The organism is Nocardioides okcheonensis (genome assembly GCF_020991065.1).
GTDB lineage: Bacteria > Actinomycetota > Actinomycetes > Propionibacteriales > Nocardioidaceae > Nocardioides > Nocardioides okcheonensis.
This window is the reverse complement of record NZ_CP087710.1, coordinates 3,840,471-3,896,787: the sequence shown is the minus strand read 5'-3', so window position 1 is coordinate 3,896,787 and position 56,317 is coordinate 3,840,471. Positions and strand designations below refer to the sequence as shown.

Sequence of the window (56,317 nt, the reverse complement as noted above, 5' to 3'; positions counted from 1 at the left end):
GCCGTGCCGGTCATGCCGGAGAGCTTGTCGTAGAGGCGGAAGTAGTTCTGCAGGGTGATCGTGGCGAGGGTCTGGTACTCCTCGCGGACGGTCACGCCCTCCTTGGCCTCGATGGCCTGGTGCAGGCCGTCGTTGTAGCGGCGACCGGCGAGGATGCGGCCGGTGTGCTCGTCGACGATGAGCACCTCGCCGTCCATGACGACGTACTCCTTGTCGTTGCGGAACAGCTCCTTGGCCTTGATGGAGTTGTTCAGGAACGAGATGAGCGGGGTGTTGACCGAGTCGTAGAGGTTGTCGATGCCCAGGTGGTCCTCGACCTTGGTGATGCCCGGCTCGAGCACCGAGATGGTGCGCTTCTTCTCGTCGACCTCGTAGTCGGTGTCCTTGACCAGGGTCTTGGTCAGCCGGGCGAACTCGGCGTACCACTTCACCTCGTCCTGGGTCGGGCCGCTGATGATGAGCGGGGTGCGGGCCTCGTCGATGAGGATCGAGTCGACCTCGTCGACGATCGCGAAGTTGTGGCCGCGCTGGACGCACTCCTCCACCGAGTCGGCCATGTTGTCGCGCAGGTAGTCGAAGCCGAGCTCGTTGTTGGTGCCGTAGGTGATGTCGCAGGCGTAGGCCTCACGGCGCTCGGCCGGGCGCATCGACGGCAGGATCACGCCGGTGGTCAGGCCGAGGAAGTGGTGCACGCGGCCCATCTGCTCGGACTGGAACTTCGCGAGGTAGTCGTTGACCGTCACCACGTGCACGCCCTTGCCGGCGAGCGCGTTGAGGTAGGACGGGAGGACCGCGACGAGGGTCTTGCCCTCACCGGTCTTCATCTCGGCGATGTTGCCGAGGTGGAGCGCCGCCGCGCCCATGACCTGCACGTCGAAGGGGCGCATGCCGAGCACGCGCTTGCTGGCCTCGCGCACCGTGGCGAACGCCTCCGGCATGATCGCGTCGAGGTCCTCGCCGTTCTCGAGCCGCTGGCGGAACTCCGCGGTCATCCCGCGCAGCTCGTCGTCGGTCATCGCGACGAAGTCGTCCTCGATGGCGTTGACGGCCTTGGAGATGGCCTCGAGCTCGCGAAGGATCTTCCCCTCGCCGATGCGGAGCAACTTGTCGATGATGGCAGGCACGAGTGGTAACTCTACCTACCGCGCCAACGCTGCTCCCAATGCGTGCGACAGGTCACCCTTGTGCCCCGCCACCACGTCGTCGAGACCCAGCCAGCCGGCCAGCCGGCGCAGCTCGGCGGCCAGCTCGTCGGCGGTCTCCTCGGGGGCGCCGGGCTCGGCGAACGCCCCGGGGACGAGCAGCGTGCCGCTGCTCCGGTCGGCCTTGAGGTCGACCCGGGCGACGAGCCGGTCGCCGAGGAGGAACGGCAGCACGTAGTAGCCGTGGACCCGCTTCCCGGCCGGGACGTAGATCTCGATGCGGTAGAAGAAGTCGAACAGCGCCTCGGCGCGCGCCCGCTCCCAGACGACCGGGTCGAAGGGGCTGAGCAGCGTGCGCGCGGTGACCCGGCGGGGCAGCCGGGCGTCGCGGTGCAGGTACGCCTGGCGCTTCCACCCCTGGACCCGCACCGGCACCAGCTCGCCCGTCGCGACGAGCTCGTCGACGGCGACCTTCGCGCTGGCCCGGCCCGGCGCCGGCTGCAGGCGCAGGCGGTAGTAGTCGGCGAGGCACGCCGCGCTGGCGACGCCGTGCGAGCGGGCGGCGCGGCGCACGAGCTCGGTGACCGCCTCCTGGGGCGTGGGGGTGGGCGCGTCGAGCACCGCGGGCGGCAGCACCCGCTCGGTGAGGTCGTAGAGGACCTCGAACTGGCTCGTGCGCCCGGCGATCGCGACGTCGCCGACGAGGAACAGGAAGTCGAGGACCTTGCGGGCCTCCGACCAGTTCCAGCCCCAGTGCTCCTTGGTGCGGGGGCCGGTGGCGAACTCCTCCTCGAGGTCGCGGGCGGTCACCGGACCGCGCTCGCGCACCGCGTCCAGGACGCGCGGCTCGAGCGTGGGGTCGGCGGTGAACCCCCACTTGCCGCGCTCGGAGCGGTAGTGGTCCATCCGGTGGCGCATCAGCGGCCACAGCCCTACCGGCATCAGGGCCTGGACGTGCGCCCAGTACTCGACCACCCGGCGCGGCCGGCGCTCGGAGGCCCGCCGCAGCAGGTCGACGTCGTAGGGGCCCATCCGGGAGTAGAGGGGCATGAAGTGGGCGCGCTGGAGCACGTTGACCGAGTCGACCTGCAGCACGCCGGTGCGGGCCACGGTGCGCTCGAGGGTGCGCATCGACGGGGTCGCGTGGGGTCGGTCGGTGAAGCCCTGGGCGGCCAGCGCGATGCGCCTGGCCTGGAGCCGGGTCAGCTGGTCCACGTGCGCCCTACGGCAGGTCGAGCAGCTTTTCGCGCATCGCGTACATGACGGCCTCCATGCGGGAGTGCAGCTGCAGCTTCTCGAGGATGTTGCGCACGTGGTTCTTGACCGTGTTCTCGGAGATGAACAGCTCCTTGGCGACCTCGCGGTTGTTCAGCCCCTTGGCCACCAGCCGGAGCACCTCGAGCTCGCGCTCGGTCAGGCGCAGGCCCGGACCCTGCTCGCGCTCGGGCTTGGACATCTGCTTGAACTCGTCGATCAGCTTGACCGCCATCGACGGGCTGATCAGCGACTGGCCCTCGTTGACCACGCGGATCGCCTGGGCGACCTCCTCGATGGAGGAGTCCTTGAGCAGGTAGCCGGAGGCGCCGTTCTTCACCGACTCGTAGAGGTCGGCCTCCTCGTCGGAGACGGTCAGCATGATGATCTTCGCCGACGGCACCGCCTCCTTGATCGCGGAGCAGGCCTCCACGCCGGTGCGGCGCGGCATCCGCACGTCGAGCAGGATCACGTCGGGCGCGGTCTTCACCGCGAGCTCGGTGGCGGTCACGCCGTCGGCGGCCTCGCCGACGACCTCGATGTCGGCGTCGCCGCCGAGCAGCATGATCAGGCCGCGACGGAACAGCTCCTGGTCGTCGACCACCAGGACGCGGACGGGTTCGGTCCCTGGACTTCCGGTTGCCTCGGTCACGCGCGCATCATGTCATGCGCGCGTGACCGAGGTGTGGTGGTCGCGTGGATCAGTCGTTCACGTCGAGCGAGATGACGCCGTAGTCGTAGCCCCGGCGGCGGTAGACGACCGACGGTCGCTCGCTCTCCTTGTCGACGAACAGGAAGAAGTCGTGCCCCACGAGCTCCATCTCGTAGAGGGCCTGGTCGAGGGTCATCGGCGCCCCCGCGAACGACTTCTCGCGCACCACGAGCGGCCCGTCGCCGGTCACCGTGATCGGCCCGACCTTGCGCTCGATGACGTCGTCGTCCTCGGCCGCCTCCTCGGCGGCCGGCAGCCCGGCCAGCGCCTGGCCCATCGACACGTGCTCGTTGCGCCCCTTGTGCACCCGACGACGGTCCGCGGCGCGTCGCATCTGCGACTGCATCTTGTCGAGCGCGAGGTCCAGGGCGCCCATCTTGTCCTCGGCGGCCGCCTCGGCGCGGATCACCGGGCCCTTGGAGAACGCGGTGAGCTCGACCCGTGTCGCGCGGTCGGCCTGGCGGGGGTTCTTCTCGAGCTCGACCTCCACCTGGACCCGCATGATCCGGTGGTCGTGCTTCTCCAGGCGGCTGAGCTTCTCCGAGACATGCTCGCGGAACCGGTCGGACACCTCGCAGTGCCGTCCCGTGACCACAACCTCCATGTGAACCTCCTCAACTAGCGAGCGGCCGCACCCTTCCATGTGCCCCGGCTGCACCGGGGCAGGGTGGGATGGAGTCCGCCCGGCCGACCTGGTCTTCGACCCCACAACCGCCTGCTGAAGCGTTCGCAGCTTCTCCGCCACTACTGGCCTTCTCCCGGCGTCCGGCACATCTGGTGCCGGGGACGGGGCAGGACTTACCTCTAAGCCGCACCGTGATCGTCCCGCGGACAGCGCCCGGGGACTTACGTGGACCGTTTCGCCTGCGACTGGCATCGGCTAGCCACGGCTCTGACCGCGCGACGAGCCGATCGGCACGTCGCACACCCCTCTCCGTGACGCAACCACGGACCCGGGCGGACTCCATGACAAGACGCTAGCCCCTCGACGGCTCCGGGCCAACTGTGGGACCGCCTGTCGGCCGGTCTGCCGCCTCACGCCGGCGGGGACGCCCGGCGCGTGGCCGCCACGACCGCGATCGCCACGGGGTCGAGACCCACCGCGGCCAGGGCTCGCTGGGCCTCGCGGGCGGTCGCGCCGGTGGTGAGGACGTCGTCGCAGACCACGACGTGCGCCTCGCCGTCGCGCCGCGCGACCCGGCGCAGGACGGCCGCGGAGCAGCGCATCGACCCCGCGACGTTGGCCGCCCGCCCGGCCGCGTCGAGCCCGGCCTGGTCGCGGGCGCCGCGCGAGACGAGCAGCGGCGCGGCGCGCGCCGGACGCTCGGCGCGCACCGCGCGGGCCGCGGTGCGCACGAGCGCCGCGGTGGGCTCGTAGCCGCGCTGCCGCCCGGCCCCCGGGCGCGACGGCGCCGGGACGAGGAGCAGCGGCACCCGCGGGTCGAGGTCCTCCGCCGCCGCGTGCACCGCGGTCGCGAGCAGGTCGGCGAGCACCCGCCGGTGGCCCCACTGCCCGTGGTCCTTGTGCCCGACGACGAGCGCCCGGACCGCACCGTCGTAGACCTCGCTCGCCCAGGGGGTCGCCAGACCCGGCGGCGTCGGCGTGGGCCACGCGGGGCCGGCGCGCCGCGACAGCCCCGCCCGGCAGCGCCGGCACAGCATCCGCCCGGGCGTGTCGCAGCCGACGCAGCGGCTGCCGAGGAGGAGGTCGAGCGCCGCGTCGAGCACCGCCCCATCGCACCAGCGCCTGCGGCCCCGGGGCAACGCGTGCCGTCGCGCCTGTGGAGGGCCGGTCAGCCGGCGTAGGTCACCGACGTGACGCCGGGCGCCAGGTCCGGCACCGTCCGCTCCGGCCTGCTGAGGTCGCTCACCTCGCGGCCACCGAGGGCGTAGACCTCGGGGTCGTCCACCGGCGCGGAGACCAGCACCCGGAAGCGCCCGCGCAGCCGCGTGGTGCCACCGGTGGCGATCAGGCCCGGGGCGCCGTCGACCGAGAGGGTGCGCACCTGGGAGAAGTCGTCGGTGATGTCGCCGAGCACCGAGACGGTGGTGGGCGAGCGCCACGCGACGTCCCGGATCCGGGTGCTGCCCTCGGCGGGGAGCGGCAGCGTACGCACGGGGGTGAAGCCCAGCACGGCGCCGTCGGAGGCCTGGCGGACCCGCGTGGCGACGATCCGGTCGGCCGAGCGCCCCCGGACCACGGCGACCAGCCGGGTGCCGTCGCGCGAGACGAGCAGCTTGGTGACGCGGCGCCCGGTCACGCCCGGCACCACCTGCTCGGACGCGACCCCGTCGACCGCCACGAAGACCCGTGCCCGGCCGGCGGCCCGGTCGAGCACCCAGGTCCGGTCCCGGGCGTCGAGCGCGGGCGCGGCGAGGTCGACCGCGCCGGACAGGACGGTGGCCACGTCGGCCTCCGGCGCGTCGAGCGGGGCGGTGAGCAGCTGGGTGCCGTCACCGGTGACGGCGACCACACGGCTGCCGCCGAGCGAGACCCCGATCGAGCGCACGCCGTAGTCGGTCGTGCCGAGCGGCCCCGCCGTCGCCGCGAGCTGGCCGACGTCACCGGCGACGACGCGGTCCCCGTCCAGGGCGTAGAGCGCGCGGCTCGTGCCGGGCCCGCTCGGGTCGTAGGCGCTGCCCGCGTCGAGACCGACCTGCGTCGACCCGCCCTGGTAGCTGATCATCCGGCCGCCGATGCTCAGCTGCACGGCGCGGATGCTGGCGTCCTGGCGCAGGGTCCAGGTGAGCTGGGCCAGCATCCGGCGGGCGGTCTGGTCGTCGACGGAGTCGGGGTCACCCGACAGGGACACCTCGGCGATGCCGGCGGCGTTGATCGGCACCGACAGCCCGTGAGTGGTGCCGGGCGGGAACCACGTGCGGGCGACGTCCGCGGACTCGCCGGTCGGCTGGGCGAGCAGGCCGCGGACGAGCGAGGAGGCGAACTGGTCGCCCCGCGGCACGAACACCGGCTCGGGGACCAGGACCTGCGAGGTGGGGTCGAAGAAGTAGAGCGACACCCGCTCGTACCAGTCGTCGAACCACGAGTCCGGCACCACCAGCGCGTCGGGCACCTCGTCGATGCGCCACTCGCCGTCCTCCTGCACGAGTCCGAGCTCGAGGTCCCGGGTGGCCCGCGTGCGCTGCCAGGCGCCGCGGTCGTCGTAGAGGTTGACGTCGGTCATCGGGATCCGGACCGCCGACTCGCCCTCCTCGGTGCCGAGCTCGGCGTAGGTGATGATCTGGCGCTCGGGGGTCCAGGCCTCGGCGGCGTCGCGGGACAGGAACTGCCGGGCGACCGTCGTGCTGATCGGGGTGGCCTTCATCGCCTCGAGGAACCCGGCGACGATGTCGGCAGGCGCCTCGCCGGCCTGCGGCGGGCGGGGGTCGAAGTAGATGCCGGGAGCGTCGTCGACGTCCGCGGAGACCTGCGGCTCCACGACCGGGCCGCTGGTCGGCATCTGCACGCAGCCGGCGAGCAGGCCGCACACCGCCGCGGCCAGCAGCGCGCGTACACGTCGGGGGGCGGGGGTGCTCACACGGTCTCCCGGGCGTCGTCGGGCACGAGCGGCAGCGGCGAGTGCCGCAGCTGGGTGCCGAGGTGGCGGGGCAGGGTCAGCCGGAACTGGGCGCCCTCCCCCGGTCGGCCCCACGCCTGCAGCCAGCCGCCGTGCAGGTGGGTGTCCTCGAGCGAGATCGAGAGCCCGAGGCCGGTGCCGCCGCTGGTGCGGGCACGGGCCGGGTCGGCGCGCCAGAACCGGTTGAAGACCATCGCGGACTCCCCCGGCCCGAGCCCGACGCCGTGGTCGCGCACCGCGATCGCCGCGCCCAGGGGGTCGCCGCCGATGAACACCTCGATGTCGCGGGTCTCGGCGTGGTCGATGGCGTTGGTGACCAGGTTGCGCACGATCCGCTCCACGCGGCGCACGTCGGCCTCCGCGACGCAGGGGTGGCCGGGGTCGTGGACGACGACCCGGGTGTCGCGCTGGGCCGCGAGCGCCGAGGTCATGTCGACGACGCGGCGGGCGACGTCGACCAGGTCGACGTCGTCGGCGTCGAGGACCGCCGCGCCCGCGTCGAACCGGCTGATCTCGAGCAGGTCCGCGAGCAGCGTCTCGAACCGGTCGAGCTCCTTCTGCAGCAGCTCGGCCGCGCGACCGGTCACCGGGTCGAGGAACGGCTTGGCGTCGTGGATGACGTCGCTCGCCATCCGCACGGTCGTGATCGGGGTGCGGAGCTCGTGGGAGACGTCGGAGACGAAGCGGCGCTGGAGGCGGCTGAGCTCCTCGAGCTGGCGGATCTGCTTCTGCAGGTTGGACGCCATCTGGTTGAACGACGTCGCCAGGCGGGCGAGGTCGTCCTCGCCGCGCACCCGCAGCCGCTCCTGGAGCTGGCCGGCGGCCAGCCGCTCGGCGACGCGTCGCGCCATCCGGATCGGCGTCACGACCTGCCGGGTCACCAGCCAGGTCAGCCCGGCGACGAGCAGCAGCAGCGGCACCCCGGCCACCAGCATCGCGCGCGACACCAGGGCCAGCGTCTCGCTCTGCTCGTCGAGGGAGTAGAGGTAGTAGAGCGTGTAGAGGTTGTCGTCCGCGGGGAGCCGGACCTGGCTCCCGACCACGATGCCCGGGCCGTCGGGCAGCCCGGCGATCTCGCGCCGGGTGCTGATGTCGGTGAACGTCCAGGCGGTGGGCGACACCTCGTCGAAGCGCGCCTCGAGGCTCTCGGGGACGCTGGCGAGGTCGAGGCCCTGGGTGAACTTCGCGCCGCCATCGGCGAGCCGGCTGCCCTCGCCGACGGGGGGCGACAGCACGACGGCGAAGCCGCGGGTGGCGCCGCGGGCGATGATCGGCTCGACGAGGTCCTGCTGCTGGCGCGACTCGTCGGCATCGAGGCCGGAGGTGGCGGAGAGCGCCTCGCGGGCGGCCTCGGTCTCGCTCTCGGCCTCGGCCACGACGGCGTCGACGCGCTGGTCGAGCAGCCCGTCGCGGGTCTGCTGGATGAGGAACCACCCCACGACGCCGACGACGGCCGCCGAGAGCAGGACGGTGCTGACCACGACGCGCGCCTGCACCGACCGGCGCCAGAAGGCGGGGCCGCGGCGCAGGATCGGTGGGAGCCGGCCGAGCAGGCCTCCCGAGGCCGCCGAGATCCTGGCCATGTCCTAGGACTTGCCGGCGCGGTAGCCCACGCCGCGCACGGTCACCACGACCTCGGGGTTCTCCGGGTCGTGCTCGACCTTGGACCGCAGGCGCTGGACGTGGACGTTGACCAGCCGGGTGTCGGCGCTGTGCCGGTAGCCCCAGACCTGCTCGAGCAGCACCTCGCGGGTGAAGACCTGCCACGGCTTGCGGGCCAGGCACACGAGGAGGTCGAACTCCAGCGGGGTGAGGTTGATCGGCTCGCCGTCGCGGGTGACGGAGTGGCCGGCGACGTCGATGCTGACGTCGCCGATGGTGAGCCCCTCCGCCGGCGCCGCGTCGTTGCGGCGTACGCGCGCACGGATGCGGGCGACGAGCTCCTTGGGCTTGAACGGCTTGACGACGTAGTCGTCGGCGCCGGACTCCAGGCCGACGACGACGTCGACGGTGTCGCCCTTGGCGGTGAGCATCACGATCGGCACGCCGGACTCGGCACGGATCTCCTTGCAGACGTCGATGCCGTCCTTGCCCGGCAGCATCAGGTCGAGCAGGACCAGGTCGGGCTTGTAGTCGCGGAAGGCGTCCATGGCGAGGTCGCCGCGTCCCACGATCCGGCTGTCGAACCCCTCCTGGCGAAGCACGATGGAGAGCATCTCCGCGAGGGAGGCGTCGTCGTCGACGACGAGCACGCTGCCGCGCGCGGGCTCGGCCAGGTCAGTCATGGCGCCAAGTGTAGGGCGGGGCCCCGCCCCACGAGCGTGGAACGGGGCCCCGGCCGGGAGCGCTGGAGCGCTCAGTAGCGGTAGTGGTCCGACTTGTACGGGCCCTCGATCGGCACGCCGAGGTAGGCGGCCTGCTCCTTGGTGAGCTCGGTGAGCTCGACGCCGAGGGCGTCGAGGTGCAGCCGGGCGACCTCCTCGTCGAGGTGCTTCGGGAGCACGTGCACGCCGAGCGCGTAGTCGTCGGCCTTGGAGAACAGCTCGACCTGCGCCAGCACCTGGTTGGTGAAGGAGTTCGACATGACGAACGACGGGTGGCCGGTGGCGTTGCCCAGGTTGAGCAGACGGCCCTCGGACAGCACGATGATCTTCTTGCCGGGCTTGCCGTCCTCACCGGGGAAGATCCACTGGTGGACCTGCGGCTTGATCTCGTCCTTGACGATGCCCGGGATCTTGGCCAGGCCGGCCATGTTGATCTCGTTGTCGAAGTGGCCGATGTTGCCGACGATCGCCTGGTGCTTCATCTTGTGGAAGTGCTCGACGGTGATGATGTCGAAGTTGCCGGTCGTGGTGATGAAGATGTCCGCGGTCTCGACGACCGACTCGAGGCGCCGGACCTCGTAGCCGTCCATCGCCGCCTGCAGGGCGCAGATCGGGTCGATCTCGGTGACGATGACGCGGGCGCCCTGGCCGCGCAGGGACTCGGCCGAGCCCTTGCCGACGTCGCCGTAGCCGCACACGACCGCGACCTTGCCGCCGATCATCACGTCGGTGGCGCGGTTGATGCCGTCGACGAGCGAGTGGCGGCAGCCGTACTTGTTGTCGAACTTGGACTTGGTGACCGAGTCGTTGACGTTGATCGCCGGGAACAGGAGGGTGCCCTCCTTGAACCGCTCGTAGAGGCGGAGCACGCCGGTGGTGGTCTCCTCGGAGACGCCCTTGATCATCGGCGCACGCTTGGTCCAGCGCTGCGGGTCGGCCTCGAGCGAGCGGGCCAGGACGCGCAGCACCTCCTTGAACTCGTGGTTGTCGGTCGAGTCCTGCGACGGCACCTCGCCGGCCTTCTCGTACTCGACGCCGAGGTGGAGCAGCATGGTGATGTCGCCGCCGTCGTCGAGCAGCATGTTGGGGCCGCCCTCGGCGAAGTCGAAGACCTTCTCCGCCTCGTCCCAGTACTCGGCGAGGGTCTCGCCCTTCCAGGCGAAGACCGGGACGCCCTGCGGGTCCTCGGGGGTGCCGCCCTTGGCCGGCGGGCCGACGACGACCGCCGCGGCGGCGTGGTCCTGGGTGGAGAAGATGTTGCAGGTGGCCCAGCGGATGTCCGCGCCGAGAGCCGCGAGGGTCTCGATCAGCACGGCCGTCTGGATCGTCATGTGCAGCGACCCGGCGATCCGGGCGCCCTTCAGCGGCTGCTCCGCGCCGTAGCGCTCGCGCATCGCCATGAGGCCGGGCATCTCGTGCTCGGCGAGCTCGATCTCCTTGCGGCCGTAGGCGGCCAGGCTGAGGTCAGCGACCTTGAAGTCCATCGGATGTCTCCTGGTGGTGAGGACGTCTGCGCCGCACATCTGTGCGCTCTCGGGATCTCCCGCGCGGACACATCGAGGGTAGGTCGATCCTCAGGCTTTCGGAGAATCCTCGGGAAGCTCGTCGGCCGGCTCCTCGTGGTGCCCCTCGCCGCCGTGCCCGCCGATCCCCAGCGGGCGCAGGGCGAACAGGATCGCGAAGCCCACGACGAGCCCGACGACCGCGGACAGCACCGTGTTGAGCAGCCAGCCGGCCAGGGCGCCGAGGGCGCCGCCCACGGCGTCGTGGACGTCGACCTCCCAGTGGTGGACCAGGTCGTAGGGGGCGTGGAGGACGTCCCCGATCCCGGTCCCCTCGAGCAGGCCGTCGTGGCCACCGATCTCGTAGAGGCTGACGAGGAAGATGTGGCCGCCGACCCAGAGCATGGCGAGGGTGCCGATGAAGGAGATCGCCGCGAGCAGGCGGGGCATCGCGGAGACGAGGGCGAGGCCGACGCGCTGCGAGCCCTTCGACGGCTTCTCCGCGAGGTGGAGGCCGACGTCGTCCATCTTCACGATGAGCGCCACCACGCCGTAGACCAGGACGGTGATCAGGACGGCGACGACCGCGAGGACGATCGCGCGCATCCAGATGCTGGCGTCGGGGTCGGAGCCGACGACCTCCTTGAGCGCGATCACCATGATCTCGGCGCTCAGGATGAAGTCGGTGCGGATCGCCTGGGCGATCGTCCGCTTCTCGTGCTCGGGGGTGAGCTCGCCCTGCTCGGCGACCTCCGCCTCGGCGTCGGACCCGTGTCCGGTGAGGCGCTCGTGGACCTTGTGGGCGCCCTCGTAGGCGAGGAACGCGCCACCGAAGATGAGGATCACCGGGAGCAGCTGCGGGAGGAACTGCCCGAGCAGCACGGCGGCCGGCAGGATGAAGAGCAGCTTGTTGCGCAGCGAGCCGATCGCGATCTGCTTGATGATCGGGAGCTCACGGGCGGCCGCCGAGCCGTGGAGGTACTGCGGCGTCACGGCCGTGTCGTCGACGACGACCCCGGCCGCCTTGGCGCTCGCGCGGGCTGCGGCGGCACCGACGTCGTCGACGCTGGCTGCGGCGATCCGCGCCAGGGCGGCGACGTCGTCGAGGAGGGCGAACAGTCCGCCGGCCATGGGTGGTCCTTCGGGTCGTGGGTCGGTGAGGGTGCAGCCTATCGGCGCGCGCCGGGGGTCTGGGTCGGGCTGTCGCCGAGCGCGTAGGTCAGCAGCTCGGCGTGCGGTGGCATCGGGCCTCGGCTGCGCACCCCGGTGTCGACCCAACCGAGCTTCTCCCAGAAGGCGCGGCCCCGCGGGTTGGCGGCGTAGACGCACAACCAGGGTCGTCCCTCGCCGGCGGCCCGCACGCGTCGTACGAGCTCGTGGTGGGCGGCGACCGCGAGCCCGCTCCCCCACTCCTCGACCGCGACGCCGAAGTGCACCAGCTCCGACCCGCGGGTGGCTGCGAAGCCCGCCACCCGATCCGCCCGCAGGATCACGAAGCACTCGATCCCGGGGTCGGCGATCTCGGCGCGCCAGCGCTCGGCGAGGACCTCGCGCGGGAACGGGTGACGGTCCTGCGGGAACACCCCCGACAGCCCGGCGATCGACGCAGGTTCCTGGACCGCCATCACCGCCGGCACGTCGTCCGGCCGCATGTCGCGCAGCAGCCTCCCCGCGGTCGTCATGCGGGGACACTAGCCTCGCGCGACGTCGCCCACCGCCGACCCGAGGTCCACCGCCGACCACGCGTGGCTCGTCGAGGAGCGGGAGTACGCCCGGCACGAGGCGCGACAGGGCCGGCACCGTGACCAACGTCGGCGTCGAGGACACCGTGCGCGACCGTGATGAAGCCGCTGGTCGAGGAGGTCGCGCAGCGACCGTCACGAGACCCGGCCGCCCAGGTCCCCGGACTGTCCACAGACGGTCTCTCGACCATGGCCGAGTGTCGGTGCCCGCCGCTAGAATCGAACACATGAGCGAGGCGCTGGCAGCACCCGAGGGACAGGTCGCAGACGACGACCTGGACGCCTCCACGCTGCTCGCCCTCGCCCGCCAGCGCAAGGCCGACGAGGACCGCGCCGCCGCCGACCAGCTCGCCCTCGCCGCCCGGTGGGCCGACCTCCACCCGCCCGCGTCGATCCACCACGCCGCGACCTTCACCACCTCCTCCTCCGAGCACGAAGAGCCCATCTCCGGACCCGGGTGCCCCCTCGTCGCCGAGTTCTGCATCCCCGAGCTCGGCACGGTCCTCGGCATCACGACCCTCGCCGCCAAGAAGCTCATCGGCCAGGCCCTCGAGCTGCGCCACCGCCTCCCCCGCCTGTGGGACCTCGTCCACACCGGGCACGTCCCCGCCTGGCGCGCCCGGCTCGTCGCCGAGACCACCATCCACACCACCCCGGCCCTCACCCCCGACGCCGCCAGGTGGATCGACACGCAGATCGCCGCCGTCGCCGGCAAGGTCGGCGCCGCGCAGCTCGACCGCCTCCTCGCCGAGGCCATCCGCCGCTACGACCTCGCCCCCGCCCACCAACCCGACACCGACGCCGGCGAGGACCACGACGACTTCGCCGCCGACGCGTACCTCGGCACCGACGCCCGCCACGTCACCATCGACACCCGCCACGTCCACTACGACGGCCTGATGCGCCTCGACGCCCTCCTCGACCTCGCCGACGCCATCGACCTCGACCACGCCATCGCCCACGGCGCAGCCCTCATCAAGTCCCTCGGCTCCACCGCACCCCTCGACGCCCGACGAGCCGCCGCCCTCGGCGACCTCGCCCGCACCCAGACCGCCCTCGACCTCCACACCCAGAGCCAGCCGACCCAGAGCCAGCCGACCCAGAGCCAGCCGACCCAGAGCCAGCCGACCCAGAGCCAGCCGACCCAGAGCCAGCCGACCCAGCCCGAGCCGTCCGACGCTTCTGAGCCGACCGAGCCGAGCCAGCCGGCGGGCGACCACCTCCCCGCCGCCCGCGAGGTCGTGCTCCACGTCCACCTCGACGCCACCCTCCTCACCGACGACACCAACGACACCGGTCACGTCGTCGAGACCGTGTTCGGCCCCACCGGACGACTCGAGAAGGGTCAACGGCTCGTCCTGCTCGACCAGGTCAGGACCTGGTGCACCACCTCCCGCACCAAGGTCACCCTCCGCCCCGTCATCGACCTCAACGCCGAGCTCACCAGCCCCGGCTACCCGATCCCCGACCGCCTCCGCGACCACGTCATCCTCCGCGACCGCACCTGCGTGTTCCCCTGGTGCACCCGCCCCGCCCGCGGCTGCGACATCGACCACATCACCCCCTACGACCACCGTGCCGCCACCGAGGGACGACCCCAACCCGGACCGACGGCCACCTCCAACCTCGCCGCCCTGTGCCGGTCCCACCACCGCCTCAAGACCCACACCCTCTGGCGCTACCAGCAGACCAGCCCCGGCGTCTTCACCTGGACCAGCCCCCACGGCCACCACTACCTCCGCGACCACCACGGCAGCACCGCCCTCGACCCACCCGCACCACCAGCGACGACGCCGACGACCGACCCACCAGGTCCCGTGACGAGACTCCGTCCCTCCTCGACCAGCCGACGACGACCATGACCCCGCCCCACACCCCGCCACCCAGCCGGTGACGGGGTCAGCGGCCTGTCTCGAGGAACTCCCCCACGACGCCCTCGAACTCCGGCAGGTCGTGTGGCCGGTGCCGAGCGCCGGGCAGCACCACGTGCCGGGCGCCGGCCCCCTGGAGGCGTCCGGCGATCGCCTCGTACTCGTCGTTCCACCCGCCGGTGACGACCAGGGTGGGCACGCCCGCGAACACCGACGCGTCGACGTCGTGGCCCCAGGGCGGTTCCATCGCCGCGAAGCGCTCGGCGGCCGACTGGTCCTCGGGCCACGCGTCGCGGGTCGCCGCGCGCCGCAGCATCATCGGCGCGAAGGTCTTCCAGAAGCCGTAGAGGTCACCGCCGGCGGCACGGGCCCGGGCGGCGTCCATCGGTCCCACGTGGGACTCGACCGCGCCCTCCCCCCGCGCCACGTCGTAGAGCGCGGGCTCCACGAGCACGTGGGGCGCGGCAGGCAGGGTGCCGGCAGCCTGCGCCAGCGCGACGGCCACGGCGCCGAGCGAGTGTGACACCACGAGCGCCACGTCGTCGGGGCACTGCTCGGCCACCAGCCTCGCCCGGTCGACCATCCGGTCCGCCGAGGAGTGGTCGGCGAACACCCCGCCCGTCGCCGCCTGGTGCGGCCACGCCTCGCGGCCCGAGCGACCCGCGCCGTGGACGTAGTACCTCACCCGCGCACCGTACCCACCACGCGACCCGGGTGCCGCGCACTAGCGTCGCGCCATGACCTCCTTCGTGAAGTCCCTGACCTTCGACTGCGCCGACCCGCTGCGCGTCGCCGCCTTCTGGGCCGCCGCTCTGGGCTCGGACGTCGACGAGGACAGCACGCCCGAGCGCGCCTGGGTGGAGCCGGCCGGGTGGGGCGGACCGAGCCTGTGGTTCCAGCGGGTGCCGGAGCCCAAGACCGCGAAGAACCGCCAGCACCTCGACCTGCGCGCGATCGGACCACTCGCCGAGGAGCGTGACCGGCTGGTGGGCCTCGGAGCGACCGTGCTCACGGAGCACGAGGACCTCGTCGTGCTGCAGGACCCCGAGGGCAACGAACTCTGCCTGGAGACGTGAGCGGGCCCGTGACGGAGGATGGGCCGGTGGAGACCTACGCCGGCGACGACTTCTACTGCGACGTCGCGATCCCTCGCGTCGTCCCGCTCGACGTGGTGCACGAGGACGAGCTGGTGCTCGCCTACCACCACACCCGACCGTTCTGGCCGGTGCACGTGGTCGTGGTCCCCCGGCGGCACATCGCGTCGCTGACCTCCGTGACGGCCCGCGACGAGGCGGACGTGCGCGCCGTCCTGGCGGTCGTGCAGAGCGTGGCAGCGGCGGTCGAGCGCGACCACCGCGCGGCCGCGGTCCTCACCAACCTCGGCACCTACCAGGACTCCAAGCACCTGCACGTCCACGTCAGCTCGGGCGCGCCGCTCCGGGACTGATCGCGGTTGTCGGACCTCCACGCCACAGTGGGGCCATGGACACCACCACCGTGCTGACCCGGCTGGTCGAGGTCATCGACGCCCACGAGTGGAGCGCGCTGCCCGACCTGCTCCACCCCGACTTCACCTGTCGCCTGGTCCACACCGGCGAGGCGTTCGACCGCGACGACTGGGTGGCCTTCAACGCCGACTACCCCGGCTTCCAGCGGATGCACCTCGAGGACCTCGTCGTCAGCGGCGAGCGTGGCGTGGTGCGGGCGCTGGTCGTCGGGACCGACGCCGACGGGGACGACGAGCACTTCGCCGTGGCGAGCTTCGCCACCGTGCGTGACGGCCTGCTCGTCGAGCTCGTCGAGGTCTGGGCCGAGGTCGACCAGGAGCCCCCGCCCGGCACCCGGCTCCCCGGTCCCACCGAGCGGCTCCGGTTCCGCAGGATGACCGCCGACGACCTCGACGACGTCACCACGATGCTCGTCGACTTCGACCCGTTCCGCGGCGACCGGCTCCCCAGCACCCCCACCGACGCCACCCGGTGGATCGAGTGGCAGGCACGCAACTACGCCGAGCACGGCTTCGGGCTCTGGGTGCTGGAGACCCACGACGGCCGCTTCGTGGGCGACTGCGGCCTCACGGTCCAGGACGTCGAGGGCACGCCCCACGTCGAGGTCGGCTACCACCTCGTCGTGCCGGCGCGCGGCCAGGGCTACGCCACCGAGGCAGCCCTCGCCGTGCGCGACTGGGCGGCGGCGCGCGGGGTCGACCACCTGGTCGCCCTGATCCGTCCCGACAACGTCGCGAGCCAGGGCGTGGCCCGCCGTCTCGGCATGGAGCTCGAGCGGACGGCCCATGTCCACGGGGGCGACGCGCTGGTCCTCGGCATGCGGCTCGCCGGTCGGTGATCGCCGAGGAGGCGCGCCGGCGGGCCTAGTCCTCGACCAGCCCGATCCGCAGGTACTCCGCCGCGTAGGTCCCGGTCAGCAGCAGCGACGCGTAGCGCGCCACCTCCGCGTCCGCGTCGGTCTCCAACGTCTCCACCCGTACGCCGTGGCGTGCGGCGGCGGCCCGCAGCGTGCCGGCCTGCTCGCGCACCATCGGGTCGTCGGCACCGTCGTCGAGGACCAGCAGCAGCGGTCGGAGCTCGGCACCCTCGTCGGAGAACGGGTCGGCGAACAGGTCCTGCGGGCGGGTGGCCTCGATGACCGGCAGCAGGTGCTCGGCGTCGCCCGCGATGGCCGAGCGACCCGACGTCCGGCGCAGCGACTCGGCGAGCCGGCGCGCGGCACGGGCGGCGAGCACGGACCCGCCCCACACGAGCGGGTTGGTGTCGGCCACCGCGATCGCCAGCATCTTCGCGGGGTTGACCGCGAGGTCGCGGTGCGGGGAGCAGCTGGTCGCGACCTCGTCGAGCGAGAGCGCCACCGACTCGGCGTCGGCACGCGGTCCGAGGTGGACGTGGGCGAGGTAGTCCAGCACCACCACGGCGGTGGCGAGCTGGTCGCGGGTGACCGTCGGCAGCACCGTGACGTGCCGGCCCGCCGCGTGCTCCCCCACCAGCGACTTCGGTGGGCAGGCCACCACGACCTGCGCGCCGCGACGCACGGCCTCGGCGACCGTGGAGGCCGAGGCGTGGTCGTTGCCGTCGGGCGCGAGCATCACCACCAGGTCCAGCGACCCCGCCCAGCCGGGCAGGCCCGGGTTGGGCCAGGCCACGAACGGCACCGGGCACCACGGCTCCAGCACCGCGCGCAGCAGGCGCGAGTCCGGACCGGCGGCGATCACCGCACGCGGGCGGGCGTCGTCGCGGCCGCGGGCGATCAGCTCCGCGGTCGCCGTCGCCGCCTCGTGCGCCTCGCGTCGCACCCGCGCACCGCTCTCGGCGAGCGTGCGCAGCCGCAGGTCGGCCGCCTCGAGCGCGACGGCGTCGTCGAGCCGGGCCTCGTCGAACCAGGTCGCCACGGCGAGCTCCTCGCTGTCGTCAGGCGGGCTTGCGGGCCTCGTCGACCAGCAGCACCGGGATGTCGTCTCGGACCGGGTACGCATTGCCGCACCCCTGGCACACCAGCTCGTCGGCCCCGTCGGTGGAGGCTGCGACCAGCTCTCCGTGGCAGGCCGGGCAGACGATGATGCTCAACAGCTGCGGGTCGATGTTCACGTCCCGGATCCTAGTCCCGGCCCTCAGTCGGTCGAGGTGAGCACCCGCAGATGGCCGCGCTTGGCGCCCCGCGTGGGGTCGTCCGTCGAGTGCAGCGGCACTGCCGCCTGGGTGGGCGCGGGACGCGCCGCCTCGCGGACGGCGTCGGCGAGGGCCAGCAGGTCGTCGCTGCTCGGGCCGGGTGCCTTCTGGTCCGACGCCAGCCGCAGCACCTCCCAGCCGCGCGGCGCGGACAGCCGTTCGCTGTGGGTGTCGCACAGGTCGTAGGCGTGGGGCTCGGCGTAGGTCGCGAGTGGACCGAGGACCGCGGTCTGGTCGGCGTAGACGTAGGTCAGCGTGTTGACCGCGGGACGGCCACACGCCGTTCGCGAACAACGACGGGCAAGGCTCACGGGCCCGACGCTACCTGCCGCACGCACGCCCGGCGCTTAGGCTCGCGGCGTGGACGACGTGAGCACCGCCGCAGGGGCACCGCGCCGAGGCACCCGCGACCGGCGCGGGCGCGGGATGCGCGGCCCGGGCGTCCTGCCCGCCCGTCCCGGCACCCCCGCGCTGCGCACGGCGCGGCAGCGCTTCGACCAGCTCGTCCTCGACGTCGTCGCCCCGCTCGACGAGAAGTGGCAGCGCCACCTCGGCCTCGTGGAGTACGCGGTCGAGGACGCGCCGATGCTGCCCGACGACTGGGGCGACGAGACCGTCCCGCTGTCGTCCCTGGTGCGCGGCAAGGGCACCGACCCGACCCGACTCGTCGTGTTCCGGCGGCCGATCGAGCACCGCGCCACCACGCACGACGAGCTCCGGGCGATGGTGCACCTCGTGGTCGTCGAGCAGCTCGCCGAGCTGCTCAACCTCACCCCCGCGGACATCGACGAGCGCTACGCCGACTAGCGCGGACCCTCGGCGCTGGGCGACTCAGCGCTGGGCCACTCAGCGCTGGGCCACTCAGCGCTGGGCGGGCCGCACGTCCGGCACCTCGCTGGTGGTGACCAGCTGGGCCAGCGGAAGGAACGAGAGCCCGCCGTCGTCGGACTCCAGCGACACCACCGCCGACGTCCGCTCGAGCTCGACCTGCGCGAGCACCGCCTCGTCGGGCAGCCGCAGCCGAGCCGCGGTCGCGGGGTCGACCTCGACCCGGCGCTCGCGCACCACCGCCGTGCCGTCCTCGTCCCACGCCCGCAGGACCACCACTCCCGGCGCCGTGGCGCCGGCGACCAGCAGCCGCTTCGAGCCCGCCGGCAGGGCGACGCCCGTCTCGGTGCCCACGACGGGACCGGCGACCGACAGGGCCAGGTCGCGCGGGGTGCGGACCCGCAGGGCGGCGGTGACCGGGCCGGTGGCGTCGAGCCGGAGTGCCTGGACCCCGACGGCCGTGCGCCCGCGCAGCACGCCGCCCAGGTCGACCTCGGTGACCGACGCCGGCGCGAGGGTGACCTCCTCGAAGCCCGACGGCGCGAACTCGCTCTCCTCGCTGACCAGTCGCAGCTCGACGCGCACCTCGTCGTCGCCGGGGTTGGCCAGGGTCAGCGTCCGGTCGGCCGCGCCGGTGCCGACCCCGGCGACGTAGGACGTGGCGGCGGGTGCGTCCTGGGCGGGCAGCCACTCGCGGACCGGGCGGTCCCGGCCCAGCGGGTCGACGACGTCCACGACGCCGGAGCCGAGCCGACCGCGGGAGACCTGCACCCGCACGGCGAGCGCGTCACGGCTCGGGGCGACCTCCGACAGGTCGAAGGAGACCGACCGGGCGCCGGGCACGCGGATGCCGCGCAGCGCGGGGACGTCGACGAGCCCGCTGCCGTCCCAGACCGTGACGTCGGCGACCGCCGGCCCCTTGTCGGGGTTGACCAGGGTCAGCGTGGAGGCGTGCTGGGCGGAGGCACCCACGCCGGTGAACCAGCGCTCGGGGGCGGGGTGGTCGCAGCCGACCGCCGAGCCGGCGCCGGACCGGGTGGCGACCAGGCCCGGGGCGAGGTCGCCCGAGCCCGCGACGACCACCGACCCGCGCTCGGTGCGCGAGCCGACGCCGTCGACGAGGTCCTCGGTGTCGTCCTCGCGGCCCACGCGCAGCGCCAGCTCGCCCGAGCCGAGCGACGTGCTGCCCAGTCGTACGTCGTCGGCACCGGGCAGCCGGGCCGGGCAGACCGCGGTCGAGCGGTCGAGCGGGGCCGAGGCCGGCGCACGGGTGGTCGCGGGCACCTCGGCCGGCCGGACGAGGGCGAGGGCGGCGACGGTCAGCAGCGGGATCACCACCGCGAGCAACGTGAGCGGCGAGGGGCGGCGGGTCGAGACCTCGGCGCGACGCCGCCTCGGTGCGGGTCCGGTCGGCTCAGTCATCCTCGACCCCTCCCCTGCGCGGGCGGATGGTCGGTGCGGCCAGCACCAGCGCGGCGAGGATCGCCAGGCCCTGCAGGACGAGCAGGACCGGACGCCACCACGGGCCGGACCCCTGCACCGCCGAGGCGTCGAGGGGGCGGTCGACGCGCCAGGCCCGGGTGGAGCGGTCCTCCGCGCTGGCCTGGTCGAGGCCGGCGGTCGCGTCGAGGAGCGCCGAGACCCGCCCGTCCGCGGGCGAGCTGAGGACGACGTACTCGATGCCGCGCGCGCCGAGCGAGGCCACGACCCCGGGCGTCGGGGCCGACACCAGCGTGCGCACCTCGTCGGTGAGCGCGGTGTCCTCGTCGGCCAGCGTGAGGATCTCGTCCTCCCCCAGCGTGGTGCCGTCGTCGCGGCGGATCCGGTAGGTGATGCCGTCGTCGACGGAGCCGTCGAGCACCAGCACGCCGTGCTCCTGGCCGAGCAGCGAGCTCTGCTCCATGTAGGCCGGGACGGTCTGGGCCGCGTCCCGGGTCATCGCGTTCTCGGGCGTGGTCAGCCACCAGCCCAGCCCGCCGAGCGGGACGGCGGCGGCGACCAGCGCGAGCACCCCCGCGAGGGTCCGCTGCCAGACGGGGTGGTGCTCGTCGAGCCGGCGCAGGTAGGCGTCGGCGCCGAGCACGACGGCGACGACCGACGTGCCCTGCAGGATCACCACGAACAGGCCCAGGCTGGGTCGGGTCGACACGGCCGGAAGGTCGAGCGCGACGTGGGAGACCACCCCCGACACGAGCGCAGCGGCGAGGGCGACCAGCCAGCAGATGACGACCGGGACCCTGGTGCGGCGCGGCAGCAGCGCGGCGAGCGCCAGCACCACCAGCACGGCACCGAGCCAGGTCGGGGCGCCGAGGTCGTTGAGCCGACCGGTCAGCAGCCCCCCGAAGGTCACCCGGTCGACGGTGAGGCGACCGGCCTCGAGGAGCAGCCCGGCGCCGGAGCCGGTGGTGAGCAGCGGCAGCAGCCACGGCGCCAGCAGCACGGGAGTGGCCGCGACCGCGGCGACCGGGGGTCCCCAGCTGTCGCGGTCGCGCAGCAGGCGCGGGGCGATGAAGGCCGCCGAGCCCAGCACCACGGCGGTCGCGAGCAGGGCGAAGAGCCACAGTCCCGGCACGAAGGCCGCCCCGAGGGCGAGCAGCAGCGCGGTGCGCCACGCGGCTCGCCACCGGCGGTCGCGGTCGGGGTCGACGAAGCCGAGCGCGGCCCGGGCCGCCCACGGCAGCAGCGCCGCCACCGCCACGGTCCCGAAGCGGCCCTCGCTCCACGCACCCGAGGTGACCGGCACCAGCGCGTAGGTCAGCGCGCCCCAGACCACCAGCCACCGGGGCAGCCCGAGCGGGTCGACCAGGCGGCCGACGACCGCGAGCAGCCGCCACGCACCCCACGCGGCGAACGGCACCGCGAGCAGCATCAGCCCCGACACCACGGCCCCGGTGTGGCCGAGCAGGATCGTCCCGGCGATCGCGAACGGCAGCACGTACGCCGGCGCGGGCACGTCGGTGCCGGTGCCCAGCGGGTGCCACGAGGCGACGTGCAGCGCCCACCAGTCGGACGCCGCGGCCGGCACCGGCGACAGCGCGCCGCCGGTGATCGAGCCGAACGCCTCGCGCCCGGCGAGCAGCGCGAGCACGCCGAAGAGCACGAGCACGACCGCGACCGGGTTGGTGAAGAAGCGTGCGACCAGGCCGGAGTCGGTGAGGTAGGCCTCCTCGTCGTCCTCGCCCGACGTGCGTCGCTGCTCGCTCGTCCGGACCGCGTCCGGCTCCCTGGCCTCGCGACGACGCTCGGCGACGTCGGCGGCCTGGCTGGTGGCCGCGGCGGCCAGGTCGGTCACCAGGTCGAGGCCGTGGCGGTAGGGCAGCCACGGCGGCGCGAGCAGGTGGCGTACGTCCGCCGGCTCGCCGTCGCGACGCGCCGCGCGGTCCCGGCGGGCGGCCAGCACCTGCCGCGGGCGCCCGTGCACGGACAGCACCGCGGCCAGCTCGTCGAGCGCCTCGCCGACCGACCGGACCGCGAGGAACCCGAGCACCCGCAGCAGCGAGCCGCAGAAGAGCCGGACGTACTGCCACGGCAGCGACCGGGCGGAGGTGTTGGCCAGCGAGGTGAACAGCGCGGCGCGACGCTCCTGGTAGTGCGTGTGACGACCGGTCAGCGGGGTGCGGCGCACGCCGCGGTGGGCCGCCTCGGCGTGGAACACCACGGCCTGGGGCACCACGAGGGTGCGGTGGCCGGCCTGCGCGGCGCGCCAGCCGAAGTCGATGTCGTTGCCGAAGATCGGCAGCTCCTCGTCGAGCCCACCCAGCGACTCCAGCACCTCGCGCCGCACCAGCATGCCGGCGGTGTTGACCGCCAGCACCTCGCGCACGGCGTCGTGCTGGCCCTGGTCGTACTCGCCGCGCTCCAGGCCGGTCTCGCGGTGCCCGGTGCCGGTGATCGTGAGGCCGACCTCGAGCAGCCGGCGCAGCGAGGGCCATTCGCGCAGCTTCGGGCCGAGGACGGCGACGTCGGGGTGCTCGTCCGCGGCCGCGAGCAGCGCGGCGAGCGCGCCGGGGTCGGGATTGCTGTCGTCGTGCAGCAACCAGATCCACTCCTCCGGCCCACCCGTCGGGGGGAGGAGGGAGAGGGCGTGGCGGACGGCGGCCGGGAAGCTCGTCGAGCCGGGGACGACGTCGACGACGAGCCGGTCACCGAGCCCGGAGAGGCCGTCGCGGACCAGCTCGACGGAGGTGTCGCGGCTGGTGGTGTCGACCGCCACGACCCGGTCGACCGGGAGGGTCTGCCCGGTCAGGCCGGCGAGGACTGCTGGGAGCCACCGCGCCCCGTCATGGGTGACGAGGAGCGCTGCGACGGACACCGGAGCACCTTAGCGAGGCGCTCCGCGCCGTCCGAAATGCGCGTGGGAGGGGCCCGGTCAGACCGCGCGCTTCTTCAGCTTGCGGCGCTCACGCTCCGACAGACCGCCCCAGATGCCGAACCGCTCGTCGTTCATCAGCGCGTACTCGAGGCAGTCGTCGCGGACCTCGCAGGTCAGGCAGACCTTCTTGGCCTCGCGGGTGGACCCGCCCTTCTCGGGGAAGAACGCCTCGGGGTCCGTCTGCGCGCACAGGGCGCGGTCCTGCCAACCGATTTCCTCGCCCTCGGGCTCGAGGAGAAACAGCTCTGCTCTCATGTCTTCTCGCCCTTTCGACCCTGGTGGAAGCTGAACGACACTGTGGGAATTACATGCCTGTCGTACACCGCAAGTCAAGCCCGGATCTGATATGGCCATTCCCCTTCGGGCAGGCTGTCGCCTATGTCATCATCCGGCACGATGCCCACCTCGAACCCCCCGTCAGCCGGCTCCGTCCGGCGCATCACGGTGCTGTCCGGAGGCGTGGGCGGCGCCCGCTTCCTCCAGGGACTCTTGCACGGCCTGCGTGAGGGGCTGGTGCCGGGCGGCACGGCCGAGACGGAGGTCACGGTCGTGGCCAACACGGCCGACGACTGGTGGATCCACGGCCTCAAGGTGTGCCCCGACCTCGACACGGTCATGTACACCCTCGGCGACGGCATCGACCACGAGCGGGGCTGGGGGCGACGCGACGAGACGTGGAGCGCGAAGACCGAGCTGGAGGCGTACGGCGTCGAGCCGACCTGGTTCGGCCTGGGCGACCGCGACATCGCGACCCACCTCGTCCGCACCCAGATGCTCGAGGCGGGCTACACGCTCACGCAGGTCACCGAGGCGCTCTGCCGGCGGTGGCAGCCCGGCGTCCGGCTGCTCCCGATGAGCGACGACCGCGTGGAGACCCACATCGCCGTCGCCGACCCCGACAGCCCGAGCGGGCGGCGGGTCGTGCACTTCCAGGAGTACTGGGTGCGGCTGCACGCCGCGGTCCCGGCCGAGGCCGTGCTGGTGGTCGGGCAGGACCAGGCGACGCCCGCGCCCGGCGTGCTGGAGGCGATCGCGGAGGCCGACCTGGTCGTGGTGCCGCCGTCGAACCCGGTCGTCTCGGTCGGCACGATCCTCGGCGTCCCCGGCGTGCGCGAGGCGCTCCGGTCGACCGCCGCCCCCGTCGTCGGCCTCTCCCCCATCGTCGGCGGCGACCACGTGCGCGGCATGGCCGCGCAGGTGCTGGCCAGCATCGGCGTGGAGGTCAGCGCGGGAGCGGTCGGCGCCCACTTCGGCGCCCGGTCCGCCGGCGGCGTGCTCGACGGCTGGCTGGTTGACGAGCGCGACGCCGACCAGGTCGGGGCGCTCGAGGCCGCCGGCCTGCGCGCCCGGGCGGTGCCGCTCATGATGACCGACCTCGACGCGACCGCCGCGATGGCGGCGGCGGCCGTCACCCTGGCCGACGAGGTCCGACCCGGATGAGCCAGCGACCGGGCCGGCTCGAGGTGTGGGCGCCCGCCGGCCTCCCCGAGGTCGTGGCGGGCGACGACCTCGTCGCCCTGGTGCTCGGCGCGACCGCCGGCGGGGCCGACCTCGCGGACGGCGACGTGGTGTGCCTGACCAGCAAGGTGGTCAGCAAGGCCGAGGGACGCGTCCGCGCCGGCGACCGGGAGGCCGCGATCGACGAGGAGACCGTCCGGGTCGTCGCCCGTCGCGGGGCCACCCGCATCGTGCGCAACCGGCTGGGTCTGACCATGGCGGCGGCAGGCGTGGACGCCTCCAACGTCGAGGTCGGCGCGGTCGTGCTGCTGCCGCTCGACCCCGACGCCTCGGCGCGCGGCGTGCGCGCGGGGCTGCGCGACCGCGCCGGGGTCAACGTCGCCGTCGTCGTCACCGACACCTCCGGCCGCGCCTGGCGCGAGGGCCAGACCGACCTGGCCGTCGGCGCCGCCGGGCTGGTGGTCGCCGAGGACCACGCGGGCCGCACCGACGCCTACGGCAACCCGCTCGCCGTCACCCTGCCAGCGGTCGCCGACGAGGTCGCCGGCGCGGCGGAGCTCGCGCAGGGCAAGCTCGCCGGCCGGCCGCTCGCGGTCGTCCGCGGGCGCGCCGACCTGGTGCTGCCGCCCGGCGACGACGGCCCCGGCGCCCGGTGGCTCGTCCGCGCCGAGGGTGCGGACTTCTTCGGCTACGGCGCGCGCGAGGCGGTCGTCCGCGCGCTGGTCGGCGACGCCGGCGACCGCGCACCCTTCGGCTCGCCCGCCACGCCCGAGGAGCTGCGGGCCGCGGTCGAGGCCGTGGCCGGCCCGGTCGCCGGGGAGCCCGACGGGCCGGCCTGGCCTTGCGCGCCGGCGCCGACCGCACCGCCGTCGCCGCGGTCTGCTTCGCCCACGGGTGGCGCGTCGAGGCGTGGGAGGACGCGGCCGAGGACCCCAGAACCGGCGTCGTGTGCCGCGTGTCACCCGCCACTACGTAGACTCTGCCGACGTCCCACCGCACGCACCTTCACGAGAGACCTCCAGCACCGTGGCCAAGCAGGCAAAGAAGACCGACCGTCAGGCGGTCATCGACTCCATCCGCTCCCAGCAGTCGCGCTCCGAGAACCGGCGCGGCCTGGCGATCGTGGGCGTGTGCGTCCTCGTCGCGGTGCTCATCATCGGCGCGGCCGCCTTCAAGCCGCTCAAGGACTGGTGGGACCTGCGGGCCTACGCCTCCGCCTCGCTCGGCGAGATCGGCGCCAAGGCCTCGACCTGCCAGGAGGTCGTCACCAAGAAGGCCGACGGCAACCAGGACCACGTCGACGTCGGCACGCCGATGACCTACCCGGACGCCCCGCCCGCCTTCGGGCAGCACTGGAACATGTGGGACAGCATGGACCGCAAGCTCTACTCCACCTCGGACCGTCCCGACCTGGGCGAGCTCGTGCACAACCTGGAGCACGGCTACACGATCCTCTGGTACGACGAGACCATCGCCGACGACTCGGCGGCCATGGACGAGCTGCGCGGCATCGCCTCCAAGCTGGAGGGCACGACCAACCTGCGCGACAAGTTCAAGGCCGTGCCGTGGACCTCGGAGGACGGCGACCCGTTCCCGAAGGGCCAGCACGTCGCCTTCACGCACTGGTCGGTCGGCGGCGTCGGCGAGACCGACGCGTCCAAGCAGGTCGGCGTCTGGCAGTACTGCTCGGACCTGAGCGGCAGCGCGCTCGAGCAGTTCATGGAGGACTACCCCTACATGGACTCGCCGGAGCCGACGGTCGTCTGACCCGCGGCCGGGACCGTCCGTGACCACCTTCGCCGAGGTCCTGTCCGCCCAGCTGCGTCGTGACCCCGGTCGCCCCCTGGTGACCTTCTACGACCACGCCACCGACGAGCGCGTCGAGCTGTCCGTGACCACCTACGCCAACTGGGTGGCCAAGGCTGCCGGGCTGCTCGTCGAGGAGTGCGACCTCGAGCGCGGAGCGACACTGCGCGTCGACCTCCCGCCGCACTGGCTGGCGCCCGTGTTCCTCGGGGCCGCCTGGACCGTCGGCCTGCAGGTCACGACCTCCGACTCCCCCGACGCCGTGGTCTGCGGGCCCGACGGCCTCGACCGGTGGGCCTCGCTCGCCGGGTCGGTGCCGGTCCTCGCCTGCAGCCTGCGCCCGATGGGGGTGCGCTTCGCCGACCCGCTGCCACCCGGCGTCCTCGACGTCGGTGTGGAGATCTGGTCGCAGCCCGACGGCTTCACCGCCTGGGACCCGCCCGGCGGGACGGACCCGGCGACCGACTCCCTCACCCACGACCAGGTGTTCGGCGCGAGCCCTGCCGACGAGCTGACGGCCGCCGTCGGGAGTTCTCTCACCGACGGCGGCCGTCTCCTCTCGGTGGCCGACCCGGCTTCCCCACCAGGAACGGCCACCTTCACCGAGCCCCTCAGACGAGGAGGCTCGCTGGTCCTCGTGCGCAACCCCGACCCCGGTCGCCTCGACGCCGTCTACGACGCCGAACGGGCGACCGCACGGTCCTGACCGCGCGCCCCTGACCTACCCGGCCAGGTCGTAGCCCCCCAGTCCCTCACCGAGCACGCGCGGACGTGAGACGCCCGCCCGGCGCCCGCCGTAGACGTAGACGACCCCGCTGGCGCGGTCGCGCACGATGTAGTCGCCGCCGCCCTTGAGCGTCATCGCCTGCACGCCCAGCACCCAGTCGAAGCCGGAGAGGTCGCTCGGCAGGCCCGCGCGGGACGGGACGCCGCCCTTGACCGGCACCGGGTCGTTGAAGCCCCGGCCGTTGCCGGCCCAGACGGCGAGCCTGCCCGCGGTGGTGCCGATCAGGTCCGGCAGCCCGTCGCCGGTGACGTCGCCGACGGCGGTGAGGCCCGAGACCGCCCCGAAGCCGGAGCCGAGCAGCGTGGGCTGGGCGAGCGCACCGGTGCCGTTGCCCGTGGCGAGCCACAGCTGACCGGAGGTGTCGCGGGTGACCACGTCGCCGAAGCCGTCGCGGTTGACGTCGCCGGCGTTGAGCAGCCGGTCCATCCCCGCGAAGGAGACACCGGTGTCGATCGGCGCGCCCAGCTCGAAGGTGTCGCGGTTGGCCACGACGACGAGCTGCTTGCCGGCGACGCCCACGAGGTCGGCGCCGGGGCCGCCCACCAGGTTCGCGCTGGTGATGGCACGCATCGTGCGCAGGTTGGTGGCCGGCCCGACAGGCGCCCCGAAGCTGCCGTTGCCGTGGCCGGGGTAGACCATCATCTGGCCCGCCGAGGTGCGCGCCGCCAGGTCGGTGCGACCGTCGCGGTTGAAGTCGCCGGTCACGATCCGGTTGACCTTGCTCCAGGCCCCCGCGACCCGCTGCGGACGGGCGAACAGCCCGGTGCCGTAGCCGGTCTGGAGGTAGAGCCGGTTCTTCGAGCGCAGCAGCAGGTCCGCGCGGCCGTCGCCGTTCAGGTCGCCGGCGCCGATGATCTGCCGGTAGCTGCTGTAGCCCTTGCGGGTGACCTTGCGGGAGAACCCGCCCTTGCCGGTGGCGGTGAGGACCACGAGCCGGCCCTTGAAGCGTGCCACCAGGTCGTTGCGCCCGTCGCCGTTGAGGTCACCGGCGGCGGCGAACAGCGAGTAGCCGCGCAGGTTCATCTTGCGCACGGTCTTGGCGAACTTGCCGTTGCCGCTGCCCTGGCGGATCCGGACGGTGCCGCGCTTGTCGACCGTCACCAGGTCGGGCGCGCCGTCGCCGGTGAGGTCGGGCGAGACGAGGACGTCGGAGACCTTGTCCCAGCCCTTCTTGCCCACCACCGTGCGCTTCTGGAAGGAGGTGAGGCCGCCAGTCGGCAGCACCACGCCGCGACCGTCGGAGGCACGCCGCACGACGAGGTCCGGGTAGGGCGAGGCGTCGAGGTTGTTCTGCGGGTTCGGCGCCGACACCGCGATCGGCGTCGGTCCGGTCGTGACCGGCGCGGCCTGCGAGGCGTAGGTCCGGATGAGCGGGATCTGGGCGTACAGGTACTTGCCGGGGCAGGCCGTGGAGCCGGCGTCGCGGTGGCCGTTGATCGCCGCGAAGGTCGAGCGGCCCACCTTCTGCGACATCGAGGCCGGGTCGACGCCGGCCAGCGACAGCTTCCAGGCGAAGAGCTGGCCGTAGGCCCGCAGCATCGCGTCGCTGGGCTGCTGCACGTCGTAGTTCCCGATCGCGGACATCGCGAAGGCGTAGTCGTTGTAGTTCAGCGTGTGGGCGCCGACGACCGCCTTGTCGATGCCGCCGAAGCGGCCCTCCCAGATCCGGCCGAAGCGGTCGACGAGGAAGTTGTAGCCGATGTCGCTCCACCCGCGGGACTTCACGTGGTAGGCGTAGATGCTGCGGATGATCGCCGGGACCTGGTCCTCGGTGTAGTCGTTCGCGTTGACCGTGTGGTGCACGAAGCCGGCGTTGATCGTGCCGTAGCGCAGCGAGCTCTTGTCACGGATGGACTCGTCGGCACCCCACTGGGCGCGGGAGAAGATCGTGGGCTGCGCGGCCGTGCGCTTCGCGCTGGTGGCGATGCGTGCGCTGGTGCGACCGTTGTTCGACGCCGCCTGCAGGGCGATCTGGTCGTCGCCCTCCGACTGCACCAGCGAGCCCTGCTCGTCGTACTCCTGCTCGTAGCCCGCCGTGCCGGACGCGTCGTCCTGGCGCTCGGCGGGAGCCTCGGTCTCGCTCCCCTTCGCAGACCCCGGATCGACGAGCGCGAGCGAGAGGTCGTCGGGAAGCGTCGCCCCGTCGGTGCGCGCCTGCACCTGCACGTCGTCGACCTCGCCGACGAACATCGGCTCGGTGCCGGGACGGGCCTTCGCCGCCTCGGCGCTCCCGGCGTCGGGGCCGTGCTCGTCGTGGTACTCCAGCGCCTCCCAGCCGCTCCACTCCTCACCGGTGCGGGTGCGGACCCGGAGGGTGATCTGGTCGTCGTCGAGGTCCTCGCCGTGCTGCCAGGTCACGCCGATGGCCGCGAAGCCTGAGACGGCCTGCGGCTTGCTGGTGACCCGCGCGCTCGTGGCACCGCCCGCGACCGTACGTCCCTGCAGGCCGGCGAACCCGCCGCCGGACGTCGTGAGCGGCACCTCCGTCACGTGCGGCGTGACCGCCTTCAGCGGGACCGTGGCCGACGTCAGCTCCGCCGGCATCGGGCGCCCGACCGCGCCGCGGTCCGACCCGGCCGAGCGGTCGCCGATGATGTCCAGCGAGACCACGCCGGAGGCGGGGGTGAGCACGACGAGCATGACGCCGAGCGCCAGCACCTGCTGGCAGAACGTGACGAGACGAGCCTGGGAAGGGCGCATGAGAAGAACCTGTTCCTGTGTGGGGGAAGGTCACACAAGGCAGAAGTTCACACCAGTCACACCAGTCACGGAAGAGGTTCCGAGTAACTACAACGGTGTAATTTCCAGTCGACACGCCGTTACATGGATGTCATTCTCGCCGGATCGCCGGTCAACAGGCCCCCGACACGCCGCGAGCGGTGTCCCAGCCACCTTTCCGACGTGCGGAAGGTGGCTGGGACACCGCTCGGGTGGAGGCGGGCGAGGAGCCGCCTAGATGTCGCTGGCGAGCGCGTCGTCGCGCGAGTCGACCTCGTCGCCGTCGTCTTCCTCGTCGCCGTCGTAGTGCAGGAACTTGATCGCCTCGTCGACGTCGCCGTCGAAGCCGACCCGCCCCTTCTCCAGGACGATGGCGCGGTCGCACATGCGCTGCACCGAGCCCGCGGAGTGGGAGACGTAGAACATCGTGATGCCCGACTCGCGGATCTCCTTCATCCGCTTGAGGCACTTGCGCTTGAACGGCCGGTCCCCCACCGCGAGCACCTCGTCGGCGATGAAGATGTCGCAGTCGACGTGGACGGCGACCGAGAAGCCGAGCCGGGCGAACATGCCCGAGGAGTAATTGCCCACGGGCGTGTCGAGGAACTTGCCGACGTCGGCGAAGGCGGCGATGTCGTCGAACTTCGCGTCCGTCTCCTCCTTGCTCATGCCCAGCATCGCGGCGTTCATGTAGATGTTGTCGCGGCCGGACAGCTCGTTGTGGAAGCCGGCGCCGGTCGCGATCAGGCCGGAGATCCGGCCCCGCGTCAGGACCTGGCCCTCGTCGGGGCGCATCACGCCGCTGACGAGCTTGAGCAGCGTGGACTTGCCGGAGCCGTTGAGGCCCATCAGGCCGATCGACTCGCCCTGCTGGACCTCGAAGGAGACGCCGTCGACCGCCTTGAAGGTGCCGTCGCCGCCCGTCGAGCCGCCCTTGCCGGGCCGCAGCACCTGCTTGAGCGTGCGGTGGTACTGGTAGCGGAAGGTCTTGCTGACGTCGTCGACGAGGATGGAGGTGGTCATCAGAGGCGCTCCGGGATCGACTTCTCGAGGCGGGCGAAGACCCACTGGCCGACGACGAGCAGCACCAGCCCGACGGCCAGCATGACGAAGCCGCGGGTGTAGAGGTGGTCGGCGAACTCGGGGGCCGGCACCAGGGTCGGGTCGACGTCCGACCGCGGCATCACCGCGCACGGGCCGTCGCACGTGGGGTACCAGAAGCCGCGCTGGATCAGCTGGACGGCCTCGGCGACCGGGTTGGCCAGGTAGACCTCGTGCCAGAACGACGGGAACCGGTCGTAGGTGATCCAGTACGGGTACATCATCGGCGTCGTGAACGGCACCATGTTGATGAAGGTCTGCACGATCCGCTGGAAGTCGCGGAAGATCACGTTGATGCAGCTGAACATCAGGCCGAACGCCGTGCCGTAGACCATGATCAGCACGAAGCCGAGCAGCGCGGCGCCCATCCCCACGGCGTCGGGGACCCACAGCGGTCCGTCGCCCCACCACCCGGTGGCGAGGCAGGCCAGCACCAGGATGATCATCTGCGGGATCGCGTGCCACAGCGACACCAGCATCGAGGCGACCGGGAACATCTCGCGCGGCATCGCCATCTTGGCGATGACGCCCTTGTTGGCCAGCAGCGAGCGGGTGCCGGAGGTGACCGACTCGGTGAAGTAGTTGACCAGCACCATGCCCGCGAACAGGTGGATCGCGAAGTTCTGGAGGCCGAGGCCGCGCCCGAGGAGCAGGCCGAAGACGACGTAGAAGGTCAGGAACCGGGTGAACGGGTTGATGTAGGACCACAGCAGCCCGAAGGCGGTGCCGGCGTAGCGCGCCTGGATCTCGCGACGCACCATGAGGCGCAGCAGGTAGCGCCGGCGGAACACCTCGAGCACGCCCGAGGTCCGCGAGGGCGGCGCGAGCGGGACGTGGGCGAGGTCGTGGCGCACCTCGACCGTGGTCGAGGTGGCGCCGACCTGGCTCACGCACCCTCCCCGTCGTCGGTCCCGGACCAGGGGGCGAAGGTCTTCTCCCACGCCTCCGGCGAGGTGATCTCGCCGAGGGCGTCGCGGTACTGCTGGGCCAGCTGCGGCCACTCGCGGTGGAAGCGGCGGTGGATCTCGATGGTGCGCTTGAGCAGGTCGCGGTAGTGGGCGGGGTCGCGCTTGTAGAGCGCCACCGACGTCCCGTCGTTCATCGACACGACCGCCGAGTCGTACTTGACGAGGTTGTACCAGGACGCGTCCATCGCCGGGAGCTCGGTCTCGGGGTACTCCTCGGCCATCTCGCGCACCGGTCGCAGCTGGCGCAGCGGCGCCAGGGCCGCGGCGACGAGCGTGGCCTTGCGGCCCGGGATCTCGATGTCCGACTTGCCCTTCTTGGGCGGCTTCTTGCGCCGCACCGGCGGCAGGTCGTCGCGGTCGGGGTGGAGCTGGGCGTCGGACCACTGCTTGCGGAAGGCGTTGATGTCCGCGAGCTTGGTGGCGAGCTCGCCGTGCAGCGCGTGCGGGCCGCGCAGCACGTCCTCCATCGCGAGGTGGCGCAGCTCGGCGGTGGAGTACTGCAGCGACGCGAGGTGCTTGACCTGGTGGTTGAGGCTCTCGCGCACCATCCGGCCGCCGCGCTCGTAGGGCGAGTGCAGCAGGGCGGCGATGATCCGGTTGCGGTGGTGGAAGTACGACTGCCAGTCGAGGCCGTCGTTCTTGTCCGTCCACGGGATGTGCCAGACCGCGGCGCCGGGGAACGACACCGTGGGGTAGCCCGCCTGCTTGGCGCGCAGCCCGAACTCCGAGTCGTCCCACTTGATGAAGACCGGAAGCGACAGCCCGACCTCCTCGAGCACGACCCGCGGGATCAGGCACATGAACCAGCCGTTGAAGTCGACGTCGGCGCGCTTGTGCAGCCAGCGCGACGAGCGCAGGTTGCGGGCGCCGAAGTCCCACTGCGAGTAGCCGTCGAGGCGGGTCTGCCACCAGAACCGCCACGGCTGGACGATCTCGCCGAAGGAGTGCAGCTGCGAGCGGCTGTAGAGGTTGAACATGTGGCCGCCGACGATCGTCGGGCGCTTGGCCAGGTCACCGAAGGTGACGGCGCGGATGATGCCCTCGGGCTCGCAGACGACGTCGTCGTCCATCATCATCGCGTAGGTCGCGGTGCCCTTGCGGACGCTCTCGAGCTGGCCGCGGGCGTAGCCGCCGGAGCCGCCGAGGTTGCCCTGCACGATCACCCGGAGCTTGTCGCCCAGGCCTGCCTTCGCGGCCGGGAAGTACTCGCTCGCGGTGACCTTGTCCTTGCCCTGGTCCATCACGAAGACGGTGTCGAGGTAGGGCTGGAGCTCCTCGGTGTCACCCAGCTGACCGAGCAGCCGGGCGCTCATGTCGGGGAGCATCGTGGTGATGCAGACGTCGACGGTGCCGTGCTCGAGCCGGTCGGCCGGGACCTGCGCGGTCCACTCCGCCCCCTCCACGGTGGCGCCGTGGTCGCCGGCGACGACGTCGTACCAGTACCACCCGCCGTCGACGAACGGCTTGAGCGTCAGCGCGAAGCTGAACTCGCCCGCGTCGCCCTCGACCGTGGCGGAGTCGACGCGCTGGGAGTGACCGCGCGCCATGGACTTGTAGACCGTGACGGTCGTGCCGGCACCGGAGATCCGGACGGTCAGCTCGACCTCGTCGACGATCGTGTGACGGCGCCAGTAGGAGGCCGGGAAGGCGTTGAAGTAGGAGCCGAACGACAGCAGCTGCGACGGCTCGAGGCGCAGCGCGGTGCGCGAGCGGATCTGGTCGGGGTGCAGCTTCTTGCCGGTCGAGGTCGACTGGCGGATCGCCGCGTTGTTGAGGTCCTTGGCCGCCTTGTCACCACCGACGTCGTGCCGGTCGGTGTCGAGCCTGGCCTCCTCGAGGTCGACGTAGAGCGGGAACACGTCGGTGTCGCGGTCGATCGGCAGGATCTGCCGCTGCAGCAGCCGGGTCACGGTGCCCGTGCCGGCCGGGGTCGTGGTGCTCATGCCTCGATGCCTCCGCTCTTGAGCTCGGCGCCCTCGGTGAAGTGCGGCTTGAGCTTGTTGTCGAACATCGACAGGGCGGCCCCGATGGCCATGTGCATGTCGAGGTACTGGTAGGTGCCGAGCCGGCCACCGAACAGGACCATCGGCTCGGCCTGGGCGAGCTCGCGGTACTTCAGCAGCTTGGCGCGGTCCTCGGCGGTGTTGACCGGGTAGTACGGCTCGTCGCCCTCCTCGGCGAAGCGGCTGTACTCGTGGACGATCACGCTCTTGCCGGGCAGGTGGGTCTTCTCCCGCTCGGGGTGGAAGTGCTTGAACTCGATGATCCGGGTGTAGGGCACCTCCTGGTCGTTGTAGTTGACCACGCCCGTGCCCTGGAAGTCGTCGGTGTCGACGACGCTCTCCTCGAGGTCGACGGTCCGCCACGACAGGCGGCCCTCGGAGTTGCCGAAGTACTCGTCGACGGGACCGGTGTAGACGATCGGGACGGTGCCCTTGAACTCGTCGGCGACGTCGAAGAAGTCGGTCTCGAGGCGCACCTCGATGTTCGGGTGGTCGGCCATCCGGGTCAGCCACGCGGTGTAGCCGTCGACCGGGAGGCCCTCGTAGGTGTCGCTGAACCAGCCGTTCTGGAACGTGTAGCGCACCGGGAGGCGGGTGATGATGTCCGCGCTCAGCTCGGTGGGGTCGGTCTGCCACTGCTTGGCGGTGTAGCCCTTGATGAACGCCTCGTAGAGCGGGCGGCCGATCAGGCTGATCGCCTTCTCCTCGAGGTTGGTCGCGGCGGCCGTGTCGAACTCGGAGGCCTGCTCGGCGATCAGGGCCCGCGCCTCGTCGGGCGTGTGGGACTTGCCGAAGAACTGGTTGATCAGCGCCAGGTTGAGCGGCAGCGAGTAGACCTGCCCCTGGTACTTCCCGAACACCTTGTGGCGGTAGTCGGTGAAGGAGGTGAACCGGTTGGCGTACTCCCACACCCGCTCGTTGGAGGTGTGGAAGAGGTGGGCGCCGTACTTGTGCACCTCCACCCCGGTCTCGGGGTCGCGCTCGGAGTACGCGTTGCCGCCGAGGTGGTGGCGGCGCTCGAGGACGAGCACGCGCAGCCCGAGCTCCTCGGCGCAGCGCTCGGCGACCGTGAGGCCGAAGAGGCCGGAGCCGACGATGACGATGTCGGGGTGGGACAAGGGATTGACTCCTGTGGGTGAGGGGCTGTGCGAGTCTACCGAGGCGGGCGTGCCTGGTCGGCGAGGCGGCGCATGCCGCGCGCGGAGGCCATGGCGCGGATCACGTTGCGGGCCTCGGCGCGGCCGCCGCGCGCCGGGCTGAGCAGCACCACGGCCAGGGTGATCAGCCACGGCTTGAGCCGGACCAGGGCGTTCTCCCCGTGGCGCAGGTGCACCACGAAGAGGTTGCGGTACATGTAGAAGCCCTTCCAGCCCGACAGGTCGTGCTGCTGGTTGAAGTCGAGCTGGCGGACCAGCACGGCGTCGCGCACCGCCCAGATGCGGCGGCCGGCGTGCCGGGCGCGGACGGCGTACTCGGCGTCGTCGTAGAAGATGAAGAACGTCGGGTCGGGGAAGCCGATCTCGGTGACCACCGACCGGCGGGCCATGAACCCCTCGAACGCGACGTTCTGGACCTCGACGAGCGCGGGCATCGAGGCGCGGTCGGCGTAGACGGTGTCGACCGCCGCGCGCTTGGGCTTGATCGCGAGCGGGTGGCGCAGGTCGAAGTCGACCGCGGCCTTCTCGACCAGGACGCCCGAGAGGTCCTCGCGCACCGAGGTCAGGCAGTCCTCGTCGACCGCCATGAGGGTGGCCAGGCAGTCCGGCGCCGGGACCACGTCGTCGTCGACGAGCCAGATCCGGTCCCAGCCGCCGTCGTACGCCGTCCGCACCCCGAGGTGGAAGCCGCCCGCGCCGCCGAGGTTGGCCTCGGTGGTGATCACCTGCAGCGGCAGGTCGGTGCGGGCCGCGAGCACCTCGGCGGTGTGGTCGGTGCTGACGTTGTCGACGACGACCACGGCGTCGGGTCGGTGCGTCTGCGCGGCCAGGCCGTCGAGCAGGCGCACCAGCAGGTCGGCGCGGTTGTGGGTCACGACGACCACCGCGACCGTCTCGTGCGCGGTGCCGCTCATCCGAGGTACCTCCGGTGGCCGTCGAAGTCGCCGGCGATCCCGGCGCGCATCGCGCGCACGCTGAGCCGCAGGCGCGACAGGCTCGGGCGGGTGAACGTGTAGAACCAGGCGGTCTTCACCACGAAGGCCAGCGCGTGGAGCGGGCCGCGGTAGTCGCGCAGGTTGACCAGGTTGTTGCGGGCCATGCAGTAGTGCTTGAGGTCGCTGGGCGAGTCGTTGTAGGTCGTGCGGCCGAACATCATCGGCGTCCCGAGGTTGCCGACGCTCGGGTGGCGGACGGTGGCGGTGACGACGGTCGCCACCCGGGCGCCCGCCTCCTCGGCGCGCAGCCGGTACTCGTGGTCGTCGCCCCAGATGAAGAACTCCTCGCGCGGCAGGCCGATCCGGTCGACGAGCTGGCGGGTGACGAGGACGCCGTTGAACGGGATCACGATCCCGTCGATGCGTCCGTCACGGGCGGCGCGGCGCACGTCGTCGACGGCGTGGACGACACGGGTCCCGCCGGGCAGCCGGATCGGGAACACCAGGCGGCCGGGGTCGGCCTCGTCGACGACGAGGGGACCCCAGAAGTCGAGGTTGTCGGCCTCGACGAGCAGCCGCTCGAGGCAGTCGACGTCGGGCAGGCCGTCGTCGTCCATCAGCCACACCAGGTCGGCCTCGCGGTCGATCGCCCAGGCGAGCCCGTCGTGGAAGCCGCCGGCGCCGCCGCGGTTCGTGGACAGCGTGCGCCCCTGCAGGGACGTCTCGCCGGTGACCGACCGGCCCGCCAGCCACTCCCCCGTGCCGTCGGTCGACGCGTTGTCGACCACCAGCACCTCGGCGAGGCCCTCGATCTCGCCGAGCCGGTCCACCAGCGCCCGGAGCAGTCCGAGGCGGTTGAAGGTGACCACGACCGCGACGATGCGGGGCACGGGTCCGGTGGTCACGGCGTACACCCTAGGGCCGCGACGAGCACGCTCAGCAAACCGCGCCGAGGTCCTCCGACTCGTTGGCGGCGTAGCCCTCGGAGAGGGAGCCGACCGAGCCGCCGGTCACCGGCTGCGGGGCCTGGGGCGTGGCCGGGGCCTGCGGCGTGGACGGCGCCGGCTCCGTCGGAGCCGCCTCGTCCTCGGTCGCCGGCTCCTCCGACGCGGCGTCGGACGCGGCGTCGGGGGCGGCGTCGGGGGCTGGCGCGGCCTCGGCGGTCTTCTCGGGCGTACGCCCCTCCGCCTTCGCGATCGCCTCGGCGACCTTCTGCTGGACCAGCGCGATGTCGGGGTTCGCGGTGTTGATCATCGGCGGCACCAGCGACAGCGTGGAGATCTTCTGGCCCCGGGCCTTGAGCGCGAGGTCGACGAAGCGGTCGACCTCACCGCGCGGGATGTCGGTCGAGACCATCGCCGAGCTGGCCTTGGCGATCTTCTGGAAGTTGGTGACGGCCGTCTGGGGGCTGACCTGGTCGAGCATCGCGCCCATCACGCACTTCTGGCGCGCCATGCGCGAGTAGTCGTCGGAGTCGTGGCGGGCGCGGGCGAACCAGAGGGTGTCCATGCCGTCGAGGGTGCGCTTGCCGGGCTCGATGTAGCGGAAGAACGAGTCGGTGGGCAGGCCGACCGGGATCCGCTGGCGCACGTTGAGCTCCACGCCGCCGACCGCGTCGACGAGCTCGCGGAAGCCCTGCAGGTTGACCATCGCCCAGTAGTTCATCTTCAGGCCGGTGATGCCCTCCACGCCCTCGATCGTGGCGTCGACGCCGGGGTTCTTCGAGCCCTCGAACAGGTCGGAGTGGTCGAGCGCCCAGGTCGCGAGCCCGTTGAGGTACATCCCCTCCTCGTCGAAGCCGTCCGGGAACTGCTCGGCCATCACCGAGCCCTCCGGGAAGGGGAAGTTCTGCATGTTGCGGGGCAGCGAGATCAGCACCGTCTTCCCGGTCTCGGCGTCGATGCTGGCGACGGTCATCGAGTCCGGGCGCAGGCCCCACCGGCCGGCGCCGGAGTCGCCGCCCATCAGCAGGACGTTGTAGCGGCCGTGGTGGGCACCCACCGCGTCGCCGTTGCCGAACATCGAGATCATGAAGTCGCGCTGGACGCCGACCACGTGCGCGCCGAAGAGCAGGGCGCCGGCGACGCTGAAGCACAGGAAGCCGTTGACGCCGACGATCGCGAGCCGGTGCTGGCGCTGCAGGGTCAGCGGCTGGCCGAGGCGCCAGGCGTCGATGAACAGGTACGCCCACCCGATCGCCAGCGCCATCAGGCCCAGGCGCACGACCTGCAGCAGCCAGGTGGTGGTCCCGGCCCAGAACGCGACGCCGTGCCACAGGTAGGAGGCGACCAGCGTGCCGAGCCCGAGCAGCAGCAGCCCCACCCACGTCCGCAGCGCGATCTTCCCGACCCGGCGGTTGCCCGAGACCAGCTGCGCCGAGCCGGGCAGCACGAAGGTCATCAGGACGAGGGTCACCGCACGGCGGAACCGCACGCGCTGGGCGCGGTCCAGCGTGGTGAACCGCGGCTGGAGCGACCCTGGGGGTGGGACGGGCGGCATCGGAGGGCCTCTCTGCTGGGGGAAGTCAGCCCGACCAGTATCACCAGTCACACCCGTCCCACCGGGGCGCGACGCGCCGGGACCGGCCGGTCGTGCCTCACACCACCAGGTGCTCGGCCGCCATCCCCTCGACTGCCAGTGCGGTGACCAGGACGTCGTCGGGCGCCCGGTCCAGGAACACGAGGCGTACGACGTCCGGGTCGGGGTTGTCGGCGTCCGGACCGCGCCACACCAGCCGCATCCCCAGCCGCTCGGCCGTACGACGGGACGCGACGTTGTGCTCCACGAGGTAGGCCAGGACCGGGCGTCCGGGCTCGACCTCACGAGCGGCCCGCAGCGCGGCCTCCCCCATCTCGGTGGCGTAGCCCCGACCGAGGACCCGCTGGTCGAAGCGGTAGTAGAGGTTCCACCAGCCGCGACCCGTGACGTCGGCGTCCAGCGCCTCGTCGGGGACCGCGCAGCCGCCGCGGCCCACGACCGGGCCGTCGGCCCGGTCGCGCACCGACCAGTAGGCCAGCCCGTCGCGGGCGAAGCGGCGCCCGCTCGCCGCGACCATCGTCGCGCCGGCCGCCGGGTCGGTGACCACGCCCGACGGGAAGTGCCGCCAGGACGCGGGGTCGGCGTGGATCGCGAGCAGGTCCGGCGCGTCGGCCTCGACCGGCTCGTCGAGCCACAGCCGGGCGGTGCGGACGTGGCGGGGGTCGCTCACCCCTCGCGTCCGCGGTCGATCTCGGCCTTGCGGGACAGCCGGTGCGCCCGCCGGATCTCGGCCTCACGCTCGCGGCGCACGTCGTCGGGCGTCTCGGTCGCCAGGCGCGGGACCGGGCGCGGGTGCCCCTCCGCGTCGATGGCCACGAACACGAAGTAGGCGCTGGCGACGTGCACGGGCTCGTCGGACGCGTCGCCCCACGGCTGGGCCTCCACGCGGACGCCGATCTCCATCGAGGAGGTGCCGGCCCAGTTGACCTGGGAGTAGGTCTTGATGATGTCGCCGACGTGCACGGGCGCCAGGAAGGTCATCTCGTCCATCGCGGCCGTCACGGCCGGTCCGCCGCTGTGGCGGTAGGCCCGGCGCCCGCCGTGGAGTCGGCGAGCTTCATGATGTCGCCGCCGTGGACGTTGCCGAGCAGGTTGGCCTCGGTGGCCGAGGCGATGATCCCCAGGCTGACCCGGCTGTACGACGTGGGACGGGGGTCTGTCACGACGAGCACGGTAGCGTCCCTCCTCATGGCAGATCGTCCGAAGGGCTCCGGGGTGCCCGAAGAAGGGACCCCTGAGTACGACTGGCTCTACGGGAGCGCGTCGGCCACCCCGCCGTCCGATGCCACGCAGCAGATGCCGGCGCACGGTGGCGCGCGGGCCGACGAGACCCGCGTGATGCCTGCCGCGCGGCGCGAGGCCCGCGGCGGTGGCACCGGCGGCAACGGCGGGGGTCGCCCGCCGTCGCGGCCCCACCACCCCGCAGCGGCGGCGCCCCGCAAGCGGCGCCGCTTCCGCCCGCGCCTCGGGCTCCGGCTCATCCCGCTGCTGCTCCTGCTCCTGCTCGTCTACCTCGTCGGCGTGCCGCTGTTCTTCTACGGCAAGATCGACCGGGTCGACGCCGAGCCGGGCGGGGACCGCCCCGCCGACCAGCCCGGCACCAACTACCTGATCGTCGGCTCCGACAAGGCCGACGACCTGAGCGCCGAGCAGCGCAAGGTGCTGCAGACCAGTGAGCGCGGCGGCACCAACACCGACACGATCATCGTGCTCCACACCGGCTCGGGCGGCCGCACGATGATGTCGATCCCGCGCGACACGCTCGTCGAGGTCCCGGACGGCGGGACCCAGATGATCAACGCGGCCTTCGCCAGCGGCGGCGCCCCGCTGCTGGTGCAGCGCGTCGAGGCCCTCACCGGCATCCACATCGACCACTACGTCGAGCTCGGCTTCGGCAGCGTGATCAACACCGTCGACGCCTTCGGCGGGGTCGAGGTGTGCCCGAAGCAGGACATGGTGGACCCGCTGGCCCGGCTGGACATCAAGAAGGGCTGCCAGGAGGTCGACGGCCTCACCGCGCTGGCGTACTCCCGCTCGCGCCACGTCACCGCGCTCAGCGACCTCGACCGGGTGGCCCGCCAGCGCGAGGTGATCAGCGCCCTCGGCAGCGAGGCCAAGACGCCGTGGACCTTCGTCAACCCCGTGCGCTACTGGAAGCTCAACTCCGCCGCGTCGGCCGCGATCCGCATCGACGAGGGCATGAACCCCCTGGACCTGGGCCGCTTCGCCCTCGCCATGACCGGCAAGAGCCAGACCTGCACGATGCCCAACCTCAACGCGCCCAGCGACCCCAACCGGATCATCGCCGACCCCGACCGGGCGCCGGCGCTCTTCGACGCGATCATCGCCGACGAGACCGTGCCGAAGAAGTCGTGCACCCCGACGGGCCGCGTCACCAGCTGAGCACCCCGCCGAGCGGTGCGTGAGGGGGATCCCGAGGCTCTGGATTCCCCCTCACGCACCGCTCGACGCGTCTCCGGGACTTCTCTTGTCCGGGCGCCCTCCGCGGCGTACGATCGCGATATATCGCGATAGGTCACCGACTGTTCCGCGATACATCACGACCTTCACGAGCGAGGAGACCGACATGGGACACCACTGGCCCGGCGCCGACTGGCCCGGCGACGACGACCGCGACTACCGCCGCGACCGGCCCGCGAGCAGCGGCGCCAACGACTGGACCACCGCCTTCGGCGGCTCGTGGGCGGGCCAGCGCGGCCGCCGCGCGGGCGGTCCCCCGCAGTGGCTCGGCGAGATGCTGGGCCTGACCGGCGCCCCGCAGCGCCCGCAGCAGCGCGGCCCCAAGGTGCGGCGCGGCGACGTGCGCACCGCGATCATCGACGTGCTCCACCGCGCCCGCAGGGCCGACGAGCCGATCAACGGCTACCAGGTGATCCAGGAGATCGCCGAGCAGAGCAGCGGCGAGTGGCGCCCCTCCCCCGGCTCGGTCTACCCGACCATCCAGCAGCTGCAGGACGAGGGGCTCGTGGAGTCCGACGACGAGCGCGGGCGCCGCACGATCCGGCTCACCGACGCCGGCGTCGACTGGGCCGAGGCCCACGCCGACGAGCTCGCGGCGGTCTGGGCGCCCTTCGCCCGCGCCGAGGTCCCGCCCGCCGACCAGCCGTCCGGGCAGGCCGACATCAAGAGCGAGATCCCGCAGGTGCTGAGCGCGGTGTGGCAGCTCGCCACGCAGGGCTCCGACCAGCAGCGCCGCGCGGCGCTCGACGTGCTCGTCGACACCCGGCGCCGGCTCTACGGCATCCTCGCCGACGGGCGGGACGGCGAGCAGGACGGCGGGCGATGAACCCGAGCGACCCCCGCCTGCGCGCCTCCGACGGCGACCGCGAGCGGGCGATGGCCGACCTCGCGACCCACTACGCCGAGGGCCGCCTCGACCACGAGGAGTACGACGAGCGGCTGGACGCGATCTGGACCGCCCGCACCCGCGCGGACCTCGCGGTGCTGTTCAACGACCTGCCGCGCCCGGTCGCACCGCAGCCGCAGCGCCCTCCGCAGTCCCGCACCCCGCAGCCCCGCACCCGGCAGGGCGGACGCCTGCCGCTGCTCCCGGTGCTCGCGGTGCTGGTCGTGCTGAGCGCCATCGTCGGGGCGCCGCTGTGGGTGCTGATCTTCCCGCTGTGGTTCCTCAGCCGTCGCGCCGGGTGCGGGCCGCAGCGGGCCGGGCACGGTGACTATCGTCGTCGGCCCCCGCACCGCTCGCACGGCTGGTAGGACGGGACCGGACTCCCGACCACCACCCGGGACGTCCCCGAGACGAGGAGCGATCCCCATGTGCCGACCGACGACCTGCAGGACCTGTGGCGCGACGACCTGGGCCGGGTGCGGCCAGCACGTCGCCCAGGTCCGGGCGATGGTGCCCGCCGACCAGTGGTGCAGCGGCCACGCCGACGAGCCGCGCACCGGCGGCTTCCTGCGCAGGCTGCTCGGCCGCTGACCCGGCGGCCCGCGGCCGTCTGGGACGATGAGCCGCATGAGGGCCTACCTGGGTGCGGCGCTGGCCGCCCTGGCCCTCCTGCTCGGCACGGCGCCGCCCGCGGCCGCGCACGCCACGCTCGTCGACTCCGATCCCGACGAGGGGGCGGTGGTCGCCACCGCCCCCGACACGGTCGTGCTGACCTTCAACGAGCCGGTCCGCCTCACCTCCCAGCCGATCCGGGTCTACGACGCCGAGGGTGAGCAGGTCGAGTCCTCCGCGAGCGCCGACGACCGGCAGGTCACCGTGGCGCTGCCGGGCGCAGCCGACCTCGCGGACGGCACGTACGTCGTCGCGTGGAACGCGCTCTCCGGCGACGGCCACCCGCTGTCCGGGGCGCTCACCTTCTCCGTCGGCGCCCCCAGCGCGTCGCTGGTCGAACCACCGGCCCCGGACAGCAGCTCGCGCGCCGTCACCGTCGTGCGCGACGCGTTGACCGCGCTCATGCTGGTCGGCCTGCTGGTGGCCGCCGGCCTCGCGCTGTTCGTGGCGCGGGTCCTGCCCGCCTCGTGGTCCGGGAGCGACGTGCGCAGGCGGCTGCGCCGGATCACGGCGTACGCCGCCGTCGCGGGCGGGTCCGGCGCGGTGCTGCTGGTCCCGGTCGCGTCGGTCTACGCCCAGGGACGCGAGCTCGACGGCCTGCTGACCTCCTTCTCCCCCGGGCTGGTCGCCAACGAGGCGGCGTGCGCGGCGCTCGTCGTCGTCGGGCTGGCCGTGGCGGTCCGCGCGTCGACCGACGCCCCGCCCGACCCGCGGGCGGTCCGGCTGCTCACCGGCGGAGCGCTGCTCGCCCTGGTCGGACCCGCGCTCGTGGGCCACACCCGGGCGTACGCCCCGTGGCCGCTGCTCGTGCTCTCCGACGTGCTCCACCTCGCCGCCGGCGCCACCTGGCTGGGCGGACTGGTCGGGCTGGTGCTGGCGATGCGGGCGCTCGCCGGTCGCGAGCGGCTGGCGGCCACCACCCTCGCCCGCTTCTCCACCCTCGCCGGCGGACTGCTCCTCGTCGTGGCGGCGACCGGGTCGTTCCTCGGCTGGCGGGTCGTGGGGTCGTGGGACGCGCTGCTGTCCACCACCTACGGCCGGCTCCTGCTGGTCAAGGTGGGGCTGGCGCTGCTGGTCGCCACCCTGGGCGGGTGGAACCGCTGGCGGACGCTGCCGGCGGTCCGCGCCGCGACCGGGTTCGCCGACCGGGAGCGGGCCGCGTCGCTGCTGACCCGCACGGTCCGGGTCGAGGCCGTCCTCCTGGTCGCGCTCCTCGGCACGACCGGCGTCCTGGTCAACCAGCCACCACGGCCGGAGCCGCTGACCGCGGCGTCCGGCACCACGGGCGCGTCCACGGCCGGCGTCGGCGACCTGCGGGTGCTCGCGGTGATGTCGCCGCAGCGCCCGGGGACCAACACCCTGCTGGTGCAGGTGCAGGACGACGCGGGCGACCCCGTCGACCTGCCGGTCGCCCCCGCGGTCCGCCTCCGCGGACCCGACGGGACGGCCGACGACGTCGCGGTGGAGCCGGTCGGGTCCGGTACGTGGCGGGCGGAGGTGGTGGTCCCGACGCCGGGCACCTGGGAGGTGGAGGTCGGCCTGGCCACCAGCGAGCGCGAGCAGGTGCGGACGACGGTCAGGCTGACGGTCGCACCCTGAGCGGCACCGGCACGGTGTGCAGGAAGCCGTCGACGCGCACCTGCACGAAGAGCCGGTAGTCACCGGGCTGCTCGATGTCGGTGTGGAAGGTCAGCGCGGTGCCGTCCGCCGTGACCTCCGGTGCGTCCAGCGGGTGCAGGTGCGCGATCGCCCCGGTCGCGGTGTCGAAGCCGGTGACGTGCCCGTACGCGTCGAGCCAGGTGCCGAGGGTGACCGCGCGACCGGCCGCGTCCCGGACCAGCAGCGTGAGCCGGCCGTCAGGACCGACCGCCGGCGCCTGCCCGACGGTGACCCGCACGACGTCGTCACCGCCGACGGTGTCGCCCGGGTCACCCGGCGGGAGCGACACCTCCTTGCCGAGGACCACGTGGTCGCCGTTGCCGCCGTCGTCGACCGCGACCAGCTCGGCGACGACGCGGTAGGCCCCCGCGTCGGGCACGTCGAGCGGGACCGACCAGGTGCCGTCGGCGGCCATCGTCGGGTGCAGGTGGCGGAAGACCTCGAGCCGGTCGTCGACGACGTAGAGGTGCAGCGGCTTGGTCTGCTCCTCGAGGAACTCGGTGACCGGCGCTCCCTCGAAGTCGATGCGGAACCTCAGCTCCCGCGCACCGGACGCGCTCTCCCGGACCTGGAGGCCGTCGAGCGAGTAGCCGACCTCGGTCGGGCTGGTGCCGTCGCCCACGGCCATCGACACCAGGCCGGCGCCGACGTGCTCGTGGCCGGGCTCGACGCGCGAGGCGTCCGCCGAGCAGCCCGTCGCGACCGCGAGGGCGAGCACCGCGGCGCACGCTCCCCGTGCGGTCGGACCTGTCACGTCGTCAGCCTAGGCGGCGCGGGAACACAACTTTCCGCGCGCCCACGACGTCCCCCCACCGACAGTCCACGACCTCCCGGGGGAACCGCATGCACCGCTCGTCCGTCCTGACCGCCTCCACGCTGCTCGGCCTCGCGATGCTGGCGCCCGCCGCGCAGGCGCTGCCGGCGTCCGCCCCGGTCCCCGTGTGCAACGGCGCTCGGGCCACGATGGTCGGCACCGGCGCCACCGTGACCGGCACCGAGGGCGACGACGTCATCGTGATCGGGCCCGCCACCACGGTCCACGCGCTCGGCGGCGACGACCAGATCTGCGTCTCCTCCGACGGGGCCGTGATCGACGGGACCACCGAGCCGGCCGCGGTCCGGCAGATCGACGCCGGCGCCGGCGAGGACGAGGTGCTGCTCACCACCGAGTCGCTTGCTGCCGGCAGCTCGATCGACCTCGGTGACGGCTCGGACACCCTGGTCGCCGCGCAGGCGGGCGGCTTCCTCGCCCTCGACCTCCAGGAGCAGAGCCTGGAGGTCGACCGCGCGCTGGTCGCCCGCGTCATCGATGGCGACGACGCCTACCTGCTCGCGCCCGACGTCGACCTCCAGGGCGACGGGAGCAGCAACACCCTGACCGCCACGTCGTGCGACGCCCGGCTGCGGGGCGGGCCGGGGAACGACGTGCTCCGGAGCCTGTCCGGGGACGCGACGTGGGACGTCTATGCCCTCGACTGCGACGAGCAGCGCCTCGACGCGGAGGCGGGCGCCGGCGACGACCTGATCCGCGGCAGCCAGGGTGACGACCGCCTGCTCGGCAACGGCGGCGCCGACCGGATCGAGGGGCGTGGCGGTCGCGACGGGATCGAGGGCAACAAGGACGACGACGTCCTGGACGGCGGAGACGGCCGCGACACGGTGCGCGGCAACGGCGGGGCGGACCGGGCCACCGGCGGCGCGGGAGCCGACTGGTTGGACGGCGGCGCCGGGCGCGACCGGGTCGACGGGGCCAGGGGCCGCGACCGGTGCGTCGCCGAGGTCGAGCGCCGCTGCGAGCGCTGAGCGTCCGGCGTCAGGCGGACGCGGGCCGCAGCATCGCGTCGAGCAGCGCGCGCAGGCTCGCGAAGTGCCGCTCGGCGGACTCCTCGTCGTACATCGAGGTGTCCGACATCGAGTAGCCGTGCGGGCCGGGGAACACCTCGTTGCGCGCGGCGAGCCCGGCCGCGTCCAGCGCGGCACCCAGCGCCTCGACCGCCTCGGGCGGCATCGACCGGTCGTCCGAGGCGTGCCCGAAGGCGTACGACGCCCGGGCCGTGGCGATCGCGAGGTGCGGGCTGTCCGGGGCGTCCGTCACCAGGCCGCCGCCGTGCCAGCCGCCGACGGCGACGACGGCGGGGTCGAGGCCCGACGCGCGGATCGCGATGCGCGCGCCCATGCAGTAGCCGGTGACGCCGACCTCGTCGGTCGCGACCTCGGGGAGCGCGCGGAGCGCGGCGAGGTAGGCCGGGAGGTCACGCTCCAGCTGGTCGGGGGTCAGCCGCTGGACGCGGCCCATCGCCTCGCCCATGAACTCCTCGCGCGCGCCCGGCTCGCGGAGGTCGCGCGTGGGCGAGGTCTCGGCGGCGCTGCCCTCGCGAAAGAAGACGTTCGGCGCGAGGACGGTGTAGCCCCAGGAGGCGATCCGGTCGGCCATCTCCTCGATCCGCGGTCGCAGCCCGATCGCGTCGATGACGAACAGGACGCCCGGCGCGGGCGCGCCGCCGGGAGCGGGAGCGACGTACGCCTCGGCGTCGCCGTCGGGCAGGGTCAGCGTGGTGGTCGGCACGCGCCGAGGCTAGCCCCCGAGCCCTATCGCGGCGACGTGTCTGCGTCGTCGCGCTCCGGCGTCAGCGGCTCGAGCCGCGCGAGGAGGTAGAGCAGGGCCGCGAGGCCGAGCTGCACGCCCAGCACCAGCGCGAGGGTGGCGTCGAGCTCGTCGAACAAGGTGCCCGCCTTTCCAGGTCGGGCCAGTGTGCCCGGCACCCGCCGCGGGCGGGCACACCCGAAGTGGCGTGCCATCACGATGCGCTGGACCTGGTTGATGCCGTCACACCACCCTGTGTCGACGTGTGCCACGTCACACCGATCCATGCCGTGCGCGACTTGTTGAAGATCCGCCAACACGGACCGGTCTCCGGCATGGATACGACCTACGGCTACGCGCCGACCGAGAAGATGCTCGACACGAACGCTTCAGCAGGGCGTCGACCGCCCCCTCGGGGCACGTCCCCACTCCGTCGACGCTGGACATGCGGACGAAGCCCGCCTTGCCGGCGTCGGTGACGATGAAGCTGGCGAGCAGGTCGCCGGCACCGAACACGGCTCGAGCCTGCACGGCCTGGTAGCTCTCGAACGATGCCCGGTCGTTGCGCCACGCCTCGTAGAGGCGTCCCGCGGCAAGCCGTCGATCTTCGTGCCGCACCAGCCGCACGCGGGCGACGTCGACGTGCTCGAGCGCGAGTAGGTCGTTGAACGTCAGCGTCTCGTCACCTTCATGTCGAACGGCGCTACCTGGTCAGGGCCGGGATGAGGGGGCGTGGGTTCAGCTTTCGACGGCTGCGTTGTAGGCCTCAAGGAGGCCGGCGGGGAGCCGCCCGGCGCCACCGCAGTCTGGAAGGCCGGGGCGCGCGCCTCGTCGGGACGGTGCTCAGGCGAGGGAGAGGAAGAGCTTCTCCATCTTCTTCACGTCGAGGCTGTCGGCGTTGCCGTCGTTCTCGACGAGGCACTGCTGCAGGCCGGAGGCGACGATGGCGAACCCGGCGCGGTCGAGCGCCTTGGACACGGCGGCGAGCTGGGTGACGACGTCCTCGCAGTCGCGTCCTTCCTCGAGGAGCCGCAGCACGCCGGAAAGCTGGCCTTGGGCGCGCTTGATGCGGTTGATGACCGGCTTCATCGAGGTCGGGTCGAGCTCCATCAGTTCTCCTGGCTGTTCTGGGTGAGTGCGGCGAGGGCCGCGGTCAGGCGCTGCTTGGCGTCGGCGGCGACCGCGTCGAGGGCGTCGCTGTCGGCGAGGCCCATCATCGCGTCGGGGTCGAACGCTTCGACGAGGGTGGTCTGGTCGCCGAGGGCCCGGACGACGACGTTGCACGGCAGGACCGCGGCGATGGACGGGTCCAAGGTGAGCGCCTCGTAGGCGAGTGCGGGTCGGCAGGCGCCGAGGATGACCTGGGGCGCGACGTCGACGTCGAGCTTGGTCTTCAGCGTGGCCCTGAGGTCGATCTCGGTGAGGATGCCGAACCCCTGCTCGGCGAGTGCCTGGCGGGTGGCGTTGACGGCTTCGTCGTAGGGCTGGTTCAGCGTGGCGCTGAGGGTGAAGGTGGTCATCAGGCGCTCTTCCTCTGCTCGACGGTCTGCGTGGAGCTCTGCTCGGCGAGGGCGGCCTCGACGTCGAGATCGCGCACGGCCGTCAGGATCTGCTCGAGCGCGGCTGCCGGCAGGGCGCCGGGCTGAGAGAACACCAGGGTCCCGCCCTTGAACGCCATGAGCGTCGGGATGGAGGTGATGTTCGCGGCCGCGGCGAGAGCCTGCTCAGCCTCGGTGTCGACCTTGCCGAACACGACGTCGGCGTGCGCGTTCGAGGCAGCCTCGTAGATGGGCGCGAACATGCGGCACGGGCCGCACCACGACGCCCAGAAGTCGACGAAGACGACGTCGTTCTCGGTGATGGTGCGCTCGAAGTTCTCGGCACCCAGGTTGATGGTGGCCATCAGGCTCACTCCTCTGCTGTGTCTCGGATGGTGGCTGCCCACCGCAACGAGGATACCCCCTCCCGTATTCCGCGGCGCCTGGAGCACGGCTCGCGCGACGACTTGCGGGAATACCCCCGGGGGTGTGTACGGTTGCATACCTCGATACCCCACTGGGTATCCGGCAAGGCACAGGAGGAAAGCACTGATGAGCACCCGCACCCCTGAGATCGACATCGAGCAGCTCGCCGCTGCACTGAACGACGACGAGTCAGGCGAGGCAGCGCTCATCGACGTGCGCGAAGCGGGCGAGTACGCCGCCGGCCACGTCCCCGGTGCTGCGCTGATGCCGATGAGTCGCCTGTCCTCTCGCGTGGGCGAGCTGGACAAGACGCGGCCTGTCTACGTGGTGTGCGCCTCCGACAACCGCAGCGCCGCCATGACTGACCTGCTCGTCGCGAACGGGTATCGGGCCTACTCGGTGGCCGGCGGAACCCAGGCCTGGGCCGCCTCCGGCCGTGCCCTCGACGTCGGCCTGTGATTCCCGACCTGTACGACCCGCTCGCCACCGCGTCGACCGACCGACAGGAGACCCACGAGATGACCGAGACCACCGACCTGACCATCATCCCCATCGAGACCCCGAGCCTGGGCGACCGCAGCTACCTCGTCCACGACGGTGAGGTCGCCTTCGTGGTCGACCCGCAGCGCGACATCGACCGCGTGCTCGGCCTTCTCGAGAAGCACTCGGTCGAGTTGACCCACGTCTTCGAGACCCACATCCACAACGACTACGTCACCGGCGGCCTCGCCCTCGCGCAGGCAACCGGTGCCCAGTACCTCGTCAACGGCGAGGACGACGTGTCCTTCGTCCGCACCCCCGTGGCGGACGGGCAAGTCGTCGAGGTGGGTGAACGGATGCGCGTAACCGCGCTGGCAACCCCCGGCCACACGTTCACCCACCTCTCCTACGCGCTGTTCGACGCCGCACGTGCTGAGCAAGTCGCGGTATTCACTGGCGGCTCGCTCCTCTACGGCGCCACTGGGCGCCCTGACCTCCTTGGCGCCGAGCACACGCACGACCTGGTCCACCACCAGCACGCCTCTGCGCACAAGCTCGCCGAGCTGCTGCCCGACGAGGCCGAGGTGTACCCGACCCACGGGTTCGGGTCGTTCTGCTCCGCCACGCAGTCGGATGCGACCTCGTCGACGATCGGGCAGGAGAAGAAGTCGAACCCGGTCCTCACCCAAGACGAGCAGACCTACGTCGACGAGCTCCTTGCCGGTCTCGGCGCCTACCCGTCCTACTACGCCCACATGGCGCCCGCCAACGCCGACGGGCCGTCCGAACCCGACCTCTCCGCCCCGGTCCGCGCGGAGGCCGCTGAACTGCGTCGGCGCATCGAGGCCGGTGAGTGGGTCGTGGACCTGCGCAACCGCACCGCGTTCGCTGCCGGGCACGCCCCGGGCACGCTGAACTTCGGTCTCGACGGCGGTTTCGCCACGTACCTCGGCTGGCTCATCACGTGGGGCACCCCCGTCACCCTCCTCGGCGAGACACCCGAGGACGTCGCAGAAGCGCAGCGCGAGCTGGTCCGCATCGGCATCGACCGCCCCGCCACACACGCCACCGGCGGTCCGCAGGACTGGTCCGACCGAGAGCTCAGCTCGTTCCCCACCGCCACGTTCGCCGACCTCGCCCAGGTCCGTCACCACCGCGACATCGTCATCCTCGACGTCCGCCGAGCCGACGAGCACGACAAGGCCCGCATCGCCGGCGCCGTCAACATCCCCATCCACGAACTCCCGCAGCGCCTGGCCGACGTCCCGGCCGGCGAGGTGTGGGTCCACTGCGCCGGCGGCTACCGCGCCTCCGTGGCCGCATCGTTCCTCTCCGCCGCCGGGACGAAGCTCGTCGCGGTCGACGACAGCTTCGACAACGCCGAGAAGGTCGGACTGCACCTCGTGGGGCCCGAGGCGTGACCTTCGCACTCCTTGCCGCCGTCGTCGCCGGCGCGTTCATCGGGCTCAGCCTCGGTGCGCTCGGCGGCGGCGGGTCCATCCTGGCCGTCCCCGTGCTCCTCGCGCTCGAGCAGACGCCCGCTCAGGCGACCACCGGGTCGCTCGTCATCGTCGGCACCACCTCCCTGGCCGGCGCCGTCACCGCCCGGCGGGCTGGAAATGTCCTGCTCGCGCGCGGCATCGCATTCGGGGCCGTCGCCATCGCCGGTGCCGTCGCAGGCGCTCGCGCGTCAGCTGCCGTGCCCGAGCCCGTCCTGCTGGCCGCGTTCGCCGGGCTCATGCTCGTCGTGGCCGGGCTGATGGTCAGCCGCCAGGTCCGCAGCCGACGCGGAAACAGCGCGGGAACCCACGCCGCCAAGCCGCAGCTCGACGACCCGATCATCACGTTCAGCCCCACCTTCATGTGCCAGTGCCCGCGCGCGCTGAAGGTCCTCGTCACCGCGACCGCGGTCGGGCTGCTCACAGGGTTCCTCGGCGTCGGCGGCGGGCTCCTCGTCGTCCCCGCCCTCACCCTCGCGCTCGCGCTGCCCATGGGCTACGCCGCCGGCACGTCGCTGGTCGTCATCACCATCACCAGCGCGTCGGCGCTCGCCACCCGCGCCGGCACCGGCATCGCCCCCGACTGGTGGCTCGTCGCCGCCCTCACCGTCACCGCCGTCGCCGGCTCCATCGCCGGCGCCCGCCTCGCCGCCCACACCGACACACGACGGCTATCCGCCGTCTTCACCGCCCTGGTGCTCCTCGTCGCCGCCTACACCGCCGCAACCGCCCTACCCGCCCTCATCTGACCCGCTCACCCCACTTCGTCCACGTACGCCAGACCGTCTCACCCCGACACAGGAACGAGTTCCGCTCATGACGTCGACGGCCACCCGCCGCCACGCCCAGACCCCGCCCCACGGCCCCTCCGACGCGGACCCCTACGGCATCGGCTACCGCCCCGGCCCCCTCGGTCGCCTCGGCCTCTGGGTCACCCACCACCGCAAGGCCACCGCCCTCGTGTGGCTGCTCCTCGTCATCGGCCTCGGCGCGTTCGCGCCCAAGGTCGAAGCCAACCTGTCCGGCGCCGGCTGGCAGGCCGACGGTTCCGAGTCCGTCGCCGTGCGCGAGCTCGCCACCGAGAGCTTCGGCGGCAACGCCAGCTCCGCCATCCAGGTCGTCATCCACTCGACCGACGGACCCGTCATCCAGGGCGCGGGCGCGAACGTCATCGACGAGGCCACTCGCATCCTCGAGGCCGAGCCCCGCATCGCCGACGTCATCGCCCCCCAGCCCGGCGCCACGCTCAGCCAGGACGGCAAGACCGCAGTCATCCTCGCTGGCGCCGGTGCCGACACCAACGAGATGGTCCGCGTCGCCGACGACCTCAAGGGTCAGCTCGAGGGCCTCTCCGGTGACGGCATCGAGGTCAACCCGACCGGCGCCTCGCTACTGTGGTCGGACTTCAACGAAGCCAACCTCGACGCCATGCTCACGTCCGAGATGATGTCGTGGCCCGTCACCCTGGCCATCCTCGTCCTCGCCTTCGGCGCCCTCGTCGCCGCCGGGCTGCCGCTCATCCTCACCCTCGCCGGGCTCGTCGCCTCCGCCGGCTCACTGGTGCTCATCAACGAGCTCATCCCCGTGTCCATCTGGGCGATGAACTTCGCGATGATGTTCGCCCTCGCGCTCGGCATCGACTACGCGCTCTTCCTCGTCGTCCGGTTCCGAGCCGCCCGCATGGGCCACCACGAGACCCCACGCCAGGCCATCGCCGAGACCATGGACACCGCCGGCAAGGCCGTCCTCCTCTCCGGCGCCACCGTCCTCGTCTCGCTGACCGCCGTCATGCTCGTGCCCTCACCCGCGTTCCGGTCCATGGCCGGCGGCATCATGCTCGCCGTCGTCTTCGTTCTCCTGGCCACCCTCACCCTGCTCCCGCTCGTGCTGTTCAAGCTCGACGACCGCATCAACAAGGGTGCGCTCACGTGGGTCCACACCGGCGAGCACCGGTCCGCGAAGTTCGCCGCCTGGGGCGAGCGCCTCTGGAAGCGCCCCGTCGCGTTCGGGCTCGCGTCCCTCGTCGTCCTGCTCGCCCTCGCCGCGCCCGTCCTCGGCCTGAAGACCGCGATGCCGTCCATCCAGGTCCTTCCCGACGACGCCAGCGCCCGCATCGGCTACAACCAGGTCAAGGACGCCTTCGGCGACGGAGCCCCCGGCACCCTCCAGGTCATCGCCGACGCCGCCGACGCCGACGCCACCGCCAAGGCCCTCAGCAGCGACCCGGGCATCGCCGGCGCCATGCCCGCGCAGCCCTCAGCCAGCGACACCGGTGCGGGCTCTGACCTGGTGCTCATCCAGGCCATCCCCACCGTCGACCCGTCCGACCCCGAGCTGTCCGACACCGTCGACCGGCTCCGCGGCGACCTCCCGTCCTCCGCCCTCGTCGGTGGCGCGGCCGTGGAGAACCTCGACCTCAAGGCACAGCTCGACGAGTCCACCCCGTTCGTCATCGGCGTCGTCCTCGCCCTCGGGTTCCTACTCCTGCTCATCGCCCTGCAGGCGCCGCTCATCTCGCTGCTCGGCACGCTCGCCAGCCTGCTCTCGACCGCCGCTGCGTTCGGTGTCGCACGACTGGTGTTCCAGGACGGCGTCGGCGCCGACCTCATGGGCTTCGAGCACCAGGGCTTCCTCGACGCGTGGGCGCCTGTGTTCTTCTTCGCGATGATCTTCGCCATCGCCATGGACTACACCGTCTTCCTCCTCGCCTCCGCCAAGGAGCACTACGAGAAGTCCGGTGACCCCCGAGAGGCCATGGTCGGCTCTCTCGCCCACTCCGGACGCGTGATCTTCGCCGCCGGCGCCGTCATGGTCGCGGTGTTCTTCACCTTCGCTCTCTCCGGACCGCTGCCCCCGAAGGAGATGGGCATCGTCCTCGGCGTCGCCGTCCTCCTCGACGCGTTCCTCGTCCGCCTCGTCCTACTGCCCGTGATGCTCCGCCTCACCGGCGACGCCGCCTGGTGGACCCCACGCTGGCTCGCCCGCGTCCTGCCCAACATCACCTTCTCCCACGGCTGAGCCGCACCCGCTCACTGCCTGATCAACCAGCCCAGCTCACCCCACAGAACGGAGTCACCCTCATGTGTCGACCCACCACCTGCAAGACCTGCAGCAAGACCACCTGGGCCGGTTGCGGCCAGCACGTCGCCGACGTCAAGGCGCGCGTGCCCAGCGGTCAGTGGTGCAACGGACAGCACACCCCAGCCGAGGTCGCCGCCGCGAAGGCTGCCCGATCCGACACGACCGGCAACCCCAGCGGCGGCTTCCTCTCGCGGCTCTTCGGCCGCTGACCCCCTGAACCGGGTGGGGGACGTTCCCCCGGCGTTCCCCACCCCTACCCCTCGAACGGAACGAAACCCGTGAACCTCGACCGTGCCGTACTGGCCTTGGCCGGCACCATCACCCTTACCAGCGCCCTGTTCGCCGCCCTCATCTCCCCGTGGCGGCTCCTCCTCACCGGCTTCGTCGGCCTCAACCTGCCGCAGTCCGCCAGCACCGGCGTCTGCCCAGCCGCGGCGGTGTTTCGCCACATGGGGGTCGACGCAGGTTGCGCGTTTCGCTGAGACCCGCCTGACCGGGCGCGGCCAACTGCATCTCAACAGTGTGATGTCGTAGCCGTGACCAGGAAGGAGTAGACGGTGAGCGACGAGCAGGCGGCACCAGTCCCCTCCAGGTACTCCGAAGCAAGGCAGGAGTTCGAGGTCGACGTCGTGGTCATCGGCGGGGGCCAAGCAGGTCTCGCGACCGCGTTCTACCTACGACGAGCCGGGCTCGTACCGGGTCGCGAGCTCGTCATCGTGGACGCGGCAGACCGCCCGGGCGGGTCATGGCCACGCATGTGGCACGGGTTGCGGCTGTTCTCCCCGGCCGGCTTCTCCTCGCTACCAGGGTGGATGATGCCGCCGTGGGACGACGCCACCCGCGGCTTTCCGCCGCGGGACCACGTGGTGGAGTACCTGACCCGCTACGAGGAGAAGTACGACCTGCACGTGCTGCGTCCGCACCGGGTTGAGTCGGTACGTCGCGCCGACGAGGACCCCGGCGGCCGACTGCTCGTCACAGCTGACGGGCTCGCCCTGTCGGCTCGTGCGGTGGTCTCGGCGACGGGGACGTGGGACAGGCCCTTCTGGCCGGCGTATCCGGGAATGCGGACGTTCGCGGGGCGGCAGCTGCACGCGAGCGACTACCGACAGCCAGAGGAGTTCGCCGGCCAGCGAGTCGTCGTCGTCGGTGGCGGGAACTCGGCTGCACAGATCCTCGCTGAGGTCTCCACGGTCGCGCAGGCGACGTGGGTGACGACCCGTCCGCCTCGGTTCCTGCCCGATGACGTCGACGGCCGGGTCTTGTTCACGACCGCCCGGGCCCGCATCGAGGCGCTCGAGCAAGGCCGGGAGCACGCCGGCGTGGCTGGCCTGGGTGACATCGTGATGGTCGCCAGCGTGAAGCACGCCCGTGACCGGGGCGTTCTCCGCGCCAACCCCATGTTCACCAGGCTGACCGCAGGCGGCATCGCCTGGGCCGACGGGACGACCCTGGCGTGCGATGCCGTCATCTGGTGCACCGGCTTCCGGCCCGCATTGGGTCACCTGCGTGCGTTGGGACTGCGTACGCGTGACGGTCACATCCCCGTCGGTGGCCCGTCCGGCACCCGGTCCGTCGGGGAGCCGCGGTTGCACCTCGTCGGCTACGGGGACTGGACCGGCCCGGCGTCGGCCACGCTGTCCGGGGTGGGCCCGTCCGCCCGGGCCACCGCGGCCGAGCTCACCAGCCGGTAGCAGGGCAGTCGCTGCGCCGCCGACTTGCAGCTGCGGGCCAGTCCGGCTTCAAGAACCAGACCGGTAGAGACTCCCCGACCTGCATGGCGCCGTGGTCTCCGCGCGGGCACGCGCCCAGCAGGCCGCTGGTGTCACACAGGCGACACACAAACCGGTGCTGCGTGGTTCCTGACAGTGCCGATTCAGGCCGCAGCAGGCCCACTGCACGACGCCACAACGAGGGCACAATGGCCCCATCTTCGGAGTGCGACGGCGGAGAAACCGCAGGTCAGAGCTCTGACTGCACCCCTGCGAGGAGCTGCCGTGCCATCACGATCCGCTGGACCTGGTTGGTGCCCTCGTAGATCTGGGTGATCTTGGCGTCGCGCATCATCCGCTCGACCGGGTAGTCGCGGGTGAAGCCGTAGCCGCCGAGCACCTGGACCGCGTTGACGGTGACCTCCATGGCGACGTCGGAGGCGAAGCACTTGGCCGCGGCGCCGAAGAAGGTGAGGTCGTCGTCGCCGCGCTCGGAGCGGCCGGCGGCGGCGTAGGTCATCTGGCGGGCCGCCTCGACCTTCATGCCCATGTCGGCGAGCATGAACTGCATGCCCTGGAAGTCGCTGACCGACTTCCCGAACTGCTGGCGCTCCTTCGCGTAGTCGAGCGCGTAGTCGAGCGCACCCTGGGCGACGCCGACGGCCTGAGCGGCGATGGTGACCCGGGTGTGGTCGAGGGTCTTCATCGCCGTCGCGAAGCCCGAGCCCTCCTCGCCGATCATGCGGCTGGCGGGGATGCGGACGTTGTCGAGGTAGACCTCGCGGGTCGGGCTGCCCTTGATGCCGAGCTTCTTCTCGGGGGC

At 72.5% G+C, this 56,317-nt stretch carries 58 protein-coding genes and 1 pseudogene (2 of these 59 only partly in view); 22 read left to right on the top strand and 37 right to left on the bottom strand.

Annotation, left to right across the window (positions count from 1 at the left end; genetic code table 11):
• From secA to LN652_RS18900, 11 genes are all read right to left on the bottom strand, one after another.
• Positions 1–1,124: the start of a preprotein translocase subunit SecA gene (secA, locus tag LN652_RS18950; protein WP_230442138.1), read on the bottom strand. It extends 1,714 nt beyond the left edge of the window; only the first 1,124 of its 2,838 coding nucleotides appear in the window; it begins with the start codon at positions 1,122–1,124; its stop codon lies beyond the left edge, outside the window.
• A gap of 15 nt (positions 1,125–1,139) precedes the next feature.
• Positions 1,140–2,357, bottom strand: a complete 1,218-nt coding sequence (locus LN652_RS18945; RefSeq protein WP_230442137.1) for a winged helix-turn-helix domain-containing protein — start codon at positions 2,355–2,357, stop codon at positions 1,140–1,142.
• A gap of 7 nt (positions 2,358–2,364) precedes the next feature.
• Positions 2,365–3,048 carry a response regulator gene (locus tag LN652_RS18940; protein ID WP_230442136.1) on the bottom strand — a complete coding sequence of 228 codons (684 nt, stop codon included), beginning with the start codon at positions 3,046–3,048 and terminating at the stop codon, positions 2,365–2,367.
• Between the two features lie 49 nt (positions 3,049–3,097).
• Complete coding sequence (hpf, locus tag LN652_RS18935; RefSeq protein WP_230442135.1) at positions 3,098–3,712, bottom strand: ribosome hibernation-promoting factor, HPF/YfiA family; 615 nt, start codon at positions 3,710–3,712, stop codon at positions 3,098–3,100.
• Between the two features lie 431 nt (positions 3,713–4,143).
• Positions 4,144–4,836: a ComF family protein gene (locus LN652_RS18930; RefSeq protein ID WP_230442134.1), complete on the bottom strand. Its 693-nt coding sequence runs from the start codon at positions 4,834–4,836 to the stop codon at positions 4,144–4,146.
• A gap of 65 nt (positions 4,837–4,901) precedes the next feature.
• On the bottom strand, positions 4,902–6,647 hold the full coding sequence (locus tag LN652_RS18925; RefSeq protein WP_230442133.1) for a GerMN domain-containing protein: 1,746 nt from the start codon (positions 6,645–6,647) through the stop codon (positions 4,902–4,904).
• Positions 6,644–8,269, bottom strand: coding sequence for an MtrAB system histidine kinase MtrB (mtrB, locus tag LN652_RS18920; protein WP_230442132.1), 1,626 nt, complete (start codon positions 8,267–8,269; stop codon positions 6,644–6,646). Before mtrB ends, LN652_RS18925 begins: the two co-directional genes overlap by 4 nt.
• A gap of 3 nt (positions 8,270–8,272) precedes the next feature.
• Positions 8,273–8,971, bottom strand: a complete 699-nt coding sequence (gene mtrA, locus LN652_RS18915; protein WP_230442131.1) for an MtrAB system response regulator MtrA — start codon at positions 8,969–8,971, stop codon at positions 8,273–8,275.
• Positions 8,972–9,042: 71 nt separating this feature from the next.
• Positions 9,043–10,494, bottom strand: a complete 1,452-nt coding sequence (gene ahcY, locus LN652_RS18910; RefSeq protein WP_230442130.1) for an adenosylhomocysteinase — start codon at positions 10,492–10,494, stop codon at positions 9,043–9,045.
• Positions 10,495–10,584: 90 nt separating this feature from the next.
• The gene (locus LN652_RS18905) at positions 10,585–11,643 is read right to left on the bottom strand and encodes a DUF808 domain-containing protein (RefSeq protein WP_230442129.1); all 1,059 of its coding nucleotides are present in this window, start codon (positions 11,641–11,643) and stop codon (positions 10,585–10,587) included.
• A gap of 38 nt (positions 11,644–11,681) precedes the next feature.
• Positions 11,682–12,194: a GNAT family N-acetyltransferase gene (locus tag LN652_RS18900; RefSeq protein WP_230442128.1), complete on the bottom strand. Its 513-nt coding sequence runs from the start codon at positions 12,192–12,194 to the stop codon at positions 11,682–11,684.
• Positions 12,195–12,481: 287 nt separating this feature from the next.
• Here LN652_RS18900 and LN652_RS18895 point away from each other — a divergent pair, with 287 nt between their 5' ends.
• On the top strand, positions 12,482–14,116 hold the full coding sequence (locus LN652_RS18895) for an HNH endonuclease signature motif containing protein (RefSeq protein WP_230442127.1): 1,635 nt from the start codon (positions 12,482–12,484) through the stop codon (positions 14,114–14,116).
• 37 nt (positions 14,117–14,153) lie between these two features.
• On the opposite strand, the gene LN652_RS18890 is transcribed toward LN652_RS18895, so the two are convergent.
• Positions 14,154–14,810, bottom strand: coding sequence for a hypothetical protein (locus LN652_RS18890; protein ID WP_230442126.1), 657 nt, complete (start codon positions 14,808–14,810; stop codon positions 14,154–14,156).
• Positions 14,811–14,862: 52 nt separating this feature from the next.
• Between LN652_RS18890 and LN652_RS18885 the strand changes: the two genes are divergently transcribed.
• From LN652_RS18885 to LN652_RS18875, 3 genes are read left to right on the top strand one after another with little or no spacing between them, the layout of a single operon-like run.
• Positions 14,863–15,201: a VOC family protein gene (locus LN652_RS18885; RefSeq protein ID WP_230442125.1), complete on the top strand. Its 339-nt coding sequence runs from the start codon at positions 14,863–14,865 to the stop codon at positions 15,199–15,201.
• Positions 15,202–15,227: 26 nt separating this feature from the next.
• Positions 15,228–15,572, top strand: a complete 345-nt coding sequence (locus LN652_RS18880) for an HIT domain-containing protein (RefSeq protein WP_230442124.1) — start codon at positions 15,228–15,230, stop codon at positions 15,570–15,572.
• A 35-nt stretch (positions 15,573–15,607) separates the two neighbouring features.
• Positions 15,608–16,471 carry a GNAT family N-acetyltransferase gene (locus LN652_RS18875; RefSeq protein ID WP_230442123.1) on the top strand — a complete coding sequence of 288 codons (864 nt, stop codon included), beginning with the start codon at positions 15,608–15,610 and terminating at the stop codon, positions 16,469–16,471.
• A gap of 25 nt (positions 16,472–16,496) precedes the next feature.
• Here the strand turns inward: LN652_RS18875 and LN652_RS18870 are convergent, their stop codons facing one another.
• Genes LN652_RS18870 through LN652_RS18860 form a run of 3 tightly spaced genes read right to left on the bottom strand, consistent with a single transcriptional unit; the run spans position 16,497 to position 18,116 of the window.
• On the bottom strand, positions 16,497–17,528 hold the full coding sequence (locus LN652_RS18870; protein ID WP_230442122.1) for an SIS domain-containing protein: 1,032 nt from the start codon (positions 17,526–17,528) through the stop codon (positions 16,497–16,499).
• 19 nt (positions 17,529–17,547) lie between these two features.
• The gene (locus LN652_RS18865; RefSeq protein WP_268932199.1) at positions 17,548–17,724 is read right to left on the bottom strand and encodes a Trm112 family protein; all 177 of its coding nucleotides are present in this window, start codon (positions 17,722–17,724) and stop codon (positions 17,548–17,550) included.
• Positions 17,725–17,747: 23 nt separating this feature from the next.
• On the bottom strand, positions 17,748–18,116 hold the full coding sequence (locus LN652_RS18860; protein WP_230442121.1) for a DUF3499 domain-containing protein: 369 nt from the start codon (positions 18,114–18,116) through the stop codon (positions 17,748–17,750).
• 49 nt (positions 18,117–18,165) lie between these two features.
• Here LN652_RS18860 and LN652_RS18855 point away from each other — a divergent pair, with 49 nt between their 5' ends.
• Entirely contained in the window at positions 18,166–18,612 is a 447-nt protein-coding gene (locus LN652_RS18855; RefSeq protein WP_230442120.1) for a metallopeptidase family protein, read from the top strand.
• 54 nt (positions 18,613–18,666) lie between these two features.
• Here the strand turns inward: LN652_RS18855 and LN652_RS18850 are convergent, their stop codons facing one another.
• From LN652_RS18850 to LN652_RS18840, 3 genes are read right to left on the bottom strand one after another with little or no spacing between them, the layout of a single operon-like run.
• Complete coding sequence (locus tag LN652_RS18850; RefSeq protein WP_230442119.1) at positions 18,667–20,055, bottom strand: DUF5719 family protein; 1,389 nt, start codon at positions 20,053–20,055, stop codon at positions 18,667–18,669.
• On the bottom strand, positions 20,048–22,945 hold the full coding sequence (locus LN652_RS18845) for a glycosyltransferase family 2 protein (RefSeq protein ID WP_230442118.1): 2,898 nt from the start codon (positions 22,943–22,945) through the stop codon (positions 20,048–20,050). Before LN652_RS18845 ends, LN652_RS18850 begins: the two co-directional genes overlap by 8 nt.
• Positions 22,946–23,002: 57 nt before the next feature.
• Positions 23,003–23,260, bottom strand: coding sequence for a WhiB family transcriptional regulator (locus LN652_RS18840; protein ID WP_211733041.1), 258 nt, complete (start codon positions 23,258–23,260; stop codon positions 23,003–23,005).
• A gap of 141 nt (positions 23,261–23,401) precedes the next feature.
• Here LN652_RS18840 and cofD point away from each other — a divergent pair, with 141 nt between their 5' ends.
• Positions 23,402–24,445, top strand: coding sequence for a 2-phospho-L-lactate transferase (gene cofD, locus LN652_RS18835; RefSeq protein WP_230442117.1), 1,044 nt, complete (start codon positions 23,402–23,404; stop codon positions 24,443–24,445).
• Positions 24,442–25,089, top strand: a pseudogene (gene cofE / locus LN652_RS18830) (coenzyme F420-0:L-glutamate ligase); the annotation flags it as partial. The gene cofD and the pseudogene cofE, both read left to right, overlap by 4 nt.
• Positions 25,090–25,151: 62 nt before the next feature.
• On the opposite strand, the gene LN652_RS18825 reads toward cofE, so the two are convergent.
• Positions 25,152–25,355: a hypothetical protein gene (locus tag LN652_RS18825; protein ID WP_230442116.1), complete on the bottom strand. Its 204-nt coding sequence runs from the start codon at positions 25,353–25,355 to the stop codon at positions 25,152–25,154.
• 134 nt (positions 25,356–25,489) lie between these two features.
• Between LN652_RS18825 and LN652_RS18820 the strand changes: the two genes are divergently transcribed.
• Both LN652_RS18820 and LN652_RS18815 read left to right on the top strand, forming a co-directional pair.
• Positions 25,490–26,230, top strand: a complete 741-nt coding sequence (locus LN652_RS18820; protein WP_230442115.1) for a DUF3105 domain-containing protein — start codon at positions 25,490–25,492, stop codon at positions 26,228–26,230.
• 19 nt (positions 26,231–26,249) lie between these two features.
• On the top strand, positions 26,250–26,975 hold the full coding sequence (locus LN652_RS18815) for a TIGR03089 family protein (protein ID WP_230442114.1): 726 nt from the start codon (positions 26,250–26,252) through the stop codon (positions 26,973–26,975).
• Positions 26,976–26,990: 15 nt separating this feature from the next.
• Here the strand turns inward: LN652_RS18815 and LN652_RS18810 are convergent, their stop codons facing one another.
• The 11 genes from LN652_RS18810 to LN652_RS18760 form a co-directional block, all read right to left on the bottom strand.
• Positions 26,991–29,756 (bottom strand): FG-GAP-like repeat-containing protein, encoded by a 2,766-nt coding sequence (locus tag LN652_RS18810; protein ID WP_230442113.1) that lies wholly within the window; start codon positions 29,754–29,756, stop codon positions 26,991–26,993.
• A 252-nt stretch (positions 29,757–30,008) separates the two neighbouring features.
• Positions 30,009–30,797, bottom strand: coding sequence for an ABC transporter ATP-binding protein (locus LN652_RS18805; RefSeq protein WP_230442112.1), 789 nt, complete (start codon positions 30,795–30,797; stop codon positions 30,009–30,011).
• On the bottom strand, positions 30,797–31,765 hold the full coding sequence (locus tag LN652_RS18800; RefSeq protein ID WP_230442111.1) for an ABC transporter permease: 969 nt from the start codon (positions 31,763–31,765) through the stop codon (positions 30,797–30,799). The genes LN652_RS18805 and LN652_RS18800 overlap by 1 nt, the downstream gene beginning before the upstream one ends.
• The gene (locus LN652_RS18795; RefSeq protein ID WP_230442110.1) at positions 31,762–33,786 is read right to left on the bottom strand and encodes a glycosyltransferase; all 2,025 of its coding nucleotides are present in this window, start codon (positions 33,784–33,786) and stop codon (positions 31,762–31,764) included. Before LN652_RS18795 ends, LN652_RS18800 begins: the two co-directional genes overlap by 4 nt.
• Positions 33,783–34,964, bottom strand: coding sequence for a UDP-galactopyranose mutase (glf, locus tag LN652_RS18790; RefSeq protein ID WP_230442109.1), 1,182 nt, complete (start codon positions 34,962–34,964; stop codon positions 33,783–33,785). The genes LN652_RS18795 and glf overlap by 4 nt, the downstream gene beginning before the upstream one ends.
• 35 nt (positions 34,965–34,999) lie before the next feature.
• Entirely contained in the window at positions 35,000–35,917 is a 918-nt protein-coding gene (locus LN652_RS18785) for a glycosyltransferase family 2 protein (protein ID WP_230442108.1), read from the bottom strand.
• Complete coding sequence (locus LN652_RS18780; protein WP_230442107.1) at positions 35,914–36,843, bottom strand: glycosyltransferase family 2 protein; 930 nt, start codon at positions 36,841–36,843, stop codon at positions 35,914–35,916. Before LN652_RS18780 ends, LN652_RS18785 begins: the two co-directional genes overlap by 4 nt.
• A gap of 31 nt (positions 36,844–36,874) precedes the next feature.
• Positions 36,875–38,437 carry an LCP family protein gene (locus LN652_RS18775; protein ID WP_230442106.1) on the bottom strand — a complete coding sequence of 521 codons (1,563 nt, stop codon included), beginning with the start codon at positions 38,435–38,437 and terminating at the stop codon, positions 36,875–36,877.
• Between the two features lie 97 nt (positions 38,438–38,534).
• The gene (locus tag LN652_RS18770) at positions 38,535–39,146 is read right to left on the bottom strand and encodes a GNAT family N-acetyltransferase (protein WP_230442105.1); all 612 of its coding nucleotides are present in this window, start codon (positions 39,144–39,146) and stop codon (positions 38,535–38,537) included.
• Positions 39,143–39,466 carry an acyl-CoA thioesterase gene (locus LN652_RS18765; protein ID WP_230442104.1) on the bottom strand — a complete coding sequence of 108 codons (324 nt, stop codon included), beginning with the start codon at positions 39,464–39,466 and terminating at the stop codon, positions 39,143–39,145. Before LN652_RS18765 ends, LN652_RS18770 begins: the two co-directional genes overlap by 4 nt.
• A gap of 8 nt (positions 39,467–39,474) precedes the next feature.
• The gene (locus LN652_RS18760) at positions 39,475–39,639 is read right to left on the bottom strand and encodes a hotdog family protein (protein WP_230442103.1); all 165 of its coding nucleotides are present in this window, start codon (positions 39,637–39,639) and stop codon (positions 39,475–39,477) included.
• Positions 39,640–39,664: 25 nt separating this feature from the next.
• On the opposite strand from LN652_RS18760, the gene LN652_RS18755 reads away from it, so the two are divergent.
• The 5 genes from LN652_RS18755 to LN652_RS18735 all read left to right on the top strand — a co-directional run bounded on the left by LN652_RS18755 (position 39,665) and on the right by LN652_RS18735 (position 44,114).
• Positions 39,665–40,879, top strand: coding sequence for an LCP family protein (locus tag LN652_RS18755; RefSeq protein ID WP_230442102.1), 1,215 nt, complete (start codon positions 39,665–39,667; stop codon positions 40,877–40,879).
• Between the two features lie 184 nt (positions 40,880–41,063).
• Positions 41,064–41,783 (top strand): PadR family transcriptional regulator, encoded by a 720-nt coding sequence (locus tag LN652_RS18750; protein WP_230442101.1) that lies wholly within the window; start codon positions 41,064–41,066, stop codon positions 41,781–41,783.
• A complete protein-coding gene (locus tag LN652_RS18745; RefSeq protein ID WP_230442100.1) occupies positions 41,780–42,211 on the top strand; it encodes a DUF1707 SHOCT-like domain-containing protein in 432 nt (143 codons plus the stop codon). Before LN652_RS18750 ends, LN652_RS18745 begins: the two co-directional genes overlap by 4 nt.
• Positions 42,212–42,269: 58 nt before the next feature.
• Positions 42,270–42,434, top strand: coding sequence for a hypothetical protein (locus tag LN652_RS18740; RefSeq protein ID WP_230442099.1), 165 nt, complete (start codon positions 42,270–42,272; stop codon positions 42,432–42,434).
• Positions 42,435–42,470: 36 nt separating this feature from the next.
• Positions 42,471–44,114 carry a copper resistance protein CopC gene (locus LN652_RS18735; protein ID WP_230442098.1) on the top strand — a complete coding sequence of 548 codons (1,644 nt, stop codon included), beginning with the start codon at positions 42,471–42,473 and terminating at the stop codon, positions 44,112–44,114.
• On the opposite strand, the gene LN652_RS18730 is transcribed toward LN652_RS18735, so the two are convergent.
• Positions 44,092–44,928 carry a hypothetical protein gene (locus LN652_RS18730; protein ID WP_230442097.1) on the bottom strand — a complete coding sequence of 279 codons (837 nt, stop codon included), beginning with the start codon at positions 44,926–44,928 and terminating at the stop codon, positions 44,092–44,094. The two genes, LN652_RS18735 and LN652_RS18730, sit on opposite strands and share 23 nt — an antisense overlap.
• Before the next feature lie 89 nt (positions 44,929–45,017).
• Here LN652_RS18730 and LN652_RS18725 point away from each other — a divergent pair, with 89 nt between their 5' ends.
• The gene (locus tag LN652_RS18725) at positions 45,018–45,977 is read left to right on the top strand and encodes a calcium-binding protein (protein WP_230442096.1); all 960 of its coding nucleotides are present in this window, start codon (positions 45,018–45,020) and stop codon (positions 45,975–45,977) included.
• 10 nt (positions 45,978–45,987) lie between these two features.
• On the opposite strand, the gene LN652_RS18720 is transcribed toward LN652_RS18725, so the two are convergent.
• The 5 genes from LN652_RS18720 to trxA form a co-directional block, all read right to left on the bottom strand.
• Positions 45,988–46,740 carry a dienelactone hydrolase family protein gene (locus LN652_RS18720; RefSeq protein WP_230442095.1) on the bottom strand — a complete coding sequence of 251 codons (753 nt, stop codon included), beginning with the start codon at positions 46,738–46,740 and terminating at the stop codon, positions 45,988–45,990.
• Positions 46,741–46,763: 23 nt separating this feature from the next.
• Positions 46,764–46,898, bottom strand: a complete 135-nt coding sequence (locus tag LN652_RS21965; RefSeq protein WP_268932198.1) for a hypothetical protein — start codon at positions 46,896–46,898, stop codon at positions 46,764–46,766.
• Positions 46,899–47,601: 703 nt separating this feature from the next.
• Positions 47,602–47,868, bottom strand: a complete 267-nt coding sequence (locus LN652_RS18715) for a metal-sensitive transcriptional regulator (RefSeq protein WP_230442094.1) — start codon at positions 47,866–47,868, stop codon at positions 47,602–47,604.
• Positions 47,868–48,278: a DUF302 domain-containing protein gene (locus LN652_RS18710; RefSeq protein WP_230442093.1), complete on the bottom strand. Its 411-nt coding sequence runs from the start codon at positions 48,276–48,278 to the stop codon at positions 47,868–47,870. The genes LN652_RS18715 and LN652_RS18710 overlap by 1 nt, the downstream gene beginning before the upstream one ends.
• On the bottom strand, positions 48,278–48,661 hold the full coding sequence (gene trxA / locus LN652_RS18705; RefSeq protein WP_230444772.1) for a thioredoxin: 384 nt from the start codon (positions 48,659–48,661) through the stop codon (positions 48,278–48,280). Before trxA ends, LN652_RS18710 begins: the two co-directional genes overlap by 1 nt.
• A gap of 187 nt (positions 48,662–48,848) precedes the next feature.
• Between trxA and LN652_RS18700 the strand changes: the two genes are divergently transcribed.
• From LN652_RS18700 to LN652_RS18670, 7 genes are all read left to right on the top strand, one after another.
• The gene (locus tag LN652_RS18700) at positions 48,849–49,181 is read left to right on the top strand and encodes a rhodanese-like domain-containing protein (RefSeq protein WP_230442092.1); all 333 of its coding nucleotides are present in this window, start codon (positions 48,849–48,851) and stop codon (positions 49,179–49,181) included.
• Positions 49,178–50,623: an MBL fold metallo-hydrolase gene (locus LN652_RS18695; RefSeq protein WP_230442091.1), complete on the top strand. Its 1,446-nt coding sequence runs from the start codon at positions 49,178–49,180 to the stop codon at positions 50,621–50,623. Before LN652_RS18700 ends, LN652_RS18695 begins: the two co-directional genes overlap by 4 nt.
• Entirely contained in the window at positions 50,620–51,450 is an 831-nt protein-coding gene (locus LN652_RS18690) for a sulfite exporter TauE/SafE family protein (RefSeq protein WP_230442090.1), read from the top strand. The genes LN652_RS18695 and LN652_RS18690 overlap by 4 nt, the downstream gene beginning before the upstream one ends.
• Positions 51,451–51,517: 67 nt before the next feature.
• Positions 51,518–53,719 carry an MMPL family transporter gene (locus tag LN652_RS18685; protein WP_230442089.1) on the top strand — a complete coding sequence of 734 codons (2,202 nt, stop codon included), beginning with the start codon at positions 51,518–51,520 and terminating at the stop codon, positions 53,717–53,719.
• 62 nt (positions 53,720–53,781) lie between these two features.
• Entirely contained in the window at positions 53,782–53,991 is a 210-nt protein-coding gene (locus LN652_RS18680) for a hypothetical protein (RefSeq protein WP_230442088.1), read from the top strand.
• 69 nt (positions 53,992–54,060) lie between these two features.
• Entirely contained in the window at positions 54,061–54,264 is a 204-nt protein-coding gene (locus LN652_RS18675; RefSeq protein ID WP_230442087.1) for a YgaP family membrane protein, read from the top strand.
• A gap of 75 nt (positions 54,265–54,339) precedes the next feature.
• Positions 54,340–55,476, top strand: a complete 1,137-nt coding sequence (locus LN652_RS18670; protein ID WP_230442086.1) for an ArsO family NAD(P)H-dependent flavin-containing monooxygenase — start codon at positions 54,340–54,342, stop codon at positions 55,474–55,476.
• A 268-nt stretch (positions 55,477–55,744) separates the two neighbouring features.
• On the opposite strand, the gene LN652_RS18665 is transcribed toward LN652_RS18670, so the two are convergent.
• Positions 55,745–56,317, bottom strand: the 3' end of a protein-coding gene (locus LN652_RS18665; RefSeq protein WP_230442085.1) for an acyl-CoA dehydrogenase family protein. It continues 600 nt past the right edge of the window; the window shows 573 of its 1,173 coding nt (coding positions 601–1,173); its start codon lies beyond the right edge, outside the window — the gene reads right to left on this strand; its stop codon occupies positions 55,745–55,747.

Excerpts from the sequence above, each read along its gene's own strand:
- LN652_RS18710 (WP_230442093.1), bottom strand. The coding sequence starts at position 48,278 with ATGACCACCTTCACCCTCAGCGCCACGCTGAACCAGCCCTACGACGAA.
- mtrB (WP_230442132.1), bottom strand. The coding sequence starts at position 8,269 with ATGGCCAGGATCTCGGCGGCCTCGGGAGGCCTGCTCGGCCGGCTCCCA.
- cofD (WP_230442117.1), top strand. The coding sequence starts at position 23,402 with ATGCCCACCTCGAACCCCCCGTCAGCCGGCTCCGTCCGGCGCATCACG.
- hpf (WP_230442135.1), bottom strand. The coding sequence starts at position 3,712 with ATGGAGGTTGTGGTCACGGGACGGCACTGCGAGGTGTCCGACCGGTTC.
- LN652_RS18740 (WP_230442099.1), top strand. The coding sequence starts at position 42,270 with ATGTGCCGACCGACGACCTGCAGGACCTGTGGCGCGACGACCTGGGCC.
- LN652_RS18700 (WP_230442092.1), top strand. The coding sequence starts at position 48,849 with ATGAGCACCCGCACCCCTGAGATCGACATCGAGCAGCTCGCCGCTGCA.
- LN652_RS18745 (WP_230442100.1), top strand. The coding sequence starts at position 41,780 with ATGAACCCGAGCGACCCCCGCCTGCGCGCCTCCGACGGCGACCGCGAG.
- trxA (WP_230444772.1), bottom strand. The coding sequence starts at position 48,661 with ATGGCCACCATCAACCTGGGTGCCGAGAACTTCGAGCGCACCATCACC.
- LN652_RS18895 (WP_230442127.1), top strand. The coding sequence starts at position 12,482 with ATGAGCGAGGCGCTGGCAGCACCCGAGGGACAGGTCGCAGACGACGAC.
- LN652_RS18805 (WP_230442112.1), bottom strand. The coding sequence starts at position 30,797 with ATGACCACCTCCATCCTCGTCGACGACGTCAGCAAGACCTTCCGCTAC.
- LN652_RS18750 (WP_230442101.1), top strand. The coding sequence starts at position 41,064 with ATGGGACACCACTGGCCCGGCGCCGACTGGCCCGGCGACGACGACCGC.
- LN652_RS18715 (WP_230442094.1), bottom strand. The coding sequence starts at position 47,868 with ATGGAGCTCGACCCGACCTCGATGAAGCCGGTCATCAACCGCATCAAG.
- LN652_RS18885 (WP_230442125.1), top strand. The coding sequence starts at position 14,863 with ATGACCTCCTTCGTGAAGTCCCTGACCTTCGACTGCGCCGACCCGCTG.
- LN652_RS18875 (WP_230442123.1), top strand. The coding sequence starts at position 15,608 with ATGGACACCACCACCGTGCTGACCCGGCTGGTCGAGGTCATCGACGCC.
- LN652_RS18725 (WP_230442096.1), top strand. The coding sequence starts at position 45,018 with ATGCACCGCTCGTCCGTCCTGACCGCCTCCACGCTGCTCGGCCTCGCG.
- ahcY (WP_230442130.1), bottom strand. The coding sequence starts at position 10,494 with ATGGACTTCAAGGTCGCTGACCTCAGCCTGGCCGCCTACGGCCGCAAG.
- LN652_RS18810 (WP_230442113.1), bottom strand. The coding sequence starts at position 29,756 with ATGCGCCCTTCCCAGGCTCGTCTCGTCACGTTCTGCCAGCAGGTGCTG.
- LN652_RS18900 (WP_230442128.1), bottom strand. The coding sequence starts at position 12,194 with ATGACGACCGCGGGGAGGCTGCTGCGCGACATGCGGCCGGACGACGTG.
- LN652_RS18905 (WP_230442129.1), bottom strand. The coding sequence starts at position 11,643 with ATGGCCGGCGGACTGTTCGCCCTCCTCGACGACGTCGCCGCCCTGGCG.
- LN652_RS18775 (WP_230442106.1), bottom strand. The coding sequence starts at position 38,437 with ATGCCGCCCGTCCCACCCCCAGGGTCGCTCCAGCCGCGGTTCACCACG.
- LN652_RS18755 (WP_230442102.1), top strand. The coding sequence starts at position 39,665 with ATGGCAGATCGTCCGAAGGGCTCCGGGGTGCCCGAAGAAGGGACCCCT.
- LN652_RS18680 (WP_230442088.1), top strand. The coding sequence starts at position 53,782 with ATGTGTCGACCCACCACCTGCAAGACCTGCAGCAAGACCACCTGGGCC.
- mtrA (WP_230442131.1), bottom strand. The coding sequence starts at position 8,971 with ATGACTGACCTGGCCGAGCCCGCGCGCGGCAGCGTGCTCGTCGTCGAC.
- LN652_RS18765 (WP_230442104.1), bottom strand. The coding sequence starts at position 39,466 with ATGGACGAGATGACCTTCCTGGCGCCCGTGCACGTCGGCGACATCATC.
- LN652_RS18735 (WP_230442098.1), top strand. The coding sequence starts at position 42,471 with ATGAGGGCCTACCTGGGTGCGGCGCTGGCCGCCCTGGCCCTCCTGCTC.
- LN652_RS18840 (WP_211733041.1), bottom strand. The coding sequence starts at position 23,260 with ATGAGAGCAGAGCTGTTTCTCCTCGAGCCCGAGGGCGAGGAAATCGGT.
- LN652_RS18795 (WP_230442110.1), bottom strand. The coding sequence starts at position 33,786 with ATGAGCACCACGACCCCGGCCGGCACGGGCACCGTGACCCGGCTGCTG.
- LN652_RS18785 (WP_230442108.1), bottom strand. The coding sequence starts at position 35,917 with ATGAGCGGCACCGCGCACGAGACGGTCGCGGTGGTCGTCGTGACCCAC.
- LN652_RS18850 (WP_230442119.1), bottom strand. The coding sequence starts at position 20,055 with ATGACTGAGCCGACCGGACCCGCACCGAGGCGGCGTCGCGCCGAGGTC.
- LN652_RS18685 (WP_230442089.1), top strand. The coding sequence starts at position 51,518 with ATGACGTCGACGGCCACCCGCCGCCACGCCCAGACCCCGCCCCACGGC.